This window comes from Methylocaldum sp. RMAD-M (genome assembly GCF_017832375.1).
In the GTDB taxonomy this organism is placed as follows: Bacteria; Pseudomonadota; Gammaproteobacteria; order Methylococcales; family Methylococcaceae; genus Methylocaldum.
This window is the reverse complement of sequence record NZ_JAFIBZ010000017.1, coordinates 1-55,011: the sequence shown is the minus strand read 5'-3', so window position 1 is coordinate 55,011 and position 55,011 is coordinate 1. Positions and strand designations below refer to the sequence as shown.

Genomic DNA, 55,011 nt, shown 5'->3' with positions numbered 1-55,011 from the left:
AACCGGCTGGGCGGGGACGATTTCGACGCCCGGATCGTCGATCATCTGGTCGAGCACATCAAGCGCGAGCACGACTTCGACATCACCGAGTCGCGGCAGATCATGGCGCGCATCAACCGGGCCGCGGAGAGCGCCAAGCGAACCCTGTCCGACCAGCCTTTCGTGCGCATCGACGAGGAATATTTGTTCGAGAAGGAGGGGGCGCCCATCCATTTGTCGCTGGAACTGTCCCGCTACGAGTACGAAGAGATGATCGCCGGCTACATCGACGAAACCCTGGAAGCGGTGCACATCGCCCTGCGCGGCGCCAACCTGACCGCTTCCGACATCGACGAAATCCTGCTGGTGGGCGGCAGCACCCGCACGCCCGTCGTCAGCGAGCGGCTGTTCGGCGAGCTTCGCAAGGAGCCGCACCGGAACATCGACCCCGATCTGTGCGTCGCCATGGGCGCGGCCGTCCAGGCCGGGGTGATCGCGGGAGAATCGGTATCCGCGGTGTTGGTCGACATCACGCCCTACACCTATGGGACCTCCGCCATAGCCGAACTCGACGGCGAACTCTACCCCTACGTCTATGTCCCCATCATCCGCAAGAACACCCCGCTGCCGGTGAGCAAGACCGAGGCCTTTTACACCAGCTTTGACGGTCAGCAGGAAGTGGACGTCCGGATTTACCAGGGCGAGGCCCCGGACGCCCTGAACAATATCGAAATCGGCGAATTCAGGGTGAAGGGCCTGCGCAAGGTGCCCGCGGGCAACACCGTCACGGTCAGCCTGGATCTGGATCTGAACGGCATCCTGCACGTCTCGGCTCGGGAGAAGGACACCGGCCTTTCCAAGTCCATCACCATCAACAATGCCATCGCCCGTTTCCAGGGAGAGGAGATGGGGGCGGCCAAGGCCCGCATCGACGCCCTGTTCGGGCCGGCGGCCGGAGCCGAAACGCTTGTGGAAGGAGCGGCTTCGGACCGGCATCACACGGAGGTCAAGGCGCGGGCTCTGGTGGAAAAGGCGGAACGGCTGCTGGAGAAAGCGTCCGAGGAAGACCGCGAGGACATGATCGACCTCATCGAAGAGATCAGGGACGGCATCGCCGCCGGCGATCTCCAGGCGGTCGAGGCGGCGGTGGAGCGTCTCGCCGACATTCTCTATTACCTCGATACCTGATGGAGCGCTGCCCCACCTGCCAGGCCCGGCTGAGGGAGGAACCGGTGTGCGCCCGCTGCCGGACCGATTTGAGCCTCCCGCTCGACGTCGAGGCACAGGCTTCCGCGAAGCTGCGCCAGGCCGTCGCCCGACTGGGCGCGGGCGACGCCGCCGCGGCCCGGCGGGCGCTGGAGGAATCGCTGCAACTCAAACGCACCCCTCTGGCCCTGCTGCTGCGGGGATTTCTGGCATGCCGCGGGCGCTGAGCCTTTCGACCGAGGCGATCCTTTGCAAGGAACATCGCCCGGCCCCTTTTGAACCTAAGAAACGGCGGTTGACCGCTTATTCCATCCGGCGTTCGAGTGAACATTATCGTAGGTGGGTTAGCCCCTCGGCTCCGCTCGGGACAGGCTCCGCGTAACCCACCGGTCCGAAGTCGTTCGGTGGGTTACGGCCTCGCCGCCTAACCCACCATCGATGGGTTTCGCTTCGCTCTACCCATCCTACAAGAATGAATTCCTCGGAAAGTCGTAGGTCGGCAATCCTTTCCCAATCGCAAACGGTGTCTTCGGGAGCGCCGAAGCCACCCTTCCGACGAACCCGTTGGCCCAACGGCCGGGTCTACCGAAGGGTCTTAGGAATTACCGGGACGGGCTTATCCCCGCCTACCTTTTAACCACCTTGTCTGGTCGTTCGATAAAAGGAAACGGCGATGCCGGAACTGGCTGCGGATCAGAGCGGCTTCTTGCCGACATTTTCCAGGATCGCGCTCACAGCGGGATGCTTGAGTTTCCTGCGTTCCGTGATCGCGTAGAACCGTTCCCGCACGGAATCGATCCGGCCTATGGCTTCCACGTCGTACTGACGTTGAATCTCTTCCTCGACCGCAGAGGGCGCGACGAACAGCCCGGTTCCGCCACTGCCGAAGGTCTTGAGCAAGGCGCTGTCTTCGATTTCCGCTTGGATTTTCGGGCTGATGTTCTCGGCGTCGAACCACTGATCCAGCGAGCGGCGGAGCGCGGTATTGCCGGTCGGCAGCAAGAAAGGCGCTCCGCTGAGGGAACGGGGAAAGTCCGGGCGGTACGCACTGGCTAACTCGGGGGTTCCGAACACCGTGACTCCGCACTCTCCCAACAAGTGGTTGAACGCCTTGGCGCCATTCGCCGGCGTGACGGGGACGTCCGACAGCACCAAATCGATGCCCTGCAGCGACATCTCCGCCAACAGGCGTTCCGCCTTATCCTCATAGCAGAGAATCTGCACCGGCTCCGGCAGGCGGAAGGCCGGCTCGATCAGGCGGCAGGCGACCAGCTTGGGCAAAGCATCCGCCACGCCCACCACCAGCCGGAGCGCCCGCCCGGTCGGCCGGCCTTTGAGCGTGTTGGCCAGCTCCTGACCAAGGGAAAAGATTTCATCGGCATAATGAAACACGATGCGGCCGGTATCCGTCAGTACCAGTTTGCGGCCATTCTTGTAAAACAGCTTTTCTCCGATGGTTTTTTCGAACACCGCCAATTGACTGCTAATGGTGGGCTGCGCCAGATGCAGCTTCTCGGAAGCGCGGGTCACGCTTTCCTCGCGAGCTACATTCCAGAAATAAAACAGATGCTGATAGTTGATGCGCCCCATACGAACAGATTTATTGATTTTATCTATAACTGAATTTCAAACATTCTATTTTATTATAATAGGCTCAATCTATAGGCTATGCCCCGTCAGTCAACTTCAGCGTGAATCAACGATGCAAAAACTGTTACAGGGGCTACACCGATTTCAGAACGACCTTTTCGGTTCTCAGCGCGAGCTGTTCGAGCGGCTGGCAAAAGGACAGCAGCCCGAAGCGCTGTTCATCACCTGTTCCGACTCGCGCATCAATCCGAACTTGCTCACCCAGACCGAACCCGGCGAACTGTTCATTCTGCGCAACGCCGGCAACATCGTGCCTCCCTATGGCGCGGTCATGGGCGGCGAAGCCGCCACCATCGAATTCGCGGTGGCCGGTCTCGGGGTCAAGGACATCATCATCTGCGGACATTCTCATTGCGGCGCGATGAAAGGCCTCTTGGAACGGCCATCGACCCGCGACTTTCCGGCCCTGAGCCAATGGCTCTCCTATGCGGAATCCACCCGCCGCGTCGTTCACGATAAGTATGTAGACCTGGAGAGCGCTTCCCTGCTCAATATCACCATTCAGGAGAACGTGCTGGCGCAAATGGAGAATCTGCGCACCCATCCGGTGGTGGCCTCCGGGTTGGCCCAGAACAAACTTAAACTGCACGGTTGGGTCTACAAGATCGAGACCGGCGAAGTATTCGGCTATGACGCGGGAACCGGGCAGTTTTTGCGGCTGACCGAGCAGCGCCCCATGCCATCCGTACACGAACGCACACTCATTGCAACGGAAATCTAGGTCCTCGCATTTTTCTATCGTTGAAGCTCTTCCTGAACTTCCGACCGCCCAAAGGGCAAATCGTGTTATGAACGCACAGACCTTGCGACTATCCGCTTTTCGCGCCGCCTGGAAAACGGACCTCCCCGCCTCTATCGTGGTTTTTCTGGTGGCCCTGCCGCTCTCCATGGGTATCGCCATCGCTTCCGGCGTGCCTATGGCGCACGCCGCCTCGGCCGGCCTCATTACCGCCATCATCGGCGGTGTCGTCACCGGGGCATTGTCCGGCTGCACGCTGCAGGTGAGCGGGCCGGCGGCCGGCTTGGCGGTGATGGTCGCTTTGTTCGTTCAGGAACACGGCTTCCAAACCCTGGGCGTCATCGTGCTGCTCGCCGGCTTGGTGCAACTGGCTGCGGGCCTGTTGCGGCTGGGCCAGGTGTTCCGGGCCGTGTCGCCGTCGTTGATCCAGGGCATGCTGGCAGGGATCGGCATTCTGATCTTCGCCTCCCAGTTCCATGTCATGGTGGACGATATGCCTCCCGGGACCGGCAAGGAATTCGGCGGCATCATCAATCTGTGGACCTTGCCGCAGGCGGTATGGAAAGGAATTTCCGAAACGGTTCACCGGCCGGCGGCCCTGATCGGGCTGCTCACCATCGTAACCATGTTCTTGTGGAACAGGCTCACGCCGCAAAAGCTCAAGCTGCTGCCGGCTCCCCTTCTCGGCGTCGTGGTCGGCACCTCCTGCGCCGCGATATTGCAGGCGGACCTCAAGTACGTGCCGGTCCCCGACAATCTGCTGGAAGCGTTACGCTGGCCCAGCGGATCCGATCTTCGAGCTCTCTCCGACCGGGCGATTTGGCTCGCGGGCCTGTCTCTGGCCTTCGTAGCCAGCGCCGAATCGCTGCTGACCGCCACCGCGGTGGACTCTATGCAGCGGCATGCGCCGCGTACCCGCTACGATCGGGAACTAGCCGCCCAGGGCGTCGGCAACATCCTGTGCGGACTGGCCGGTGTATTGCCCATGACCGGCGTGATCGTCCGCAGTTCCGCCAATGTGCTGGCCGGTGCGAGAACCCGGCTGTCCACGATCCTGCACGGCGTCTGGATGTTGGTGTTCATCACCCTTCTACCGGGCGTCCTGAGCTTGATTCCGGTGGCCAGCCTAGCGGCGGTGCTGGTCTACACCGGCGTCAAATTGATGAATCCCAAAGCCATGCGCACACTGTGGCGCACCGACCGGGCGGAAGCCGGCATATACGCGGCGACCCTCGGTACCGTGGTAGTGGTGGACCTCCTGACCGGCATTGCTGTCGGAATCGCTCTGGCGTTGGCCCGATTGCTGTATACCTTCTCGCATCTGGAAGTTGCGGTCGAAGAGAAAAAAGCGAGCGGCCGGACCACGATCCACCTCAAAGGCGCCGCAACCTTCATCCGTCTGCCGAAGCTCGCGGCGGCCCTGGAGCGGGTCCGTCCCGACGCTCAGGTGCACGTGAATTTCCACGAACTGACGTATATCGATCATGCCTGCTTGGATCTTCTGATCAATTGGGAACAACAGCATAAGGCAGCCGGCGGCGAACTGGTCATCGACTGGGACAGACTGCGCGCCGTCTTCCAGCAGCACGCCTGGGGAGAACGGCGCATCGAGGCCGCATGAAGATCCATCCTGACGGGCCGTGGCCTGGAGTTTGCCGAAGGATTCCGCGGTCCATCCGGGTTGCAGCTATTGAGGGAAGTCCGACAGGACTCCATCGGACGCAAAACAATGATGGACTGGAAGAGTTCCGTTCAAGATTGTTACCATGCGTTCGTACAGCTTGCTGTGACGAATCCTCGCAATACCGCGCCGTTTAAGTCAAACCAAGGAAATCGGAGGAGGCCTTGTATGTGCGAGATCAAGGCGAACCAACATTGAGGAAATCATCATGAACATTAAAGAAGAATTGGAAAAATTTCGGGACGGCTTACTTCAGCAACGGGACGAACTGCGGGTGCAGCTCAACTTGGCGAAACTCGAGGCTCAGGAAGAGTGGAACAAGACGGAAGAAAAGCTGGAAGAGTTCAAGAGCAAGCTCGCCGGAGTCGCCGACGAAGCCAAAGACGCCTCGGAAGATGTCTGGACCAGCGTCAAAATGCTCGGTGAAGAAGTAAGAAGCGCCTACGAACGGATCAAGAGCCGGATATAACTGCCACCGCATCTTTCGGCATCCCGCCTGCGAAGGCGGGATGCGCCGCCGCGTCAGCAACAGCGTTTGACGCCGCTCCATCGCCGATGCAGCTCGGCATCAAAAAACTCTTTGCGGCTCAAAGGCTCCCCGCCCTCGCCTGCGTGGTGGACACGCCAATGCGCCAGATACTTTTCATAGGCATCGTCGCCGGTCATTTCCCGCAGCAGATGCCATAGCGTCTTGACTGTTTTCATCATTTAATAATCCACTTCGGCAATTCACTCCCGAGATCGAAAGCCGCTTAGGAGTTCAGCGTGATCAATTACAACCCCAAATCGTGGTGGGGCCTCATTTTCAAATTTCATAAAAGCGACACGTTCAGAAGGCTGTTGCCGGCCATGAGTTCGGTCGCCTTATTCACCGCGGCCATAGCCTATATCGATCGCGATCTGCTGCCCGAGGAATTCAAGGGCACGAATCTGGTTCACTCCCTACTGGGCTTCGTCATCTCGCTGCTGCTGGTTTTTCGAACCAACACGGCGTACGAGCGCTGGTGGGAAGGCAGGCGGCAGTGGGGAACCTTGGTCAATACGTCCCGCAATCTGGCGCTGAAGTGCAACGCATTCCTTCGACAAAACCATCCGTCCAGACTCATCATCGCCAAACATATTGCCGCTTATGCCTCGGTGCTGAACGAGCATCTCCGCGATGCCGAACCGCTGCAACGCCGACCGGCCGGCGTGCACCGGCCGAATCTTATCGCCAACAGCCTGTTCAGGGAAATCGACCGACTGCACCGGGGCGGAGATCTCGCCGGAGTACATTATCTGAACATCAACAGCGAACTCACCTCGCTGACGGACATCTGCGGCGCCTGCGAACGCATCAAGAAAACGCCGATCCCGTACTCCTACAGCCTTTTCATCAAGAAGTTCATTTTCGTCTACATCGTCACCATGCCGTTCTGCTTCGTGCACGAATTCGGGTACTGGACGATCCTGTTCACTACTTTCGTGTTCTTCGTTCTGGGCAGCCTGGAGCTGATCGCGGAAGAAATCGAGAATCCCTTCGGCGACGATGCCAACGACCTTCCCACGGAAGAACTGGCTAAGATGATCGGCTCCAACGTGAGCGAAATTTTGCTGAAAAAGCGGGCGACCGTCGGCTCCAGCGTGGCGAAATACGCCGATCCCGGATCCCGCGCATCGGTCACCTCGGCGCATTGACGGTTTTGATGAACCCGTCCGCTTCCCGGCGCGAGGCAATGGCCTTGCGTCGGTTTATGCGCCTGCGGGGAAGGTTTGGGTGATGATGTCCCATTTGGTCGGACTTACACCGCGCCGGTTGCCATTGGCTCTTTAGGGTCAGGCGTTTACTTTTTTGAATTTGGCTTCTTTCATTTCAAGAAGCAAACAACAAAGGTCTGACTGTGTCTTGCAGTTCGCCGGCAAGCCGGATATCGACAGTATTTCGCCGCCGAGACAAAAACGGCCCTGAAGTTTTCCGTTCGAAGTGCCCGTGTCACGGGCACTCGGTACGACAGGTTGACCTTTACACCCGTTTAGTGTCAATTTTCCGTCACTGAACTCTCTCAGGACTTACTGCTCAAGGAGTGTCCTATGGTGGTGCAAGATCAGGATTATTGGAAGGATCGGGTTTCGGTGCCCGGAGAAGTGCGCAAGGTACACAAATCCGGAAAACCCGTGCGGACCAAATGGCGTCTCGTGCTCGCGGCGCTCCTCGGCCTTAGCGCTCTCGGGCTCGTGCTCGTGCAAAGCCACGGCGGGTTCGGCGGGCTTGCCGATCGCGTTACGCCCCTGCCTGCTGCGCTGCAAGACATTCATGCATCGGTCGAGCAGGCATTGGGCAAACTCTTCAGGGCCGAAGACGACGATAAATTGACGCCTCTCGTCAACGAGCTATCGGAAAAGAAAAAACGGTTTTATGACCGAATCGCCGACTTTGGGGCCGAGGCTAAAGCCAGGTTGTCGATAGACGAAACCTTTTACGGGCTGGAGGATGCCGTGGACGGGTTCTGGCAGGACGGTTTGAGCCGAATTGATCGAGCGGTTCGGCAGGACCTTCTGGTCAAGGGGGCCATTCTGGGCATTCTGTTGCTCATTTGCGTTGGCTTCGGCTCGGGTCTGCTGGCCGTGTTTACCCGATCGGTCCGGCAACTGGACGAATCCATCCGAAGACTGGGAGCGGGAGACTTCGGCAAACCCATCCGGGTTACCGGACCGAAAAACCTTCGGCTTCTCGGTGATCGGCTCGACTGGCTGCGCACCCGTTTGCTGGGTCGGGAAGAGTCGAAGCAACAGTTCATGAGCAAAGTCTCGAACGAATTCGAAACGCCGCTTTCCGGCATTTTCGAAAGCACCGGCCTGCTTATGGCCGAGGCGTTGAATCCGAAGCAACGCGACCTGTTGGCGCGGCTGAGCCAGGACGTTCAGAAACTGCAAAACCTGTTCGATGAGTCGCTCCACTATGGCCAGGTCAAGGACAATCCATCGCCGCAACCGAAGGACGCGGTGAACATGAAGACGTTGCTGGCATCGGTGATCGAAGATTATCGGGACTCCCTAAATGCGAAGTCCCTCACCATCAAGGAGTTGATCCAGCCGGTCGAATTCCTCGGAGTTCCCGACCAGGTGCGGACGATCGTCGACAATCTGCTCTCCAATGCCATCAAGTTTTCTCCGGAAGGAGGCAAGATCCGGATCATTCTTCGTGACTTGGGGACCGGTATGCAGCTGGAGGTCGAAGATGACGGTCCCGGAATAGACACCACGGAGCGTACGCGGATATTCGAGCCGTTTTTTCGAGGCAAGGCGGCCCACATGACCGACACCGAGGGTGCCGGCTTGGGGCTGGCGATCGTGAGCGAGTGCGTGGCCAATCACCAGGGAAAAGTCGAAAGCATCGAACCGCGGCAGGACGAACAGGGCGCCCGCATCCGGGTCGAGCTTCCGCTGGTGGAGGTTTCCTAAGAAAAAGCGGCCATGTAAGGCGGTACACGGTACTCGCCTATTCCAACCGCAAACGATTGTCCGGGTAGTGCCCGGACAACCCTTCCGCCGCATGGGAACCTTCCATTCGGCGCATTACGCTAAAGCTAATGCGCCCTACACTAGCTGAGATTATCCAAACCTGCGAGTTTCAGGGCATAGGATGTGCTGAACAAAGTGAAGCGCATCGATCTGAACTGGGATGGTCCGGCATGAACCGCATCGATCGCGACCGATGCGCCTCCTATCGTCGGCAGCATCCTATACCAGTCAAGAGTCGGTTTGGGTCAAGTTATCGATGGGAAGACACTCCATGAAACTCTCCGACTTTCACCATAGATCTATCGCACCCCGAGGACGGCTGTTCATTAGGGAATAACCGGTTTTGCTGCCGGGCGCACGCGGATTCCTTCGAAGACATAGCAAAGAGCCTGTACCAGCAGGCCCTCGAACCCTTCGACACGCTCAGGACAGGCCCTTCGACGAACTCAGGGCGAACGGCCCACTGGACAGACTCAATGTCTTGTCAGGCGGGACCACCAACCGACTTGATGAACTCGTCCGCCTCCCGGATCGACACTTCCATGGACCTTATAAGCGCCGAAATATCGGTTTGGAGGCTGTCGAGTTCGCCCCGCAGGGAGGCGATGGCTTGGGCATTGAGGTTGTGCTTCAGGAATAGAACCTGATCGCGGAACGTCAGCAATACCGGCTCCATTTTGGATTCGGCGCGTTTCATGGCGGCGATGAGCTGATCGTAGCGCCGGCGCGTCCCCGTGAGCTTTTGCTGGCTGCTGCGCTTGAGCGACGGGTTCTGGTATTGGGAGAGTTCATTTTCCCATTCGTCGAACAAGGCTTCCGAAACGTCCTCGATGTCGTCGATCCGTTTCCGAACCTCGTCCGCCTTGGCCCGGCTGCGCTCGTATTCGGCGTCGAGCTCCCGGTACTTCTCTTCCAGGCTGCCGCCCTTGAAGCCGGTGAGCGCGGTAAACCGATCCAGCGCGTTCTTGAACTGTGTCTTGGCCTCTTCCTGGCTGTCGCGGGCCTTTTCTACGCGGTGAACGAGAATGTCGCGCTTGTGAAAGCCCAGCGACTCCGCCGCCCTGTAATAAGCGGAAGAACAACCGGTCAGGATGAGGAGCAGGAGCAGGAAAAAGCTCCGCCGCGCGACGAGCTGTACATGGTTGGGCATGGGAAAGCGGCTCCGAAAACGAACAGGCTCAAGATCGTACTACATTCAGATCGAGAAAATCGCTCGAACAGGCGATGCACGGATCGTAATTGCGGATCACCCGCTCTCCGTACTGCCGCAATTCCTCATCGGTTCTTTCCGGGCCGAACGATTGCAGCGCTCCGAAAAGATCCTCCTCGATACACGCCTGGTTATGCATGGCCGGAGAAACGATCCGTGCGCGCATCACGCGACCCTGGGCATCGACTTCGTAGCAGTGCCAGAGAATGCCCTGCGGAGCTTCGGTACAGGCGAATCCGGTCCCGGCACGAGTTCGAGCCTCGACGTACGATGCCTGCGGCTCATAGCCGTCCAGCAGGCGAATGGCATCGGTTATGGCGAAATACACCTCCACCGCTCGCGCCACGATACTGTGGAAAATATTTCGGCTGGGAAAAGCGATGCCGGCTTTGCGCAGAGCCTCGGCCACCGGACCGGGCAACAGGTCCCGGTTCAGGTTCAGCCGCGCCAAGGGCCCCGCGAGATAAGGCCTTCCCTCGATCAATGAATAATCGGTCTTGGAATGTGGATCCCGGTGCACTTGGAAATACCTTTCGAAACTCTCGACGGCTATGTCCAAGCCGGTACTGGAAACGATGGTGCCGCCACACATCGGGTACGCGTCCGGATGCCGCAGGGCCACGTTGATGAACGCTTGTTCGCTGGAAGGCAGATCGATGCCGCCCGTCCAAGCCACCAAGGACTCCGCTTCCGGCAAGGCCGCGCGCAGCCGCTCGACCGATTGCCTGACCTGGGCCTTGGACGGCGCATGGTGAAATCCGCCGATGCGGACTCCCGCCGCGCGGGAAGACGAGGCGTGAAACAGGCGGATCAACTCGCAACCCAGATTATGCAGACGCAGTCCGCGACGCACTTCGTCCGGAAAATCCCGAGACATTTCCGCGAGGCTCGAAAACCCAAGGAAATCCGGTGCGGCGAGCAAATGAATGTGCAGCGAATGGCTCGCGATCCACTCGCCGCAGCACATCACCCGCCGCATCGCCTGAATCCAGGCTGTCGGACGGCAGTCCAAAGCCGATTCGAGGCCTTGCACGGCGCTCATTTGATAGGCTACGGGACCGGTCCCGCAGATGCGCGCCAGCGTGTCGGGCACGTCGAAACATGCCCGTCCTTCGAGAAATGCTGAGAGCAGCCGGGACTGCTCGAAGATGTGAAGCGCAAGGCTTTCGATCCGCGCGTTGCGGATGCGCAAGTCCAGGATGGCATCCCCGTCCAGCCGCGCGGGTCCGGATCCGGTATCGACAGCTTGTTGTTCACTCATGAATTCGATTGCCATCGCCTTGCTACCTCGTAAAAAGTGATGGCGATCGATTTAAGCGGAGACACATGTTTCGGCTAGGTTCACCCTCCCTGCAAGCCAATTCCGGTAGAAACGCCGCGGCGGAACTTCCGCGCGAGCGACCGCATGCCCGGCGGTCCTCGACGATACCCCCTTGTCCGGTGCCAAAGCGCGCAAGCCTCGCTCGAAAGCAGTTCGACGCGAAAGCGCCGTGACCGCTCATCGCCCCGCTCCTCCGAAAAAACCGGGAACGGAAAAAGATCGCAAAAAAACCCTTCTTGGCAAAAACAGCGACCGAGAGGCCATGTCACACTCCCTGTAACGTCCATGAAAATATCCGTTCCGGTCATCGACCGGGTCGCGGCAAACCGAAGCACGCCAAAAGGCTCCATCGGAGCGGAACTAGGTTACTACCGCCGCTCCACCTTGCATAGAACTCGTTTCGAAAACCGATTTGAAAGCGTCACACCGGCATTCATCCACGGCTACACTTTTAAGATCGAAAACCCCAAAAGGCCCCCTCACTCATGGCTCGTGTCATCGCCATCACCAGCGGTAAAGGCGGCGTCGGCAAAAGCAATCTGGCCGTCAATCTGGCCTGCGCGCTGTCGGAGCACGCGGAAAAGACCTGTCTGTTCGACGCCGATACCGGTCTCGCCAACGTCAATGTGCTGCTGGGCGTACATCCCGAAGCCACTCTCGCCGACTGCCTGAAGGGGCGAAAGCGTCTGGACGACGTCATACTCCGCTACCGCGAGAATTTCCACATCGTTCCCGCCGCATCCGGCATCGCGGAGTGCGCCAATCTCGAACCGGAGCAAAGGCACCGGCTGATTCTCGGCCTGGCCGATCTGGATTCGAGCTACGACTACATCCTGATCGATACGCCGGCCGGCGTGGAAAACAACGTGCAGGATTTCTTGCTGGCGGCGGGCACGGCGATTCTGGTCATCACGCCGGAGCCCACGTCGCTGACCGACGCCTTCTCGCTGATCAAGATCCTGAAAAACCGCGAGGCCGAGATCGATTTTCACGTGCTGGTCAACATGACCAAAGACCGCGCCAGCAGCCTGGAGGTGTTCAACCGCTTTCGGGGCGCGATCAAGAACTACCTGGGCTTGGACGTCGATTATCTCGGCTATGTGCCGCTCGATGAGGCTCTGCTGGATGCCGTGAGCTTGCAGACGCCGGTGACGCAGACCCACCCGAGTTCTCCGGCGAGCTGGGCCATCAAACAGATTGCCGAAGTCATTCGGGAGCGGCTGCCGGCCACAGGGGATGCATCGAACTTCAGCCGCTACTGGGACAAGGTGGAAACCGATCTGTCCCGGCAGGCACCGGAACCGCCGGTCACGGACGCTGACGGCAACCCGGATCGACCGCCAAGCACGGAGAACGATGCGCCTGCGGCCGAGCGCGCGCCATTCGTCCCAACGCCGACGCGCGAGTCCATAGAATCCCAGATCGAAACCTATCTCAAACGGTTCAGCGCTTTTCCGTTCGATACGATTCAAATGCTTTATCGGGATCTCGAAGTCAAGGGATTTCCGGAAATCGATTTAAAAGAGATTTGCACGACGCTGGAAGCCATTTACGAGCGACGCTACGAACGGCCGATCAGAAGTCCCGACAGCACGATCGTTCAGTTGCTGGCGAACGTTCGCGGGTCGGACGAAAAGATCCGCCAACTCGCGGAATTCCTCAGATCAAGCTACGAGCGGCAGTTCGGATGCAAACTGATCGATCCTCTGGTCGAGATGGAACGCTGGATTTCCGAGGAGGCTTTCACCGAGGCGGATTTCGAGCGCTTGCTCGAGAAAGCCCGAGAATGGTTTCGAATCCGCTTCGGGAAACCCTACGCGGACGAAAAGGACCGGCTGATCGAACAGCTTAGAATCGAGATCGGCGCCTTGGGGGAGCGGGAAGCGGCGCTGCAAGCCAGCGCCGAGATCCTGATGGAAGCCTTGCGGCCGGTTCGGGATTCCAAAATGCGCTTGGACGAACTGGCGCAGCGAAAATAAAGCCCATTCTCGATCCTGTTAGCCTTTGCCTAACAGGAATCCCTTCCCAATCGCAACGCAAACGTCGCTTTAGTCGCGACCTTTCCCGACACGACGAATCGTCGGCAAAGGATTGCCGACCTACAAATCTGTGTCGCCAAGTAGGTCGGGAATCCTTTCCCGACGCAACGGATGTGTCGGCAATGGATTGCCGATCTACAAGAGCTTATTTCGGCCTATACACCGGCGCGGCGCCGATAGAACTTTAAGCGATCACAAATCCAGCGCATTCAGCAAGTCGTTGGCTTTGGCGTCACGCTCGCCCAGCGGTTTCAGATCGAACCGGGTTTCGATGAATTTCAGGATCGATGTGCCGTCATAGAGGGTGTGATCGACATACCCGCGCTTGGCGAACGGGGAAATGACAATGGTCGGCACGCGGTTGCCCGGTCCCCAGCGGTCACCCGGAGGTGGCGGGACATGATCCCAAAACCCGCCGTATTCGTCGTAAGTGACGATGATCACGCTGTTCCGCCACAGCCGGCTTTGTTCTATCTTGCGGATCACCGTCACCGCCTGCATCTCCCCGGCCAGAAGATCCGCATAGCCGGGATGCTCGCTATGGGCTCCGATGGGCTTATAAAAGGAAACCGCCGGCAAATTTCCTTTTTCGATGGCCTTCAATAAATCCGTTTCGTCCTTGAGATGCCTGGCCCTTTCGCGGGTCCCCTGGGCGTAGCGCTCGAAATACGCGAATGGCTGATGATGGTACTGAAAACTTTCGTCGGCTTTCCCTGCGATCGCGTCATTCCAGCCGCCGGAATACCACGCCCATGAAACCTTTTTCTCCGACAGGCGATCGCCGATCGTGGGAAAAGTTTGCGGCGGCAAAAGCCGGCGCGGATCGGTGATCTTCGGACTGTGAGGCGTCTGTATCGTCTGAATGGTGTTCACGGCATAGCCGTCGGGCGTAAACACGCCGTCCTTGATCAACTCGCCTTTCTCGTTCAAGACGACGATCGATTCGGCCGGCGGGTCGTCGTGATGCGGCGTACAGGCGCAGACCAGCCAAAAATGATTCAAGAGCGACCCGCCGAAAGCGGCCTGAAAGAAACGATCCGCCAGCGTGTATTTTTCTGCGTACTCCCACAACGGAAGCTTACGGCCGTCGTAATAGCCCATGGCCAGGCCGCCGGCATCCGACACGGCCGCGAAACGATCCATGCGCCCGTCGTTGATTTGGGCCTGGTGTTGATAAAATCGATGCATCGGATCGCCGATTTTTTGATCGATCGGAACATACTGGCTGATCTCGAACGGGCGGTTCGGCAAATCCGAAGGAAAGCGTTCGTCGGGCACGGGCGGCTTCTTTTCGGTGTTCATCACCCTGGACAAGGTCGTGTAGACCCCGCCTTGACGATCGGTCTGCCGCATCGTTTCCTCCGGCGCATTCGCCAATCCGTCCGCTCCCGGAAACAGTCCGTAGAGATTGTCGAAGCTGTGGTTCTCAAGATAAATCACCACGATGTGGCGAATCCGGTCCAATCCTGGGTTCCGGCTCGATTTGGCCGAAGCAGATAAGGGCGTCGAGAGAATCAGAAATATCAGGAGGACATTCAGGCAGGCTGTTTTTTTCATCGCGGATGTTCGAAAGACTTAAGTCGCTGATGCCGTCAAATTCGTAACCGGTTATTTTACGCAGTCCAGTGTTACGTCGCGTGACAAATCCGCTCAGACTGATGCCCAAGCCAAATCGCCCGAGTGCCCGCAGCGATAGAAACATGACTGTCAAAGTCGATAAGCAGCCGACTCGGCCCGTGATCCTGATCGGAGCGAGCAATCTCGCACGGGCCTTTCCCTTGGTCGTGAACGGTCTGCGAGCGGGATTGCGGGAGCCTTTGGACGTGCTGGCGGCGTTCGGGCATGGCCGATCTTACGGGCTCTGGAGCCGGATGCTGGGCCGAACGCTTCCCGGCATCGTCCGGTGCGGGCTGTGGACCGCTCTGCGGAAACACGGTTCGGACAGTCTTCCACCGCTCGCGGCCGTGACCGATATCGGCAACGATCTGGTTTACGGCGTCACCGTTCCGCAGCTGCTCGCCTGGGTCGAAGCCTGCCTGAACCGGCTGGCCGAGCAACGCGCCGAAATCGCCTTGATGGCCTTGCCGCTGGAAAGCGTCGAACGGCTTAATCCCTGGAAGTTCGAATTGTTGCGCAGGACTTTCTTCCCGGCGCACCGAATCGCGTGGCCGGTGCTGTTCGATCGTGTGAACCGCTGCCAGGAAGAAATGCGGCAGCTCGCGAGGGTATACGGCATCCGCTTGATCGAGCCGCCGGCCACCTGGTACGGCTTCGATCCGATCCATATGCTGCGCCGCCGGCAGCCGGAAGTCTGGCGCGAATTGTTTTCACAGTGGCCGGCCTGGGATCGGTCCGCTTCCATTGCCTATCCGCCCTTGGCGGAGTCGATCCGCCTGCGCGCGATTCGTCCCGCCGAACGCTACCTGTTCGGCCATCGACAAATCACTTCGCAGCCGGTCCTGAAGCGGAACCGGTTCAAGCTTTCGATGTACTGAGGGCAAAAAAACGGGCTCCGCGGAGCCCGTTCGTGGATGGGTCGGATCGGAAAGTGTCACTCTTTGCCGATCTGGTAAATCTCTTCTTCGTCGTCCTCGACGATCTTGCCGGTCGCGGCGTCGACTTCCATCTTGACCTCCTTGCCATCGGCGGTCTTGATGTCGAATTCATAGGACGCATCGCCGTTGGACTCGATCTCGTATTCGGTCTCGACGATCTCGCCCGGATGCTTTTCGAGGGCGATCTTCTTGGCTTCCTCTTCGCTGATCTTCATCTTGGCCTTGAACAGCGGATCGTCGGCGCTATCGACTTCCTGTTCCTCCTCGGTAATTTTTCCCGTGTTGGCGTCGCATTCGTATTCCCAGTCCTTGCCGTCCGTGCCGGCGATCTCGAATTCATAGGTAGGGGCGCCACGCTCCTTCTTGAACTCGAGCTTGACGACCTCTCCGTCTTTCTTGGCCAGCGCCGCCTCCAGGCATTTTTCCATGCTGACCTTGGTTTTCGGCATTTTGATTTTTTCGGCGAATGCCGCGGTCGCTCCCAAGGACAAAAACAGTGCGGTGAATGTTGTTATTGTGATGCGTGTTTTCATCGTTTGCCTCCGTTGGCTTCTGGCGGGAACATCGGACTCCCTAGAGATTTTGATTCAGCGATCCGCGTTTGTTCTTCAAATCGGATGCCGGATTCGAGTATAAGAGCCTTCTTATTCATTAACAATAACATGCCGTACCCCCTACATCCGGTAAGGGACTCTTTTCGGTACCCGCGTCGCCGCTGATCGGCCGGCGCGTGTTCGACTCGCGTCGAGAATCCAAGCTATCGCACGAGCAGGTGAAACCGCCTACATTCGGGATATCGCCCTTCAGCGCTCCTCGAGCCTGAATTTCATCGTGAGCGTGGCGCGCTGGGCCACGGCGCGGCCTTCGCTGAAGGCGGGCTTGAAGCGCCACCGCCGGATCGCCTTGAGCGCGGCCTCGTCGAATACCCGCTCGGGGCTGGCCGCCACCACCCTCGCCGCGCTCACCGTACCCGAAGGGCTGACGTCGATCTCGATCCGCACCCAACCCTCGATTTTTTGCGCGCGGGCTCGGGGCGGATATTCCGGCAATACACGGGAGAGTACGACCAGATCCCCGGCGCCGGAACCACCTTCGCCGGTCGAGCCATTCCCCTCTCCGGTCGGCTTCTTTTCCGGATTCCATTGCCCAGGGGGTGCCGTAAGGCGTGAGTCGGAGCCCGACACAGGGCTAAGCGGGGCGCCCGTGCCCTGTTCGGGAATATCCAGCCGAGGGGCCGGTACGCCCGGCGCAGGGGCCGGCGCTTTCCGAGGCTTGGGGGCGCCGGTACGGCCGGACCCGCGCGCCGGCGCTTTGCCGGAAGGCTTGGCGGGACCGGATGGCGGGCGCCCGGTCGACGGCCGGGACTCCGGCGCGACCTCGGTCATCGGCTTGGGCGCGGGCGGCGGAACCGGTTTCGACTCCTCGGTCTTCGGAATGATGCGAATGAAATCGACCGGCTGCGGATTGGGCGTCGATATCAGCCTGGTCTCACGGTGACTGATCAGGGCGCCTATCAATAACAGCAAGGCCAGATTAATGACCGCCGCCGCGGCGAAGGCTCCGGCCAGGACCCATCTCGAGCGGCTCGAGATCCCGGCAAGGGAGGTTTTCATGGCGTGTCTGGAGCCGTACTGGCCGCGACCGAAATGTTGACGAAACCGGCGAGGCGCAGCTGATCCATCACTTTGACCAGCAAGCCGGTGCTGGTATGGGCGTCTGCCAGAATGATGGCGGCTTGGGCCGGATTGGCGAGGCCCAGTTGTTCGAGCCGGGCGCGCAACAGGCGTATGTCGATGGAAGCATCGTGCAGCCAGATTTGTTCGTCGGCGGTGATGGTGATGATCACCGCCGCATTCTGCTGCGGCACCGCCGTTGCGGCCTTGGGACGCTGAACCGCCACCGCCGACTCGCGGATAAAGGAGGTCGTCACCAGAAAAAAGATCAGCAGGATGAACACCATATCGATGAGCGGCGTCAGGTTGATCGCATCGGCGCTTTCGTCGCCGCCGTCGGTGCGGCGCGTGAACAGGCTGCGTTTTCTCATGGCTGCCGCAAACGGTCGGCATAGCGGCGCTCGAAGGCCCTAGCGCGGCGGTTGAGGTTGTAGCCGACCCCTACGCCGAAAAGTCCCATCACCAGGCCCGCCAGCGTCGTGATCAGCGCCTGGGAGACGCCTCGCGCGACGATGCGCGTTTCCGCACTGCCGAATACGCGGATCAGGTCGAAGGTTTCGATGATGCCGGTCACCGTGCCCAAGAGGCCCAACATCGGCAGAATGCCGGAAAGGGTCTTGATCAGGCGCAGATGGCGGCGCAGGGCAATTTTCATCTCGATCACCGCGGCGGGGGAACGCACAAGCGGCACACGTCGCTCCAAGAACCTGGGCAATGTGCGGAGAAAGAACCAGTAGCGCTCCAAGACCAAGGTCCACAGCAGCAGGGAGACGGCCAGCAACGGCCACATCACCGGGCCGCCCAAATCCATCAGATCTTCGACGTGCTGCTCGGATTTATGAAGAAAGCTCAAGAAAGTTTCGAACACCCGGCTGCCCATCGTGCCTCCTCTTCGTGGGCGAATTAGACCCTGTTCTTCGGCGGAATGTCCCCATCCGCCGGGGCATTCCGCCGTTCGAGGCGAGCCGCGAGCGCAGCCGAGGCATGCGCATCGAGCAAGGCGGCGAGGGTCTGGCTCTTCCCCAGCAGCAGGCTGTGCAACAGCAGGATCGGAATGGCGGTAACCAGCCCCTCCACGGTAGTGACCAAGGCCTCCGAAATCCCGCCCGACATCAATTTCGGGTCGCCCGAGCCATGCAGGGCGATCGCCTGGAAGGTCTTGATCATGCCGGTCACCGTGCCGAGCAAGCCCAGCATCGGCGCAATGGCGGCCACCAATTTCAGGAAAGGCAGAGCCCGCTCCAAGTGTGCCTGTTCGCCGGTCAATGCCTCTTCCACGGTCAGGTACAGGACCTCCTCCTCGTTCGTGTTCGCTTGTTCGAGCCGCGCGAGCACCCGACCCAGAGGGTTGTCGAGCCGGGGTCGCGACGACTGTAGCTGGTTTCGGATACGCTGCCCGATCCGCGTCAGCTCGACGAAGCGGTAGGCGGCAAGTGCATAGGCAACGCCCGCAAGCACCAGGATCAGGTAGCCGACGACGCCTCCCTGGGCTATGCGTTCGCGCAGAGTCGGAACCTGCACCAACAACTGCAAGGTTTGCCCAGCCGAGGGATCGATGGCCACCGGCGCCAGCGACGGCGCCTCCACGCGGGCATACTCCCGAGCCAAATCGAGGAGGTTCGGGGCCGGCTGCCTGGGCAGTTCGATCAAGCGGTCGACCTCGGGTGAATAAACCAGGTAACGTCCTTCGGAGAGGAAGCTGAATCCTCCCAGACGAAGCACTTCTTTCTCGGCTGCCTGCCCGCTCGGTGCGTAAACCGGAGCCCGGAAGCTTGCGATGCTGCCCAGGGCGTCGAGCTGGTTCTGCAAGCTGGCGAACAGCTGCGTCAGTTCGTGGGCGTTCGGCATATGGCGGCTATCGGCGAGCCGGTCGATCAGTTCCCGTTGGTGCGAAGGATCGCCCGCCAGAACCTGCTGCACATAATAGGGCTTGAGATTCGCGGCGCTCTCGCGGATGCTTAAGAACAATTCCTCCTTGGCCGCCAGCACCGTCGTCAGTTCAGCCTCCACTTCCGACGGCGGGGCCGGCTGTTCGGCTTTCGCCTCGAGTGCGGCCAGGGCGGACGGAAGAAAAACCCCGAACACCGCACAGGCGGCCGCAATTCCCAGGACGCGGAGCACGCAAAGCGGCCTCACGGTGACTTGGGCCCCGGCAGCGGCAGCACCATCAGGTGCGGGGGTTCCAGCTTGCGCGCCGTGCGTAGCCCGCGGGCGATGGCTTCGTTCTCCTCGCCGGACAGTCGCTGCCAGCGCCGCAGGTCGTTGCGCCAGATGCCCGATTCGTGCCCATCCAGGGTCTGGTAGTAGAGCGCCAGGCGACCGATGCTTAGGAAATCCACCAGGCGTTCGTCGTTCCCCGTCCGGAGCACAGCCCGGTAAGCTTCGACGCTCCTCGCGTAGTCGAGCTCGACCCGGTAGGCTTCCTGAACGCGCCGATATTTCTCAGCCGCGGACGCGGCAGGATCGCGGATCAGTTTTTCCAGCCTATCGAGCCGATCGCGGCGTTCTTCGAGCAGGAAAGGAGGGCCATTTTCGATCCCTTGCTTCAATGCGGAAACAGCGTCGGACAAGATGCCGTTCAATCGCTGGTCGAGCTCGGAAAGCGTCTGAAGCTTCGCTTCCGCCGCGTCCAGCGATGCCGACGGCTCGGACGAACTCGCCCCTGGCCCGTTAATGGGCTGAGATGGCGCCGCCAAGGCCAAGGACGGAGCGACGGCCATCAGGCAGACGGCGAAAACGAATTGCGCACTTCGGCGAAGAAACACCTTGGGTCGGACCGATGTCCAGGATTGTATTGGCCGCAGGATATCACAGGCTTTTCATCAGCAAGCAACGGGAAAACTTCCCGACCGGAGCGTTGGGACATTTCTCTTGCCGCAAACTTCCGATGTGAATGCTACGCCGTCTCGCGGTCATGGATCGGTTCCTAATCGGTAGTCTTCGGGAAACCATGCTTCCCGAACTTGAGCGCGCTATTTACTCGGTAACGGAAACCGTTGCTCGACGCCGCACCAGCAGAAGCAAGAGTGCTCCCGGCAAGGCCGTCAATAGATGCAGGGCACCGAAGATCAGGGATACGGCGAGGCTTTGCTCGGGCGTCAATCCGGCGGGAGCGAGCAAGAACACCGCGGCCGCCTCCCGCTTGCCCCAGTCGGAAACCAGCCCCGGCAGCGAACTGACGCCCAGCAATAACAGCGGCCCGAGCATGAGCACGGTCAGAGCGTCGCCGGAAATGCCGAGCCCGACGGCCGCCAAGGCGAAATTCGCGGCCAGCAGTAGCTGGATCAGCACGGACAACCCGTAGTGTCGAGGCGAGCGCAGCGGATTGCAAATGGCGAGCACGACGCCGGCATGCAGCCGCGCCATCGGCCAGAATCTTCGGAAGACGAGCACGGCGACGCTCACCGCAGCGATCAGGATGAGGGCGAACAAGCCGATCTGAAATCCGGGAAATTCGCTGTACAACCCAAGGTAAACCGGCGTCAATCCAAGCACCATGAGCAGCAGGACGATCTTGCCGGAGAACCGGTCTATGACCTGGCCGATAATGAGCTGCCAGGTTTCGGCGCTGCCCCGCATCAATTGAAACCGCGCGAGTTCGCCGACCACCAGCGGCGGTCCGCACTCGCTGACGCTTTGGCTGATCCAGAGGACACGGATGAAGTCCTTGAAAGGCGCACAGATTCCCAAGGCACGGCTGATATACCACCAGCGCAGCGCAAACACGGCTATCGAGAGCAGGAAGATTCCGACGATCGCGACACCCATGGCGGGATCGAAGCGGCTGAGTTGAGTTATCAGCGCGGAGCGGTCTATCTTGGCGAAAATGAAGGTCAAGACCGCCAGCATCATGATAAAGCGCACGCTCCGGCGATTGAGCCACGCCCCCGATTTCAGGAGAACTTGTTTCACTACTTTGATGCCTTATTTATATGGAGATCATCGTCGGCTCGGGCGCCGTGAAATCGAACCCCGCGCGTAGTCTTAGAGCATCTTTCATCGGTTTTTTCGTCATCGTTCTCGCACTGGGATTGCCCGGCTGCTCCGGCGATTCGCCGGAAGCCATGTTCGAGAATTACCTCGACCGCCTCGCGAACGTGACCGAGGTCGACATCGACGAAGCTATTGCACCGCCCGCCGTGCCGCCTTATCCGCGGCTACGGGACATCGTGCTCCCGATCGATGATATCCGAATCGGCGTCATCACTTATCTCGAAATGACCCGATGCGGGCTGGTCGGCGAAATCAGCGCGCGGAACAGCTCTCTCGGACGAGTACAGCGGGAAAGCGGCCGCTTCCTTTACGAGCTGAATCTGTTTCGGAAACTCTCCGAGTGCGAAGCGAGACTTGGAGGACCGGGCGAAGACTCGGAATTCGGCCGCAAGATAGAGTCCCTCCGGCAAGCGAAAGCCGACAATTTACCCAAGGCATTCTGGAACGCGACCTTCGCGGCCAAGGAATTCCGCGTCTTCATGGATACGGCAACCGCCCCGCTTCTGCGGAGCGAAAAGATTTCCGTGGCCCGCTTCGAAAGGCCGATTCGGTATCTCGCTTCGCTGGGCGCGAAACTCGAGGAAGCGCCTTCGATACCTCCAAGCGAATTCGAACAGCACTATTTCGAACTTCAAACCGATAAGACCGGCGGCAAAATCGTACGCGCCCTGAGCCTTAGCGGGTTTTATCTGGACCGGGTCGGGCTGCTTCTGGAACAAACCGCATCGACCGGGCGAATGTGTCCCATGGGCAAAAAAACCCGGCGGGCCGAGTATCTGTTCAATGTATTCGTCAAGTTTTACGCCGGCGAAGTGCAATCCTACATCAGCCGGCTTCATCAAACCGCATCGCCATTGATCGAAAGCGTGAGGCATTTGAAAGAAAGCCAAAGGGCCGAAATCCCGCCAGCATTCGACAGCTATTACGCCGCGACGCTCGACCCGGCAACCGAGCAAGGCCTGTGGCATCGCTTCAACGCCGCACTGCAACGCCACACCCGCGCCTGGCAGGCAGTATTGAAACCCTGCGGAATGATGCCGGGGGGACCCGCGGCTTAAGCAAGTAGGTCAGATTTCGTACTTGCCCGAATTCTGCGACGGGACGACTGATGCCATTTCATGGGAGTCGAAGGAAGCGAACATATCCCGCGCGGAATGACATGTCGGAAAAGACGGATAAAATTGTTCTGACGAGGGCGACGCGGAACGGCAACCGCTCCTCGGCATTACCAAGATCCGGCGTTTATTTGATACAACAAGGAAAACCCATGAGCACTCTGACACTCGATATCGCCAATGCCATTATCGACGGCGCATTCAGAAAAGCGCGGGACTTAGGATTGGCACCGCTGGCAGTGGCCGTTTTGGACGAAGGCGGTCACTTGAAGACGATGCAGCGGCAGGACGGCGCATCTTTCATGCGAGGTTCCATCGCCTTGGCCAAAGCCTGGGGAGCCATAGGGATGGGCGTATCCTCGCGCGAATTGGGTAAAATGGCGAAAGAACGTCCCCATTTCATGACGGCCTTGACCGAAGTGGCGGATGGCCGGCTCATGCCGGTGCCAGGCGGTGTGCTGATCCGCTCGGCGGACAATCGGATCGTTGGCGCGGTCGGAATCAGCGGCGACTTGTCCGATCTCGACGAAAGTTGCGCGATTGCGGGAATCGATGCCGTCGGCCTAATCCCGGATTATGGGAAGAAATAACGATATACTGGCGTTTGCGTTCCCGGTCCGGCTGTGGCGTGGCCGGCGGGGCGGTCTCGGCTTGTTCGGCACAAGCCGGGCTCCGTCGGTGCAGCGGCATTTTCCGGACAGAACGACCGAACCCGGCACACACAACTTATTCGGTATCGACTCGGCAATATTGGTGTTTATACTGTTTGCCTTTTTTACCGCGAAACCCCAAAAAACCTGTAGTGAAGAACCTCGTCAAGACTCGAATTCCGACCGGCTACGGCGAATTCACCCTTTATCTTTACACCGAGCACGGCAAGGACCACCTTGCCTTGGTGAAATCGGACGTAAACGGTGAGAGCGGCGTCCCCGTCCGGGTCCATTCGGAATGCCTGACCGGCGACGTCTTCGGCTCTCGGCGCTGCGACTGCGGGGATCAGCTCAAACACACCCTTCAATATCTCGGACGCTCCCGCTGCGGCGTACTGCTTTATCTGCGTCAGGAAGGACGCGGCATAGGCCTCCGCAAAAAGCTGGAAGCCTATAATCTCCAGGACCGCGGCCTCGACACGGTGGAGGCCAATATCAGCCTCGGCCATCAGCCTGACGAACGGAATTACGGCGTCGCCGCGCTGATGCTCAAGGATTTGGGCGTTCGCTCGATCCGGCTCATCACCAACAACCCCCGTAAAGTCGACGAACTCACCGAATACGGGATCGAGGTCGAGGCGCGCATTCCCATCGAGGTCGGCCATCATGACGACAATGCCGGCTATCTGCGTTCCAAGGCCGAAAAGCTGGCCCATTTGCTGACATTCCGGGAAAGCACGCCGTTCCACCGCGAATTCGCATTCATCGAGCCGTTGATAGACCAGCTGTCGCTGGCCCATGCCCCGGCGGAAAGCGGCCCTTTCGTCACCCTGACCTATGCCCAAAGCGTCGACGGCAGCATCGCCGTCGACAGCCAGGTTCCCTATGCCCTGAGTTCGAGGCAGTCGCTGACGCTCACCCATTTCCTGAGAGCGCACCACGACGCGCTGCTGGTCGGGGTCAACACCATCCTCAGCGACGATCCCCAGCTCAACGTCCGTTACTATGAAGGCGAAGATCCGCAGCCGGTCATTCTCGACAGCAACCTGCGGACGCCGCCGGACTGCCGCGTTCTGAAGCAGTCGAAAAAGCCGCCCGTCATCGTGACCACCGGCGAATCGGACCCGGCCAAGCGCGAGGCGCTGCTCTCGGCCGGCGCGAAAATTCTCGTGGTGGGAGCAAGCGAGGACGGCTGCGTCGACTTGAAAGAAACCCTGACGAAACTGCGCCAAATCGGTATCCGCACCCTCATGGTCGAGGGGGGATCGAAGATCATCGGCACCTTTCTCAAACATCATTTAGTGAACTACTGCGTGATTACAATAACACCAAAAATCATAGGCGGGCTCAAAGCCATCGACGATCTGTGCCGCTCCGGCGAGCAAGCCCCTTTAAGCATCACGGACTGCCAGTACCATGTCCTGGGTTCCGACATCATCGCCTTCGGCCCGGTCGGATACGTCTGATGCGAGTACAAGCCGTTTGTCATGTAGCCCCCAAATCGGTGGCGGTGCAGGAAATCGATCTGCCCGCCCCACGGACCGGAGAATTACTGATCAAAGCCCTGTGCTCGGCCATCAGCCCTGGCACCGAATCCCTGATCTTCCGGGGCGAGGTGCCCGAGGATCTGCCTCGGGACACGAGCATCGGCAGTCTGCAAGGAAACTTCAGCTATCCGTTCCGGTACGGTTATGCCCTGGTCGGGGAAGTCGCCGCCGTGGGAGCGGACGAAGACCGGGACTGGCTGGGCCGCCGGGTCTTCGCCTACCACCCCCACCAAAACTACGCCGTCGTCGATAAGAAGGATTGCCTGGTCCTGCCGGAGGGCGTTCCGGCGGAGCGCGCACTGTTTCTCGCCAATATGGAATCGGCGCTGAATCTGGTGTTCGATGCGGCGCCGCTGCCCGGAGAGCGGATCATGGTTTTCGGGCAGGGCATCGTCGGACTGCTCACCACCGCCGTCCTCGGCCGATTTCCGCTCGGAGAACTGATCACGGCCGATCCTCTCGCGTTCCGCCGACAAAAATCCACCGAGATGGGCGCGGCCCTGGCCATCAACCCGGCCGTCAAACGCGAAGTCGCGGCGCTTAAAGAGTGTCTTTTCTACGACGGCGCCGACGGGCTGGATGCCGCCATCGAAGTCTCGGGAAATCAGACCGCTCTGAACCAGGCCATCGAACTGACCGGTTTCGCCGGCCGTATCGTGATCGGTTCATGGTACGGCCAAAGCGAGGCGCCGCTCGATCTCGGCGGCCATTTTCACCGGCGGCGCATCCGGTTGGTTTCGAGCCAGGTGAGCACGATCGACCCGCGCCTTTGCGGACGTTGGAGCAAGAAGCGGCGGCTCGACCTCGCCTGGGAGTGGCTGGCCGAAATCCGCGCGGAACGTTTGATCACCCATCATTTTGCGCCCAGTGCCTGCCAGGAAGCCTTCGAGCTGGTCGACAGCAAGCGGGCTGGGGTGTTGCAGCCGATTTTCGAGTACACCTGACGATCCGAGGAACCGCGATGTACCAGCTAGCCATCACCCGCGACTTCATCGCCCGCCATTTCCTGATCGGCGGAGACTGGGGCGCCGAGAATCATGAGCACAGCCACCACTACAAGGCGGAAGTACTGATCGAGGGCGAACAGCTCGACCGACACGGCTATCTGATCGACATCGTGGATCTGGAGCAGGCGACCATGGCGCTGATCGGAGAGTTCAAGGACCGCGTACTCAACGATCTCGAACCTTTTCGCGGCCTCAACCCCAGCCTCGAACGCTTTGCCCGCATCTTCTGGGAACGGCTCAGAGATCGGGTGACGCTGCACGGCGTAAAGATGACGATCAAGCTTTGGGAGAACGACCGGGACTGGGCGGCCTTCGGCGGGACGCTTTAACTCCGGCGGCTGTGGACATTCCTTTCCACGACTATCTCGAAGCCAAGTTCGCGCTGGACGAGCGCAGCCTGAACCGCGAGGTCCAAACCGAGTTTGCTCGGTGGCTATCGGGCAAACCGCGCTTGACCTGCCTCGACCTCGGCACCGGTACCGGTGCTTCCGTGCTGCGGCTTCTGAAGCTGGCCCCCGAAACCGATTTGCACATCACCGCCGTGGATCGGGACGGGACCCTTTTGTACACCGCCCGAGAAAGAACGGCTGATCTGCTCCGGCAGAAAGGCTTGTATGTCTCGGTGGAACCGGCCGGCATCCGCGCCCGGCAAGACGGCCGTGAAATCGCCGTGGATTTCGTCTGCAGCGACTTACGACACTTCGAACCGAATGAAGCTCCCGGCTCTTATGACGCGGTCATTGCCCACGCGGTGATGGATCTTCTGCCGCTCCGGACCATGACCGGACGGATCGCGCGCTGGCTGCGGCCCAGGGGGATCTTTTACGGCACCATCAATTACGACGGCGAAACCGCGCTGTTTCCGGTCTACGCCGATGCAGAGTTCGAAAATCGCATCCTTGCCGTGTACGACGCTTCCATGGAGAAGCGCCGGGTATGGGACGAAAACAGCGGCGGCGCCCGCTCCGGAAGACGGCTGCACCGCGTCCTCGGCGAAACCGGCTTCGAACCGATCGCCTACGGCAGCTCCGACTGGAACATCACCCCGCTCCGCCGCATTTATCGCAACCGCGATGCCGTTTGCCTGGCCGCCCTGCTGAACATGATCCGGGACGAAGCCCTAAGATCGGGACAATTCTCCACGGATTCGCTCGACCGATGGTACCGGGAACGCTCCGAGCGATTGACGGCCGGAGAACTCGGCTTGATCATTCATCAGATCGATCTGTTGGCGGAGAAGGTTTGATCTTCGGTATTCGGCGGGTTACGCGGGGGTGCCCGCTAACCCGCCCTACGAGCCTATGGATTCCGAATTAGAATTAGCTCGTTACTTCGCGCCCGGATGACGCGGGCCGCCGTGGTGCTTCCATTTGTGAGCGCGCTCGCCGAACGGGGTCAGCTCATCGAAGACTTTGCGCTGTTCCGGGGTCAGCGTGGCGTAGAAGGTCTTGGTCGCGGCCAGGGCTTCTTCGAGATAGGTCTGTTTTGCCTTATTGTGGGCGATCATTTTTTCCAGACGCTCCGGGGCCGGCAGGTTCTTCATGGCCTCGCGGTCGGGACGGGACTGTTTCTTCTTTTCCTTGATTTCCTTGATCTTGGCGGACCAGGTATTCCAGTCGGCTTCCTGCGCCGACGTAAGCTTCAATTCCTTGCGCAGCTCGGCCATCCGCTCCTCCATGAAGCGCTCCCGCCGCTCCGCCCGCGAACCGGCGGGACCTTGGCTGTAAGCGCCGGATTCAGGCTTGGCTTCTCCGGACTCGGCGATTGCGGCTACGGGGGTGAGCAGGGCAAGAGTGATCAAGAGTGCTTTAGGATAAGATTTCATGTGGATTCCTCCGGTTTTGTGAAACGTCGGCCGAAGCCGATTCTGTTTAGACCGCCGGGACCGTCCCGCCGTCTTCGGAATCTATTTCACACCGGCCATGTATCGGACATGTGTCCGGCAGGCGGTGATTTTGTATCATTTTTTATCGTCGGCAGCAGGCGATACAAAACGATACAAAAGCCCATGACTCACGCCGGCAACCGCGGTAAAAAGCCTCCATGGAAACCACAGAGCATATCCTCGTCGTCGACGACGACCGCGAAATTCGCCTACTGGTCGGCGACTATCTTAAACAGCACGGCTACCGCGTCAGTCTGGCCGCCGACGGCCGGCAGATGCGCGAAATATTGGAAAGCAGCGGAATCGACCTTATCGTCCTCGATCTGATGCTGCCCGGCCAGGACGGCTTGAGCCTGTGCCGCGACCTGCGCGCGCGTTCCGATCTTCCGGTACTGATGCTGACCGCCCGCGGCGAGCCTATCGACCGGGTGCTGGGGTTGGAAATGGGCGCCGACGACTATCTCGCCAAGCCCTTCGAACCGCGCGAACTCCTGGCCCGCATCCGCAATATCCTGCGCCGCGCCCGTTCGCTGCCGAACAGGGGTGTTTCGGACTCGGCGCATCGCTGGCGATTCGCCGGCTGGACCCTGGATGGGCAGACGCGCCAACTCACCTCTCCCCAGGGCGTGGTAGTCGCGCTATCCGGAGCCGAATACCGCTTGCTGGAGGTATTTCTCACCCATCCCAACCGGGTGCTCACCCGCGATCAGCTCATGGATCTGATCCGCGGCCGAGAGGCTGATCCCTTCGATCGCTCCATCGACCTCCGGGTCAGCCGGCTGCGCCAGAAGCTGGGTGATAACGCACGGGCGCCAAACCTGATCAAAACACAGCGGAACGAGGGCTATGTACTGGCCGCCGTGGTGGAGCAGGAATCATGAGGACACCTCGAAAAACCTACTGCGCGTCCCGATTGCTGCGTTGCGCGGTGCTCGGAATCCTCATGTACTCCGCGTACACTCCGGTTCCTGTGCTCCGGACGCCTTGCACTCGGGGCGCTCGCGACGGTTTTTCGAGGTGTCCATGAGCGTCTCCTTTCCGCCCCGCTCGCTTGCCGTCCGGCTGTTTCTTCTGCTGCTCGCCGGGGTGGTGATGGCGGTCTTCGTTACCGTGAGCCTGGCATTGCGGGAGCGCAGCCACATCGTGCACAGTTTTCGGGAACAAAGCGCGGCCGATCGCATCGCCGATATCCTGCACCTGCTCGCTGCCCTGCCGCCGGAACAGCGCCTCGCCGCAGTCCAGGCCCTGCCGTCCGGGCAATGGCGCATCGAACCTGCGGACGGAACGGCGGAGCCGACGCCACCTCTGCCGTTCAATCGCAACCGGTCATCCGGGGAAGGGGCATCCAGGCACTCCCTGGATGCCCGTTTGCGATTGGAGCACCCGGATGACCCTTCATTCGCCGCCGCTCTCAGCGAAGCAGCCGGACCATCGATTGCGGTGGAAGCAGCATGGCGAACCCGAAACTCTGACTGCCGGGACCAACCGGCCGATTGCCAGCCGTCCCGGACCGTCGGTGCACGGGTCCGGTTTGCCGACGGACAACGGGTTCTGATCGAAGCGCGCCGCGAACTCCCGCCGCCACGACAACCGAGGGCCGAGGGATTCGTCACGAGCCTTTCGATTTTGGCGGGTTTTTTGGCGATCGTGGCCTGGTTCGCCGTCCGCCTGGTCCTACAACCCTTGCGGCGCCTGGTTCACGCCACCGAGTCGTTCGGCCGCGATCCGGAACATTCCTCCATGGACGAATCGGGACCTGTCGAAGTCAGGCAAGCCGCCCGGACCTTCAACCGGATGCGGGAACGCTTGCGCTCCCATATCGAAGAGCGAACCCGCATCCTCGCCGCTATCACCCACGACTTGAAGACGCCGCTCACCCGATTGCGCCTGCGGCTGGAGCAGTGCCGGGACGAGCCGCTTCGCGCCCGGCTGGCGGAGGACGTGGCGGCCATGCAGGCGCTGGTCGACGAGGGGCTGGACCTGGCGCGCAGCCTGGACTCGGGGCCGCCGCAGCAAACGATCGATCTCGGAGCCCTGCTGCAAAGCCTCTGCGACGATACCGTCGATGCCGGCGGCAAGGCCCGTTTCGAAGGACCGGACGGCGCGCTGATCTCGGGCCGGCCGGAAGCCCTGCGACGCAGTTTTCTCAACCTGATCGACAACGCGGTGAAATACGGTGGGGAAGCCGATGTGAGTCTGGAGCGCTCCGGCGATGACTGGCTGATAAGGGTGCGGGACTCCGGCCCCGGCATCCCGGAAGAGTATTTGGGCGAAGTGATGCAGCCGTTTTTCCGCCTGGAAACCTCGCGCTCGCGGGAAACCGGCGGCACCGGCCTGGGTCTGCCGATCGCCGCCAACCTGCTCGGCGCCCAGGGCGGAACGCTGAGCCTCCACAACCGCCCGCAAGGCGGCCTCGAAGCGCGGGTGCGCTTGCCGGTGTTTCGAAACCGGCCAAGGACTTGACCCATTTGTCGGCAAGGGATTGCCGACCTACGACTTCGTAGGGCGGGTTAGGCGCACATCGGTACGGCGCGGCCGTTGATCGCTGCGCTAAGCGTGCACCGTAACCCGCCGAAACGCGCGGTGCCTTGCCGTTCGCTTCGGCGGGTTACGGTGCACGCCAGACTCATTGAGCTACGAGAGGGTCGTGGGGGCGCACCTAACCCGCCCTACCAATCACTTTTTTGCCCGGAAAATGCAATAGCGGACCATCTTGTCGCGGAACACCTTGTACTGGGCGAGCGCGACCTTGAAATTCGCGGTCTGTGCCTTGCTGCGGAGTCCCAGCCATTGCATGGTCAACTGCATCGGATAGGTCCACAGGGCAGTCAGGTACATTCTGCGGGACGAGGGCATGGTTTCGGCCGTGGCCTCGGTGATGTGCACGTCGCGGAAGCCGCATTCCTCCATGCCGGCCTGGAACTCCTCGACGCTGGCGAGGTTCGGCACGGCCCACCCGTTCAGGCAATCCATGACCGCCTGCCATTCCTCTTCGTTGAATTCCCGGCGCGTGGCATAGCCGTCGCAGGCGATCAGCGTGCCGCCCTTGCGCAGCAGGCGGTAGGCTTCCCGGAAGAAATCCCGCTTGTCGGTCGCATAGCAACTGCTTTCGACCGCCCAAACCACGTCGAAGGATTCGTCCGGGAACGGCGTCTTGCAGAAATCCGCCTGCTGAAAATCAACTTTATCGGACACCCCGTGGCGCTCGGCGTTCCGCTTGGCGTGCTCGACCTGCCGGGCACTGACCGTGACGCCGGTGGCGCGGCAGCCGATATGCTTCGCCAGCCAGATCGAGCTGCCGCCGATGCCGCAGCCCGCATCCAGGACATGGTCTTCCGGCTTGATGCCGGCGATTTCGGCGAGTATGCGATTCTTGTTCAGCAAGGCCTGGCTGTGGGTCTTGGTATTCTCGTCCCAATAACCGTAATGCAAGGCCAGGTTCTCGTTGTCGAACCACGCCGTCCGGTAATCCCAATAACAGTCGTCGTAATGCTTCGCGGTGTCTACGCGAATGTCTTCCTCGGAAAACTCGGCGCCGTGGCGCAGGCTATCGTTGCGGTAATCTTTGTTCGGTTCGAGATAGTACGACATCGGTCTTTTATAGTTGTCAGTCAAAAACGGAAAATCGGTTCGGATGTCCGGCACGTTCGGTTGGCGCGCCGGCCGGGAAGCGGGCGTAATGATAACCCGAAGGATACGGATCAGCCGCGTCTTGCCGCACGGCAATAGAGTCCGCCGCGAAAGGACGGGACGCGCAACAGACGTCCGACGCCGTCCAGCAGCGTCAGAATCCGGGCAAGATAGGGCGGCATGTCGCCGCGCGGGATGAAGGTCCAGGAGCCGATGCGCTCGACCTCGAATCCGGCGGTTTCCAATAAATCGGTCAATTTTTTCTTCCCGAGAAAACGGTCCGTGCTCAGATGCTTGGTGCTGAGCCTCAGCCAAGGCGCAATTCGGGTGTACCAGACATATTCCGCGTTCGGCGTGAGACAGACGAAGACGCCGCCCGGCTTTAGAACGCGGCAAGCCTCGCGTAGCGCCTGCCGCTGATCGAGCATGTGCTCCAAGGCGCCGACGCACAGCACCGCATCCGCTTCGGCATCACCCACCGAGCTCAAGCTTTCGGCGGGCGCCACGCTCAGACGGATGCGCTCGCCATGCGGGTGTCCAAGACGAAGATGCTCTGCCTGCTCGATCATGCTGGGCGAAAGATCGGTGCCGTGCACGCGCTCGAATCGGGCGGCCAGGGGAAAAAGATGCATCCCGGTGCCGCAGCCGATTTCGACCAGTGAACCGTGACCGGCGCGTTCCAGCAGGCGATCTATTATGCCGAGCCGGTAGCGCAAAAGCTTTTCCGCCTTGCCGTGGCAATCGCGGTAAACCGGCGCCAGACGGTCGAAAAACGCCCGAACGTCGTCCAAGCCTTTTATCGGCGTAGTGCGAAGACTCATGGCATCATGCCGGGCGTTGCGGCCGATAGAGCTGAAACAGGGAGTACAGAAACGAGGCGCATAGCGCGAACGTCGCCGCCACGGCGAAACCCGTACAGTGGAGCTCGACCGGCAGCAGGCACAGAACGAATACGACGATGGCGATCACCGAGACGGAGCGGGTGAACCAGTTGCCCGCCGCGACGCGCCGGGGCGGCCCCGCCAGTTTGACGAACAGCACGAACAGATAGCGCAACAAGCCGGGAAACAGAATCCAAATGCCGACATGGCCGCGGTTATAAAGAAGCAGGCATAGAGTTAGAAAAAAGAACGCATCCACTTCCTTGTCGAAGCAATCGCCGAAGGCCGAGGTCAGGCCGCGGCGTCTCGCCAGCCAGCCGTCCCAGTGGTCGGCGTATAAAATGGTCAGGGCGAAGGACGCTAGAAACCAGCCGTTCGATAGCGGAAAAAGCAGCAGAAAGAGCGTTGCCATCAAACGGATCAAGGTAATCGCGTTAGCCGCCCCGAACGCCCCGGAAGGCGTCCATTCCCGCCGGAACTGATGGATCAGGGCAAGAAAAGATGCAGCGGCCATCGCTGCGAGAAACTCCGGCGGGGACTTAAACCACAGACCTCCGATCGCGAGCCCCATCAGCATCGCATGGCGTTCGCTCCATTCGACCAATCGGGATTCAAGAGATAGCTTATGACTCATTCTGGTTATTTCGGTTGATACGATGAGACTCGTGTTCATTCATCCGCCGCTCGATGCCTGCCCTTCCGGCGGCAATGTCTTCAACCGCCAAATCATCCGCCAGGCGCGAGAAACAAGCTTTCCGCTCGAAGCCGCGGAAGTCCCGCCGGACGGCGCGACTCCCTATTTGCCGCGCAACGCGATTATTCTATGGGACAGCCTGCTTCTGGAAGACTTGTCGAATTATCCGCTAGAGCAATTTCCGATTCGGTGTCAGAGCGCCCGACAGGTAGGTCGGCAATCCCTTGCCGACTTATCGGCTCGGCAAAGGACTTCGTCGGAAGGGGCGTCCTGGCGCTCCCAGGACGGCCGTTTGCGATTGGGAAGGGATTGCCGACCTACGTTCTTCCCGCCCGACACGAAGCCGTACACCGGGATGAAAAACGCTCTAGCCGGGGATGAAGCAGTGCACGGGCTCTTGGTGCATTATGTCCCCTTTCTGAACCCGCTGCTCGACGCGGACCGGCGGAAAGAAGAGGAAGATCGGTTCGAGCGGGCGGCGGAGCGCGTCCGGTTCTTCATCGCGACCGGATTATCGATTCGATGCCGCCTCGAACGGCGCTACCCCGGTAAGCCGGCTTTCCTATGCGAACCCGGAGTCGATGCCGCGTTTCTTGCCGCGAGACAAGCATCGGGCAAGCGGTCAACGGACCAGCCGGTTCAAATCGCGACCGTCGCCAACCTGCTTCCCGCAAAAGGGCTGACTGAACTGCTCGAAATCCTGGCCGGACTCAGATATTGCGACTGGGCTTGGCACGTTGCGGGCTACGACCGAATCGACCCGAACTATGCCGGGCGCTTCCGCTCACGCATCGCGGATCTCGGACTGCAAACCCGGATTTTCCTTCACGGCGTTCTGGATACGCCGGAACTGGCGCGGTTTCTCGGCGGAATGGATGTTTTCGCCTTCGCCAGCCGATTCGAAGCGTACGGCATGGCTTTGGCGGAAGCGGCGGCCGTTGGCCTGCCCATCGTGACCACGGAGGTCGGCGAAGCATCGCGCATCGTGCGGCACGGAGAGACCGGCTTCGTTGTACCCCTCGCGGACCGCGAGGCTTTTCGGAATAGCCTGGAGCGACTGCTGTCGGACCGCGACTTGCGACGCCGTTACCGCTCACGGCTGCTGCGGAATACGCCTCGCGGCTGGGAGGCCGCTTTCGCGGATTTCAGGAATGCCGTCCAGGCCGTTTGCACCATGATCGCCGGGTAGAACAATCCCCAGCAAAGCAAAACCTCACAGCCCCAGCGCACGCAACAGCTGATCCGCCTGCTGAAAGCTTGCCAGATGAAATTCGGCCAAATCGGCGCCCGGCAGACTTTCGCTTGGACGTCCTCGGGTAAAGAGCACCGTCCTGGCCCCGGCACGGATACCGGCTTCGATGTCGAAACGGTAATCGCCGATCACCGCGACTTGCGCGGGGACAACACCCCAAGTCGCGCAAATATGGCGGATAGCCCAGGGATCGGGTTTTATCGGACCGTCATCCCGCGTCATCACCAGTTCGAAATCCAATCGGCAGCGGGTCAGAGTCGCATCGGCGACTTCCCGGCTATTACGGGTAAACACGGCTTGGCGAACACCCAATCCGCGCAAACGATCCAAGAAACAACGCACACCGGGCAGCACTACGGCACGCGCCGCGCCGGCCGCCTCGTGGCGGAGGAGGATGGCCCGGCATCGAATGGCCTCCGCTTCGGCCAGGTCTTCCATGGCCTCCAGCAGCGGAACGCCGTCCGGCAGCCCCATTTCGCGGCGCATCGCGGCGAAATCGAGACCGGAATCGACCAGGGTTCCGTCCATGTCGAAAATGACCCCGGCAACGGGACCGGAATGAGGCTCGCGCCGCGGCTTTACCCGTTGACGCTCAGTGCTGCCTGACATCGGTGCCGACCCGCGCTGCCGCCATTTCGAATTCCAACAGCCCCAGCAATTTGGCGTAGCGGTCCTCCACGCTGACTGCCTCCACCAATGCCTGGCGCTCGGCCACTTCAAACGGCAACTGGCTGATCAGGACATTCACCAAAACGGGGAAAGACATCTGCTCCATGACCGTCCAATCGGTGCTCAGGCTCTTACGCTGAAAATAGTCCTTGAGCAGCTCCATGAGCTTTCCCCGGTCGCACGAAATGGCATCCGACAATGCGTAATCGACACGAAATCGATCCCAGTCCGGGATGACGCGACGATAATCCCGGGTGGTTGGTATTTCTTCGCGGATATCGAAACGACAGACGCCGGTCATCACGATCAGCAGGCGGCCGTCCAGGGTTTCGCTGAACGAGGTGATGCGTCCCGCGGTGCCGGTTCGGTATACCCCTGGCTGATTCTCGTCCTTCGAGGCCGGATCGGGCTGCACCATGCCGATCATCCGGTCGGTACCCAGGCAATCGAAAACCATGTTGAGGTAGCGCGGCTCGAATATATTCAGCGGCAACTGAGCCCCCGGCATGACGATGGCGTTGCGCAGCGGGAAAATCGGCAGCGTGGCCGGCAAGCGCTCGAAGGGTAAAGTGAAGGGGTTTGTCGCCATAGGGTGTTTTCGATGTTCTCGAATCCTGTCGTCTGTGTTCGGAATTTAGACACTTCCGCTAAGCTCCGGATATAACATGCGTATTCCTGATATTTCACAACATTATCCACAAACCGCTCCACAGCTTTTGTGGAAATCGCGGAGCTAGAGCATTTTCCGGTTTGATTTAGCGCCCCAGCATACGGTAGGTCGGCAATCCCTTGCCGACGCGCTGGGTTGGCAAGGGGCTTTGTCGGAAGGGTCGCGACTAAAGCGACCGTTTGCGATTGGGAAGGGATTGCCGACCTACGAATTTCCCGATCATCACCGCCAAACTAACGCTCTAAAACCAGGCCCTTATACCCGCCACCGCCCTTACGCTGTGCTTGTGCTCTCTGAGCGACTGCTCCTCGACGTAATCGAAGCCGATATAAGGCGCGAATTCCCGCACGATTTCGTAGCGCAGCCTGAGTCCCGCTTCGAATTCGGTGATGCCGGCCTTTACGCCGCGGTTCTCGATGTCGTCCGCGGACACGTTGATTTCGATGCGCGGCTGGGCGATGAGGCGTTGGGTTAGTAAAAGCTCGTAGGCCAGCTTGAAGCGGCCGAGCACATTGCCGTTCTCGCTGATGAACATCGCCGCCTCGGTCTCGAAAAAATAAGGCGCGAGCCCCTGGATGCCGATGACGCCGTCGAAGGTGCGTTCCGGCTCGAACGCGCGGCGGACGCCGATCTGGGCGTCCCAGAAGGTAGCGATGTTGCGGCTGTAGAGCAACTGAAGGTCGGCCCGCCCGAAAATGTCCTGTTCGAAGACGTAATCGCCCTCGCTTTTCACCCACAGTTTGTTGTAGTCGCTGCCGGTCCAGCCTTCGATGTCCCATTTGAAGAGGTGAATGTCCCCGTTCCCCTCGTACTCGAACCGTTCGAACCTGAGATAGTTGTAGATCGCATCGTCCATCTGAGCGGTCGCACGGCCGCTCCCGAACATCATCAAAATGGCCGCGGCACAAACCGGAACGGAACGCCGGACACGGTGGTGTTCGAGACTCGGAATCACCTTCTCAAGCTCCCTTTTTCGCAGCTGTATCGGGAGGCTCCACGATGATCTTTCGAAACATCCCGGTTTCCATGTGATACACCAGATGGCAATGAAACGCCCACTCGCCCGGCGCGTCGACCGGCACGTCGACGTGCACGGTCTCGCCCGGCTTGACGTTTACGACGTGTTTGCGCGGATTGAACGGCCCCTTGCCGTTATCCAGGTCCTGCCACATGCCGTGCAGATGCAGAGGGTGGTTCATCATGGTCTCGTTAATGTAGGTAAAGCGCACCCGTTCGCCGTACTTGAGGCGAATCGGCTCGGCCTCGGAGTACTTCTGGCCGTTGATGGACCAAATGTAGCGGTTCATGGTACCGGTGAGGCGCAGAACGATTTCCCGGTCGGGCTCGCGCCAGTCCGCATGCTTCTCCGCGCTCTTGAGATCGGCATACGATAGCACCCGATGGCCCGTGCCGGCGCGTTCTTCGACATGCTCCGCCATGGCATGGCCTTCGTGACCGGCGTGTGAAGACATGGCGTGATTCATCTCCGGCATCGCGGCATGATCCATGCCCGCCATATCGTGACCTTCATGCCCGTTCGTCCGATGTTCCTTTTCCGGCGTATGCTTCATGGCCGCGTGCGGCCCGCCGGCCGCAGAACCGTGCTCCATGCCGTGGGCCGCCGCCATCTCGGCCAAAGTCACCAAGGGTCGTGGCCGTAGCGCCGGAACCTCCGCCCTCATGCCGCGCCGGGGAGCCAGGGTCGCTCTCGCATAACCGCTGCGGTCCATGGCTTCCGCGAAAACGGTGTAAGCCTTCGCTTCGCGGGGCTCGACCAGCACATCATAGGTCTCCGCGACGGCGATACGGAATTCGTCCACCTCGACCGGCTCGACGTTTTGCCCGTCCGCCTGGATGACCCGCATCCTGAGTCCCGGTATTCTCACGTCGAAATGGGTCATCGCCGCGGCGTTGACGAAACGGAGCCGGATGCGCTCGCCCGGCTTGAACAGAGCCGTCCAGTTGGCTTCGGGACCTTGGCCGTTGACGAGGAAGGTGTAGGTATAGCCGGTGACGTCGGCGATGTCGGTAGGGTCCATCCGCATCTCGCCCCAGGCCAGCCGGTCGGCCATGGTTTCCTTGACGCCCTTGCCGGACAGATCCCGGAAGAAATCGAACACGGTGCGCTTCTGGAAGTTGTAGTAGTCGCTCTGCTTCTTCAGCTTCGAAAGCACGCGGTGCGGGTTCTCGTCGGACCAGTCGGACAGCATCACCGTATACTCGCGGTCGTAAGCGTGAGCTTCGCCCTTCGCGGGCTCTATGACGATCGCGCCCATCAACCCAAGTTGCTCCTGCATCGCCGAATGGCCGTGATACCAGTAGGTCCCGCTCTGGCTCAGCCTGAAGCGGTAGCTAAAGGTTTCGCCGGGCGGAATCCCGGGAAAGCTGATGCCGGGCACGCCGTCCATGTCGTAAGGCAGCACGATGCCGTGCCAGTGGATAGAAGTCGGCTCGTCCAATCGGTTGGTCACGCGCAAGGCGACTTCCTCGCCTTCCCGCCAGCGCAGCGTGGGCGCCGGCAATGAGCCGTTGGCCGCGATGGCGGTCCGTTCCCGTCCGGTCAGATTCACCGCTTTCTTGTCTATGACCAGCTCATAGCTTCCGGCCTGGACCGGCGGCGCCGACAGAACCGCGAACCAGAAGGCCGCGATTCGGCATTGCCGGATAATGGCATTTACGGTTTGCACGGATTTTCGCCTCTAAGTGTTCTCGGGAATTTCAACGCTTCGGGATTTGGCCGCCAACAGCATCGCGTTCAACTCGAAAAAGCTTTCAATGTAGAGCAGGTTAGGCACGCATCGTACGTAACCAGCAAAGTTTCTTCGGCATCTCCGGCGGATACGGCATGGTTCGTGGCAGTGCGCGCCTCCCACCCTATATCGGAAAACGGAATCGGAACCATGTTTTCGGCCTATCTCTAACACTGCTTGACGGCGATGGCATACAAGGCACTCGCTTCGATACCGGAGACTTTGCCCTCGCGAAGTAGGCCCAGATTGCTTTCCCTGACCAACGCCTGCTCTTCGAGCGAGAGCAGATCGATCGTGCCCCGGTAGCCGCATCCGCGCGCGATGGTCCACCAATCGTCGGGCGACTTTAGCGGATGAGAGTAGTTTTCGGTATGTATCTCGGCTTCGCGGATACCGCCTTCGGCGAGCATGGCGCGCAGCCCGATGGAATCGTCGATCCGGTCCCAGGGATTGAATCCCTTGTAGAGATCCGGCCGGACAGAGCGCACGGTATCCCAGAATAGACTATCGGCCGGCTCGAAAAAGTCCCGTCCCCAGGTGGTTATCGCCAATTTGCCGCCCGGACGAACCAGGCGCCACAACTCGCGCACCGCCTGCGCCATGTCCGGCACGAAAAAGATGCCGAACACGCACACCACCGCGTCGAAGCTGGCGGCCGGCAAACCGAGGTCGAGCATGTCGCCAGTCCGAAATTCAATATTGGTTAGTCCACGCTTGGCGGCCTTGGCCCTGGCGAGCGTCAACAGCCTTTCGGCCAAGTCGATGCCCAGAACGAAGCCGTCCGGCCCCACCCGCTCGGCAGCCGGCAGGGCCGAGGCGCCGCTGCCGGAGCAGAGGTCGAGCACCCGTGCTCCCGGCCGCAAACCCAGCCGGTCGATCGTTCGCCGTCCATGGTAATCCCAAAATCCCAGTTCCGGCGCATCGAATAGGTCGGCGGCGGCGTTATAGGCCGTGGCCGCCCGGTGTTTTGCCTCGTCAGGAGTGACCATGTTTGTTCCCCTAGTTTGGTTGAGCTTGTATTAGTACTAATGACACCGCTGCTTGAGATTGCGGCCCAAAAGCCAGTAGTTCACCGGCCATGCGGCGATGAACCCGGCCGGCAACGCCGCCAGATATCCCAGCCAGAACCGGAACGAGAGCATCGAGGCCGCTTGCACGCCGCCTAGATGATAATCGGTCAGATTCATCGCCAGCTCCATGACCGCGATGGACACGGTTTCGCCGATCCAGATCGTGCGGAACGCCCGAACCCAGCCGAAGCCTTGACGGACCAAGGGCCATAAGCCCAAGGTGTAGCCGCTGACGAAACCCAGAACCGTGGCAAGCATCATGGTGGTCCACGGATTCAACCCCAAGCTCACCCCGATGGCCAGCCCGACGAATTCGCCGATGGCGCAACCGCTCAGGCAATGAACGGTCGCGTGAGTCGCCAAATGCGTCGGCGAAGAGCGGCTGGCTCCATGATGGTGAGCGTGCGCCGTGGAAAAACTGGCACCGCCGTGAAGGGGTATGTGATGAATATCATGGCTCATGAGTCGCTCCTTATGATGTTGATGTCGTGGCATTGTCGCGCTTTGATTCGAGGGTATTGTCCCCGAGGACCGCTTCGATGATCGGGCATCCGCATACGGGACCGGCGCCGTCACAGGCATGGACGAGTTCGGCCAGGGTCCGGCGGACCCGGTCGAGTTCGGCGATCTTTTGCTCCAGTTCCGCGAGACGGCGCTCGGCAATCGCCCGAACCGCGCTGCGCTCGCCGACGCCGTCGTTTAGCGCCAGCAGTTCGGCGATTTCTTCCAGCGAAAACCCGAGCGCCTTGGCCCGGCGGATAAAGCGCAGCCGATCCACGTCGTCGGGCTGGTAAAGCCGGTAGCCGGCCGCCGTGCGCATCGTTTTTTTCAAAAGGCCGGCGCGCTCGTAAAAGCGAACCGTATCGATGCTGATCCCGGCCTGAGCCGCGGCTTTCCCGATAGTGAGCATGGAGCACCCTCCTCTTCTCAGTGCATGCGTCGATAGCGTAAACCCTGGACCCAAGTCCAGAGTCAAGCGTCCGTCGCGGTATTTACAAATATTCGGGGAGATTTGGCGGAACGGGATTTCGATTTCGTTTGGGCGCGGCTTTCGCCTTCGGAATTCCGCATGTCGGGCCGAGGCTATTCGAACTCCACCGGCGCCACAAAAGTCGAAATGTTTACGGATGAAGGAACGCGCAGCGGCCGGCGGACTCGAAGCGGAATACCGGTCAAGATCGATATCCGGCGAGACATGGCTTCAAGGAGGTTTATCCATGCGATTCAAGCGATTGGTGAGCACCGGAATGGTGCTGTTGGCAACCCTGATCCAGTTGCAGAATGCCTCGGCCGCCACCGAGGAAGAGGACTTCCTGGTCCGTAACGTCCAGGATCTGATCGACCTTTGCACCACGCCCCGGGACGATCCGCTGAACGTTGCCGCCGTGCACTTTTGTACCGGTTACCTGGTTGGCGCCTACCACTATCACGAGTCCATGCACTCCGGGCCCGACAGCCAACCCTTGGTGTGCCCTCCCGATCCGAAGCCGACCCGGCAGCAGGCGATCGCGGAATTCGTCTCCTGGGCGCAAGCTCACCCGGAATACAACAACGAGCGCCCGGTGGATGTGATGTTCCGATTCATGACCCAAAAATGGCCGTGTAAAAAAACGGCTCGATCCGGCATGACCGATTGATCCACAGACAAGCGAGGGCCGCGATGAAATCGCGAATTTTCTTGAGTCTTTTGGGCGCAGCCTTGTTATCGGGGTGCGCCGGCATGTCTCCCAGCGAGCAGCGGATGTTGAGCGGCACTACCGGTTCCGCGGCGGCAGGCGCGGCAATCGGCGCCATTGCCGGGAATGCGGGCCTGGGCGCGGCGATCGGCGCGGGCACAGGACTGGTGGGCAGCTATCTGTACGACCAGCACAAACAGGCCGAGGAGCGTGCCTACCGCCAGGGTTATCAGCAGGGGCGCCAGCAACCAGCCCCGACCGCGCCTTGACCGGCTCAAAACAAATATCCCGCCAACATTTTCAAGAGATCGATAACGGGAATTTCGATGGCCAGCACCGGCACCATCGGCAAGGCCGCCGCCGCAAACAGAGTGATGACGGTTTGCCGGCCGATGGGCACCATGCGAACGGCACTCACGGCTTCGTGCATGGAACGCACGTCCGCCACGGGGCCGAGTTCCGGAGCATTGAGCAGAGCGTCGTCGCGAACCGTTTCTCCTCGGATCCAGCGGCGGTCGACCAGTCTCCCGTGCTGTCCCGCCAAGGCGCCGTAATCGAGCAGGGCCTTGCGCCGCAGGCGTTTCAACTTGCCGATGAGCACCAGCAGCGGGCCTAAACACAGAGACAGTGCGAGCATCACATAAAGCGCCATGGGCATCCTCAAGGACTCGACGCGCGCACCGTGGTAAAGAACGCTGTGCGCGAAGTGCGAGGCCAGCACCATGGATACGCCCAATATGAACGGAATAAACACCTGCGGGGCCATGCCGAGAAAACCCAGGCCGCCGGCCCGGTCCGGATGAACCGGAACGAGTTCGAGGTCCAGCTTGGAAACGCGTAGCAACAGAATCCCGAATACCACGACGCGCCATACCCACAACCCTATCAGGAAGCTGAAAATCGGGCGCAGCACGAGGAGATACCACCATCCCGCGAAGATGAGCCCGATCGGGTCGGTATCCCGGTCGATGGCCCAGGATGCCTCGTGCAGCCGCTCGAACTGCTGCACGGCAAAAATCACGTTCGCTGTCACGAGGCTGACGAGGATCGCGAAAATCCACCAGGAATTCAGCAAGCGGTCGGTGGTATTCAAAGCCGCGCGGAACTTCGGCATCGAAGATTCGCCGACCAGTCCCGAGACGACAAAATGGCGAATCAGCGATTCGAGGCGCAAAAGGGCGCTTTCGCCGATGATGAAGAGCGGTATCGCGATCAGGCAACGAGAATGAATGGCGAAGTGAAGGAGCAAGGGTTCCGAGATTTCGCCGCCGAATGCCCGACCGGCGAGCGAGGCCGGGACGACGATGGGCACCCAGCACAACAGCGCGAAGAACAAGGCGCGCCGCTTTACGCCCAAACCATGGGACGGTGCCAGCCCGATCGCCCGTTGCAGGCGAAAGAACGGGTCCTTGCCCACGAACAAATGTGTAATGCCGTGATCCGGTTCCTGTCGATCCATTCCACCGTCCCTTGATAGCCGTGGTGAACTTTTTGTCCGGAACTACGGTATCACATTGACGCTGAAAATTTTTCGTCGGATGCTGTGAGTTAGCGGTCGAACCGCGATCTAAAAAGGTAACCGCTCGTCCCGCTTTCGAGGCGGGAACGGAAATCGGCTCGTTTTGAAAAAAAAACCTTGGAGGGACTGATCATGTGGTCGATTTATCGACGTTGTACAGCGGAGTTTATCGGAACGTTCTGGCTGGTTTTCGGCGGCTGCGGCAGCGCCGTTCTTGCCGCCGCCTTCCCGAATGTCGGAATCGGATTGCTCGGCGTATCCCTGGCATTCGGTTTGACCGTGCTGACCATGGCCTATGCCGTGGGCCATATTTCCGGCGGCCATTTCAATCCGGCGGTTTCCGTCGGTCTTTGGGCCGGAGGCCGCATACCGGGGTCCGACCTAGCACCGTACATTGCATCTCAGGTTTTCGGCGCGATCCTCGGCGCCGGCGTGTTGTATCTGATCGCGAGCGGAAAGGCCGGATTCGATGTCGCCGCGGGATTCGCCGCCAACGGTTACGGCGAACATTCGCCCGGAGAATATTCCATGGGCGCGGGCTTTTTAACGGAAGTCGTGATGACCTTCATGTTCCTCATGATCATACTGGGCGTCACCGACTCGCGCGCTCCTCAAGGGTTCGCGCCGCTGGCCATCGGCTTGGGCCTCACCCTGATTCACCTGGTGAGCATTCCGGTGACCAACACTTCGGTGAATCCGGCCCGAAGCACCGGCCCCGCGTTGTTCGTGGGCGATTGGGCGCTAGTCCAGCTCTGGCTCTTTTGGGTCGCCCCCCTGATCGGAGCCGTTCTCGCCGGACTGGTCCACCGCTGGTTGTCGGCAACCATCCATCGCGAGGATTGGCAGGCGGCCGCCGCAACCCGGGGACCAAAGACGATTCCATAGCTGCAGGCGGCCCAAAAATCGGACGGCTCGGGCTGACTTCGGCACAGTTCTAAAGCCAGCCGGGCGCACAAGGATGTTGCCCCGGTTCCATCCCCGTTTGCTTTGATTCATGGGACGATTCATCTCCGAAAACCATAAAAAAACCCGGCCGGAGCCGGGTATCCCCGCAGGTCTGGACTGACATCGAGGTTAATCTTCAGCTTAGCGGAGATCCACCGGTTCACAACCCACCATAGGCAGCACCCCAGCTTATTCAAACACGGGTGAAGCCGCACCGGAATTAGAGCGGTTTCCGTTCGCATGTAATTCCATTCGGCATTCGAGTGAATATTCATCGTAGGATGGGTATAGCGAAGCGAAACCCATCGATGGTGGGTTAGCCCCTAGTCTCCGCTCGGGACAGGCCCTTCGACAAGCCTGTCCTGAGCATCGTCGAAGGGCTCGGGACAGGCTCCGCGTAACCCACCGATTGGAAGTCGCTCGGTGGGTTACGCGCACGCGAAGTGCAGTGACCGGCGGTCGGTCAGTGCTGATGGGCGCCTAACCCACCCTACAAAACACGAATTTCTGATCGAAAGCGATCTGGAATAGGAGTTGATTGAAACCGGCTCCCGCAGGCCATAAACCCATCCGGCAACAGATCTAAGCCTCCAACTTGCATTCACCGAGTTTGGCCGATCCCGTCGGGGGACGCTCTCAATGTTCTCCCTCTCTCGGCCAAGCCCGCTTTCCGGCGCCGGTAGGTCGGCAAGGGATTGCCGACCTACCTGTCGGGCGCTCTGACACCGAATCGGAAAATGCTCTAGGGTCGAACGCTGCATCAGTATCGATCTCTCCCGAGTTTAAGCAAACGGAGCAGGTGATGACTGCCATAACAGTCAAGACCAAAGGCATGGCGGTTGCCGAGCGAACGACTCTCGGTATGGAACCTTACGGATAGTCAGAAAACCCCGCTGGGCCTAAGTTATCGACCTTTGTGGAGACTGTGGAGGAGGCATGAACGGTCCGACCGACGAAGGGAAAAAGCGATACCCGCCCAACGGCTTGTATCAAGCCAAGTACATGACCCAGCCGCACGCCTGTACGTGCACGGCGGAGTGTACCGATCCCTGCGATGGCGAGGACTGCGGTTGCAGCGCATGCCTGGCGCTACACGACGGTGTGGCTTCCATCGACTGATCGTGCCAATCCATAACGAGTGTCGGCTCGAAGGCAAGCCCGAGCTGCAAGACCTATGGTCGGGCTACGGCCGGATTTTCCATCACTTGATCGGCAGGCATGAAAAGTCGGGATTACCGAACCTCTGCCTGAGGTTTCAAACTGCGGATTCAATACGGAACGGTGCCATGCGTCTGTCTTTCTCTAAACATCGGGGTAAAGGGGCAGTCGCACGATGAATTCACTCCCTCGGCCGGAGCCTCCGCTTTCGGCTTCGACCCACCCGCCGTGCAGTTCTACGATGCGCTTGACGATGGTCAGACCGAGCCCCAACCCGCCTTGAGCGCGGTCCACGGTGCGCTCGGCCTGGGTGAAGGGCGTAAAGAGGTGAGGTAACAACTTGCCGGGTATGCCTTCGCCCGTATCCCGAACCGAAACGACCGCCTCGCCGTTCTCCCGAGTTAGGCTCAGCCAGATCCGACCGCCTTCCGAGGTGTACTTTGCTGCGTTGTTGAGCAGGTTCGACACGACCTGAACCAGGCGCACGCTGTCCCCCTCCACCTGAATCGGGTCTTCCGGGATGAAAATGGTGAGGGCGTGGCGCCGCGCCTCGACGAAGGGCCGCGCGGTTTCGACGGCTTGGGCGATCACGGCGGCGAGCTCCACCGGCGTTTTTTTCAGTGCCAGCTTGCCTTGGACGATCCGCGACACATCCAAGAGATCGTCCACCAGCCGGATCAACTGGGTGACTTGACGGTCGATCACCTCACAGGCCCAGATCAACTTGGGCTCCGATGCGCCGAATTTGCGCTGGATGTGGACGGCATTCCGGATCGGCATCAAGGGATTGCGGAGCTCATGCCCCAGCATCGCCAGAAATTCATCCTTCCGGCGGTCGTATTCCAGGCGCAGTTCTTCGGCTCGCTTGCGCTCGGTGATGTCCAGGAAGGTGCCGATGATCTGCAGGACCGATCCGTCGGCCTCGCGGGCGAACACCCCATCTCGCGAAATACACCAGATCCAACGGCCGTCAGCGGTTCTGATCCGGTACTCGATTTCCAGTGTTTCGCCATTGGCCGTGTCGAGCAAGGCCTTGAAATGGGCGATGATGCGGCCTTGGTCGTCAGGGTGAAACAGATTGAAAAAGTCCTTCCCGCTCAGGCTCTGGAGGTCCTCGAGGGTATAGCCCGTCAGCTCGGTGCACTGGGCATTGATGAAGACATCCCGCCCGGCTTTCACATCGTAGATGTAGAGGCCGTTCAGAGAGGACATCAGGACCTTCTTGGCGAAGGCATCCCGCTCCTTGAGCTGCTGCTCGGCCGCTTTGCGCGCGGTGATGTCGCGGGCAATCGTGGACGCGCCCATGATTCGGCCCTGTTCGTCTTGCAGCGGCGAGACGGTGAGCGAGATGGCGATCCTTCGGCCGTCCTTGCCGAGACGCTCGGTCTCATAGTGATCAACCCGCTGGCCCTGGCCGATTTTCATGAGAATCTCCAGATCTTCCGCCTGCCGTTCGGGCGGAATGATGAAGCTGATGGGGCGGCCGATGGCTTCGTCCGCGGCGTAGCCGAACAGCCGCTCCGCGCCGGCATTCCAGCCGGTGATGACTCCATCCAGGGTCTTGCCGAGTATGGCATCGTCGGAAGACTCCACGATGGCCGCCCATTGGCGCTGCAAGGCATCTGTGCGCATCCGCTCGGTAAGGTCGGTGAGAGCCGTCAAATACCGGACCTCCTCCGCGTCATGGGTGAAGGTTTTCCGGCTGGCGAGCTGGACGGCGAGGCGGTCTCCCGTTGATGTTAGAAGGGTCAGCTCCGCCACGGCTTGGTCCTGCTGCAGACAGCCTTTGAGATGCGTTAGAAGTGTGGATTGGTCTTCGGGAGCCACGTAGCGGCGCAAGGGAGAGCCCACCAGATGCGTGCGCTTCCGGCCGAGCATTGTCGCCCCGGCCATATTGATGTCTCGGATCACCCCCTCAGAGTTCAGGCTCACATAGCCGATCGGCGCCCCGTCATAGAGCTCGGCATAGCGGTTGCGGGACCGTTTAAGGGCCCGCTGGGCCTCCTGAAGTTCGCGGTTCTGGGCCTCCAATTCCCGCACCTGTGCCTGGAGTTCACGGATCGTCCGCGTCAGCTCGTTTCGAAGCCGCTGGACGTCGCTGCAGTCCCGGCACGCTGCCAGGCTATGAAGAAGCTTGGCATCCGATAAGTCTTTGATGGTGGTCATTCTGGGATCCCCGTCTCCTCTTAAGTAACGTCATGGGCATCCCAGCCACTTCCGCCGCACCCAACGGGTACCGTTCTTCCCCCAGGCGGCGGCGGACTGAAAAGTTCTCCTTAGACTCGTTTCAAGGCCACGGTTGCACTGATCGCCGGGGATTGGACTCAAAAAATTGAACTTCACGAACGGCCATTGCCGGAATGTTTCCAGAGCAAACCTTGGGCGGGATAGCCGGCAGCCCGCGTGATCGGATTTCACCCAGCCGAATCGGAGCTGCGCCTATCGGATACTTATCTGTACTCTCACCCGAATGGCTTTGGAAAAAGCACCCAACGTTCGGTAAGAGCGCTTGTCAAAAATCAATCGGACTCAGAAAAGCGGTCCACCAATTCATAAGGAGTAAATGTCATGAACACCATTACGGTCAGAACCGATGGAGCCAGGGTCGGCGGTATCTGGTATGACGCCGGCTGCTATAGGGCGCCATTGCACGCGCAATTCGAAGGCCCCGGCTATTACTGGCTCGAACCCGTGGCCGATCATCATGGCGTCAGGTATTTCGAGAAAGGCATCTCGCTCGGGGCCTGCGATACCCAAGCGCAGTTGGATAGCGCGATTGACGTGGTGATTCGTGAGCATGGCGAGATGACGGATTCCATTTGGTTGCTCGGCGCAACTACCGCAATCAGCATTACCGTGGAGACGTTCGACCGATAAGCCTCGCTCCACGGCCAGAACCCGGTTCCGGCCGGATTTCTTGGTCTGTTACGAAGGCTTATCAGAGAGACAAGGATTTGTACTTATTTTGTGGCTGAATCAGATTCGGTCTAATGGGGCTCCCACGGGACACGCGCCGGAGGACGAGCCGGCCGGCCGAACCGCCGCCCCAGCTAGCCGTTCGGGTTCTGGCTTCGTTCTTTTCCGACCAAGCACCCGCTTCGATTGACGGGTCGGTCTGATCGGCGGGACCGGCCGCCGACACTTGTTCCAAAGGACGCTATGGATAAGCAAAGGACGCCGCCCAGATCGTGACGCCTAACCCGATAAGAAAAGGCATCGTTTCGCTTCGGCTGGCGTTTCGAGCCGTGGACCGAGGCGTTCGGAGCAGGTGAAGACGACCGCGATCAACTAGATGCCCGAGCTCTGGGCAGGGAGCGACAGATGATCAAGGACGCTTTCATTCTCGACCTAGCCGTCTACGAAGACCGAGGAGCGGATAAATCGCATGCTCCCGGCGTCTGCCGTTTCAAGTGAAGCCGAAGGGTAGCTCTAAATGTCAGTCCAGACCTATCGCGCTTAATGGAAGCACATGGCCTCGCGCGCATCATCGGCCGAATAGGTGGCCAAGCCGATTGGATTTCCCATTTCTCATCCAGGAAGGAGAGCAAAATGGCCGTTAGTCAAGATTTCGCCAGCGTGGATCTGTCCGTGAAACCATATCTGGGCAGCGGCGCCCAGGAAATGCATCTGGAAAGCATTGTCCGGCTGTGGCGGGAACGCTTCGACGAAGACCACATCGAGAAGAGGCAGATCCTGTTCCGATGGCTGACCGAGAGGAATCCGTTCCGGGAGGGGCGTACGCCTTACTATCTCCTCACTCACGGCGGGCAGGTCGTCGGCATGCACGGACACATGCCGCTCAGATTTTCTCTGAGAGGCCGTCAGATGACGGGATATCTGGCGCATGACGACCTGCTGGCAAAGGCGTATCGAGGGAAGGGGCTCGGAAAGGTCCTGCTTCGTGGCGTGGCCGAACAGACCACCGATTTCGCCGGTGCCCTCTGGTTCAACGAGCCCAATCGCCACCTCTACCTCAAGGCCGGATGGCTTCCCGTCCCGGACTTTTATCCCTACTTCAAGATACTCGATCCGGCACCCTTCATCCGGCAACGGGTCGGCGGGCGCATTTCCCGCACCACACTCTCTTTGCTGGCCCGGAGTGCGCTTCGGGTGGGGGAACTCGCCCTTCGCGCCAGAATACCGCGGCGGATAGCCATCATCCCCATGATGCATTTCGACGAGCGCTTCGATGAGTTTTTCTCTAGGGTGTCTCCCGCCTTCGGACTGATGGTCGTCCGGGACCACTGGTATCTCAACTGGAAATTCGTCGAGCGTCCGTTCAGTAACTACCGGCGGTATGCTGCGTTCAATAACCAGGATACCCTCTGCGGGTATGCCGTGATCAAGCGAGCGAAAACGGGGGACCGTCTCCGCGGCCAAATCCTCGACATACTCGCGGATCCTCGAGAGCCGGAAGCGTTCGAGGGATTGCTGAACCAGTGCCTCCAGGATTTCAAGCGAAGCGGAGTGGATTGTGCGGAGATCATGTGCACCTACCCACCGTTCATCCGACAGCTTAGGCGCACCGGCTTCCTGCGGGCACGCACACCGGAGCCGTTTATGGCCTGCAAGTGGGAGCAGCAGTTTGAGCGGTCTTTCGTCTCCAGCATTGGCAACTGGTATCTCACCTTCGGCGATGCCGATGGGGATGCCTGGGACGTGAACTCTCCGGAGCCCTGGTAGGCAGATCGCACCGCGGATCCTCCACGACCGTTCCCCCAAGACAGGTGCGGATGGGTACCGTGGCCGCTACCCCGCGTGTTCCAGCCGAGCAAGGTGGGCACGGAATGTCCTGCCCGCTTTACCCGCGCTTTGCGTGAGAGCCTCGGATCGATTGGTTTCACGAGATGGTGGTCAATCTCGGCGGCTTGGCTCGGTGCGTCCTCTTGAGTAAACCGGTCAAAGATCTGGTGCATGCGCTCAGGGATAACCCTCATACCAATCGGTCTCTAAACGTGACCGGCCGTTTCAATCAGTCTCAAGAGGCCTTTTTCGTTATCCACTCAAGGAGAGGACTTATGAAACTCAAGCACCTAGGATACGTAGCATTGTTCAGTGGCTCGATCGCATCGAGCGCCGCCTTCGCCGCGGAATATGGCACTGCCGCGGAAGCCCGTGCCATGCTGGAGAGGGCTGTCGCCGAGCTCAAGAAGGACAAGGCCGATGCTCTGGCCAAGTTCAACCAAGCCGAGGCCGGTTTTCGGGATCGCGACCTCTATCCGTTCTGCGCCGGCCCGGATGGCCGCATTACCGCCCACCCAACGGAAGTCGGCACGAACCTCAAGGAGATGAAGGATCAGAACGGCAAACCCTTCGGCACGGAAATGTTCAAGATCGCGGAGGAAGGCAAGATCAAGGAAGTGACCTATGTGTGGCCGCGCGCTCCTGGCACCCAGTCGATTCCGAAAGTGAGCTACGTGACCAAGGTGGACGACCAGGTATGTGGAGTCGGTTATTACAAGCAATAAAGAGTCGCCTCAAACTCGCCGAAAGGAGAGCGTGCCATGCCGTCTCTATGGGGGTCGCCACCTAGCACAAAGGGCGAGGAACTTGGATGGGGCCGCAAGCGCCTGTCCAAGGCGGGTCCCTCCTGGCCGGCTAAGCCATTGCGGCGCAGGCAAGATTTTCTGTTACGAGCTTTTGCGGACGTACTTCTTTCCTATCTGACGCTGGCATTCGCATGTCAGGCATGCGACGGAGACGAATAGCTGATCAGACAGTGAAAAGCCGCTGGCTAAATATCAATCTTAGGTATATTCACTTATTGTTGCCATCCGGAGGGAAAAGGAACAATCCCATGGGGGTTATCGGCGAATTCTTTGGGAGGGACAATATGGCCAAACCGGCATTGGGCAATGCTATTGGTATACTCGCAGCGCTCGGACTCGCAGCCGTGATATCCGGCTGTGAAAGCACGAAGAAAAAGCCCCCCGGCGTGCAACCCGAAGGACGGGAAAAAACCACAAAAACCCGAGCGCTCGAATCCGGGGCTGCCATGCTGCAAACCCAATCGCCCCTGCGTCCGATGGATATCTATCTATCGGGTTTCCACGTCGCCAAGAGGGACCCATCCCATCAGATGGAGGCGCATCATTATTGCCGGCAAGTCAACGAGGACTTTGCCCAGTGCGTGCTGTTCGACGGCAACACCGCCGACGCCAATCTGATCGGCATCGAGTACATCATCTCGGAAACGCTGTTCGAGTCTCTGCCCGCGCAGGAAAAGAGATACTGGCATCCCCACAATTACGAGATCCTTTCCGGCCAGCTCACGGCGCCGGGGATACCCGACGCAGCCGAGAAAGAACTCATGAGAGGAAAAATGAACAGCTACGGCAAGACCTGGCATGTCTGGAACTCGGCGCCGTTCGGAAAACGCGGCGACAGGATGCCTCTGGGCGGCCCTGTCCTGGAATGGTCGTTCAATCGCGACGGCGAGGCGTTACCCGGCTTGGTCGAAGAGCGGGACCGGCGTATGGGGACCGACATCGTTCAGGAACGCCTCAACCGAAAAGATCTTGTTCCCTTGGCCAAACCTCAAAGCGGCGTAGACGTTTTGAAAAAGAAGTTCCCGAGACCGACCAAATCCATTCCGGGCGTTATAAACAAGAACAGTAAGCTGTCCAGAAAAAAGAACCCGGACGGCCGATTATCAGACAGAAATTGACCGTAAGCGTGAAAGCGTCCGTCGTACGCAGAGAGCCTTCACACGAGCGGTGAGGCGGATCGAGTCGCTCCGGCTTCACCGCCCTTCAGCCACAAGCCAAGCCGTTCAGCAGGAATAACTCATTCGCTTCCCGACGGCGGATAAGTCCTTGGCGCGGCCGGACTTTCCGAAGGCGGACGCGCTGAAGTCTCCTTCCCAACGTCTCGATGGGTTACGATCGTCAGTTCCACGCGCCGGTTTTGCGCCCGGACGGCCTCGTCTGTGCTCGCGGTTTTCGGCATTCTCTCCCCCATGCCTTCTTGCGAAATGCGGGCGGCGTTCACTCCGTTGGATGTCAGGTAACCCGCTACCGTGCCGGCACGTTGCTCGGAGAGCCGTTGGTTGCCCTTGTCCGAGCCGATGTCGTCGGCATGTCCGGTGACGGTGACGGTTGATTCAGGGTATTGGTTCAGAACCGAGGCCACCGATTTCAGCGTGCTTTGCACCTGCGGCGTCAGGCTGGCGGACCCGAATGCGAACGGGACATCCAAGTCGAGAGTGTTTTCCGTGGTACGTTGCACCTCTACACCGGCATCCTCGAGCGCCAGCCGTATCGCTCGTCCCGAGCGGTCCACGCCCACGACTTTGCCCAACGGACGCTTCTCACCAGTGTGCGGATCGGTCGCACAGCCCACCACCATCAATGAGCACAAGCCTATTGCAAGCCATCGCCTATTCATAACAACCTCCTGTCACCTCGGTATTCGATGGATCGTCGGACATCGCCGACATCGGTCAACCGTTCCGGCATCTCCTTTCAACATTCGTTTCAAGGGCTTACATTGTGTTCAGACCTTTTCAGGGGCTCGTAGTTGCCCGCCAAGTGATGGGAAGAATCATCCGACAATCATGAACACTCCCATTCGGTCTCGAGACGCGATTGCGGGACCTTAATGAAAGGGAATTAAGCACCGACAATACTGTCTCCCTCTAAAGATGACGGACGGCGAGAAAGCGCATTGGGTCCGCAAGGAATGCCCGACTATGGAGGATAACGTATGAAACCCGCCGCTGGATTGATCGTTCTCGCGCTGGTGACGGCTTTGGGCGGCTGCGCCACCGCGAGACCGGTACTCTACCCCAACGAGCATCTTCAGAATGTAGGACAAGTTGCCGCCGATCAGGATATCGCCGAGTGCAAGTCCTTGGCCGAAGCGGCCGGCGCAGACTCTCGCGCAACCGGCGCCGGCCGGGCCGCCAGAAACACGGTAGGCGGCGCCGCCATGGGCGCGGCGACCGGGGCGGTCGGCGGGGCTGTGGTCGGGTCGGCCGGCGCCGGCTCTGCTATTGGCGCCGCGAGCGGCGCGGCGGCAGGGCTGATTCGATCCATGTTCGGCCGCTCGGGGCCGGATCCCGCTTATCAGTCGTTCGTGAACCGATGCTTGCAGGAACGCGGTTACGACGTCGTCGGTTGGGACTGATCGTCGGGTTCTCCCTTCAGAAAGCCGATGATTGGAAGATTTATTAACCCGGCCTATAAATATAGGCCGGGTTAATCCGGGGCAGGGATGCCCCGGCGCGGCGACAAGCCGCGTGAGCCCAGGCCGGGCGTGTACCGGCCTGGGCGGCGGCCCGAAATACCAGGTGGGTATTTACGGGCCTGATTAATAATACACTCGCCCATCGTCACGGCCGCGTTTCCGCCAGTCTATCGAGCATGCCCCGAATCGCTTCGATCTGCGGTCCGTTCTTGGTGTGATAATCGGCGCTGTCATACCCCCACCAGTCCCAACAGGCATTGGGATTCCATACGAAATTCAAAGTCCAGAACGGCCATCCCCAGCCATAGCGCGCTTCCGTCTGCGGATATAGGACGATCAGATCGTTGGTGTCGGCCCAGCGGTTGTAGCCCGCCTGCCGGTAAAAGGCGTCGCCGACTTTATCCTCGTTTTGCAAACAGCCGTGGAAGGCGACATGCACCCGGCAACGCCTGGTATTACACGAATCCGGAATATACGCCATCCCCGAATCGCTCATGCTGTGATCGTGGGCCTTCCGGTCGGGCAGAAATTCGTTCTGATCGAACGCGACGAAACGCCCGCCGGGCTCGGCGGCGGGCGGTTCGAGCGGCCCATGGATGTGAGCCAGCAGAGCTCCTGCCGCATCGTAGTCGCAGTCGTTGAGGAACGGAGGCCCCGTATAGGAGCAGGCGGCTCCGTCGGTTTCCGTAATCATGGCATGCCCTGCGTCCAGGTCTTTCTTGTAGACGATCCCGTCATCGCCCACATAAGACCGGTAATAACGAAACAAGGCGTCCATCACCGGCTGTTCGACGACCCGATCTTCGGTACCGGAAAATAACCACACCCGGTCGGCCCGAAGTTGAACGGGATCGTCGATGGCACCGGACTGCGCAAGCTGGTCGGTAAGATTCTTGAGATGCGCGGCATCGGGGACAGGATGGGTTTCATCGGGTTTCATACAGTTCCGTGTTGCCCTGCCGGAGTTGTTCTCGGCGCAGTAATACGGTCCGCCGGCGATGACCCCGGCGCCGCGGACGATACCGGAATGGGCGACATGGAACTGCACCGCCAGATAAGCGCCCGAGGAAATCCCCGAGACCGAGGTCTGTTCAAGATCGACGCCGTAGGCGGGTAGACGCTCCGCTTCGGCATCCGCGCCCACGCTCAAGATGGCCAGCCCGGCAGTCAATAGCATTCCGCCAATATTTCGCAACACGCTGAAACCGTCCATGATATCGTTCTCCCTGTGCTCGTATTCGGTCGCTCTCCACAGCACGATACGGCGGATTAGCCCGATTTTGGCGCCCGTTGCGCCATTCTTTATACGACAGCCACGAAGGCCGTTTTTTCCCTGCCCTGTTTAAGCGGAGGATTGACCTCTCATCCGAACTTGGTCTTAATACTCATGAGTTACTCACAAATTTGAACTCACGGCTTCAGTTGGAATGTTTCCATAAAAATGAGTAACTAATGAGGGCTATCCATGCGCGGACTCAAACCGGAAAAATACGCGGCGGCGCTGAGTTACTTGCGGCGTATGCTCACAGAACCCGATAAGGCGCCGGAAATATTAGTAACTCATGATTGCGTCGCAGCCGAACAGCTCGATCTCTGTTCGGATCACCACCAATTGAACGCGTGGATTGGACGCCATCTGAACGACACCGGCTGGAAACGCCTGCAGAACGCCCTGAACCAGCGCCGGTGCTCGGAGAACTTGCAGCGGTTGAGCCTCAAGAAAAGCACCTACGCCGCCTTGGCCAAGCTGGCCAAGGAACAGCGAATGACGATCAACGAGGCCGTCGAGCACCTCCTGCAATTGCGGAAGGCGGAATCATTAGTTACTCAGCAATCACCCGAATCAGCGGCAGCCGACGATGTTAGCGAGGAGATGCTGATCTGGATGATGGCTCGATCTTCGGGTTCCGAGCCGTAGAAGCTTCGAATCTCGGAGCGGGTGGAAGGGCTCAGAGCTAAGAGCCTATGCCAGTAAGTCCCAAACCCTTCGACGGGCCTGTCCTGAGCTAAGTCGAAGGGCTCAGGACAGGCCCGTCGAAGGGCTCAGAGCGAACGGCCTACTGAGATAGGCTCTAATACTACAGTCGCAGTTATGGTGGACGACCACGACAGCGGCGTCGGTAATGGCACTGCCTGGCGCGCCACTGATGACGGCGCCG

Annotated in this window: 56 protein-coding genes (1 of these 56 only partly in view); 28 read left to right on the top strand and 28 right to left on the bottom strand. The window is 59.9% G+C overall.

Translation table 11 applies throughout. The annotated features are described in order from the left end of the window. Both JOD69_RS15960 and JOD69_RS15955 read left to right on the top strand, forming a co-directional pair. Positions 1 to 1,167: the 3' portion of an Hsp70 family protein gene (locus tag JOD69_RS15960; RefSeq protein WP_086133464.1), read on the top strand. Its footprint begins 588 nt before the window's first position; only the last 1,167 of its 1,755 coding nucleotides appear in the window; the start codon falls outside the window, past its left edge; it ends in the stop codon at positions 1,165 to 1,167. Beyond that, positions 1,167 to 1,412: a hypothetical protein gene (locus JOD69_RS15955; protein WP_086133463.1), complete on the top strand. Its 246-nt coding sequence runs from the start codon at positions 1,167 to 1,169 to the stop codon at positions 1,410 to 1,412. Before JOD69_RS15960 ends, JOD69_RS15955 begins: the two co-directional genes overlap by 1 nt. A gap of 466 nt (positions 1,413 to 1,878) precedes the next feature. Here the strand turns inward: JOD69_RS15955 and nhaR are convergent, their stop codons facing one another. Beyond that, positions 1,879 to 2,775, bottom strand: a complete 897-nt coding sequence (gene nhaR / locus JOD69_RS15950; protein WP_086133462.1) for a transcriptional activator NhaR — start codon at positions 2,773 to 2,775, stop codon at positions 1,879 to 1,881. Between the two features lie 112 nt (positions 2,776 to 2,887). Here nhaR and JOD69_RS15945 point away from each other — a divergent pair, with 112 nt between their 5' ends. The 3 genes from JOD69_RS15945 (at position 2,888) to JOD69_RS15935 (ending at position 5,724) form a co-directional block, all read left to right on the top strand. Continuing rightward, complete coding sequence (locus tag JOD69_RS15945; protein WP_086133461.1) at positions 2,888 to 3,556, top strand: carbonic anhydrase; 669 nt, start codon at positions 2,888 to 2,890, stop codon at positions 3,554 to 3,556. Between the two features lie 67 nt (positions 3,557 to 3,623). Next, positions 3,624 to 5,195, top strand: coding sequence for a SulP family inorganic anion transporter (locus JOD69_RS15940; protein WP_086133460.1), 1,572 nt, complete (start codon positions 3,624 to 3,626; stop codon positions 5,193 to 5,195). A 268-nt stretch (positions 5,196 to 5,463) separates the two neighbouring features. Further along, a complete protein-coding gene (locus JOD69_RS15935) occupies positions 5,464 to 5,724 on the top strand; it encodes a hypothetical protein (protein ID WP_077730857.1) in 261 nt (86 codons plus the stop codon). 53 nt (positions 5,725 to 5,777) lie between these two features. On the opposite strand, the gene JOD69_RS15930 is transcribed toward JOD69_RS15935, so the two are convergent. After that, positions 5,778 to 5,963, bottom strand: a complete 186-nt coding sequence (locus JOD69_RS15930) for a YbdD/YjiX family protein (protein WP_205780792.1) — start codon at positions 5,961 to 5,963, stop codon at positions 5,778 to 5,780. 57 nt (positions 5,964 to 6,020) lie between these two features. Here JOD69_RS15930 and JOD69_RS15925 point away from each other — a divergent pair, with 57 nt between their 5' ends. Together JOD69_RS15925 and JOD69_RS15920 are read left to right on the top strand one after the other, a co-directional pair. Beyond that, positions 6,021 to 6,932, top strand: a complete 912-nt coding sequence (locus JOD69_RS15925; protein ID WP_077730856.1) for a bestrophin family ion channel — start codon at positions 6,021 to 6,023, stop codon at positions 6,930 to 6,932. 393 nt (positions 6,933 to 7,325) lie between these two features. Continuing rightward, on the top strand, positions 7,326 to 8,696 hold the full coding sequence (locus tag JOD69_RS15920) for a HAMP domain-containing sensor histidine kinase (protein WP_086133459.1): 1,371 nt from the start codon (positions 7,326 to 7,328) through the stop codon (positions 8,694 to 8,696). A 544-nt stretch (positions 8,697 to 9,240) separates the two neighbouring features. On the opposite strand, the gene JOD69_RS15915 is transcribed toward JOD69_RS15920, so the two are convergent. Next, positions 9,241 to 9,906 (bottom strand): DUF2959 domain-containing protein, encoded by a 666-nt coding sequence (locus JOD69_RS15915; protein ID WP_086133458.1) that lies wholly within the window; start codon positions 9,904 to 9,906, stop codon positions 9,241 to 9,243. Between the two features lie 28 nt (positions 9,907 to 9,934). Continuing rightward, on the bottom strand, positions 9,935 to 11,242 hold the full coding sequence (locus JOD69_RS15910; RefSeq protein ID WP_210024075.1) for a nickel-dependent hydrogenase large subunit: 1,308 nt from the start codon (positions 11,240 to 11,242) through the stop codon (positions 9,935 to 9,937). Between the two features lie 530 nt (positions 11,243 to 11,772). Between JOD69_RS15910 and JOD69_RS15905 the strand changes: the two genes are divergently transcribed. Continuing rightward, positions 11,773 to 13,266 (top strand): MinD/ParA family protein, encoded by a 1,494-nt coding sequence (locus JOD69_RS15905; RefSeq protein ID WP_086133457.1) that lies wholly within the window; start codon positions 11,773 to 11,775, stop codon positions 13,264 to 13,266. Positions 13,267 to 13,518: 252 nt separating this feature from the next. Here the strand turns inward: JOD69_RS15905 and JOD69_RS15900 are convergent, their stop codons facing one another. Continuing rightward, complete coding sequence (locus JOD69_RS15900) at positions 13,519 to 14,790, bottom strand: alkaline phosphatase family protein (protein WP_245245631.1); 1,272 nt, start codon at positions 14,788 to 14,790, stop codon at positions 13,519 to 13,521. Continuing rightward, entirely contained in the window at positions 14,753 to 15,028 is a 276-nt protein-coding gene (locus tag JOD69_RS24740) for a hypothetical protein (RefSeq protein WP_240502546.1), read from the bottom strand. The genes JOD69_RS15900 and JOD69_RS24740 overlap by 38 nt, the downstream gene beginning before the upstream one ends. On the opposite strand from JOD69_RS24740, the gene JOD69_RS15895 reads away from it, so the two are divergent. Further along, positions 15,027 to 15,821: a hypothetical protein gene (locus JOD69_RS15895; RefSeq protein ID WP_077730850.1), complete on the top strand. Its 795-nt coding sequence runs from the start codon at positions 15,027 to 15,029 to the stop codon at positions 15,819 to 15,821. The genes JOD69_RS24740 and JOD69_RS15895 overlap by 2 nt on opposite strands. A gap of 56 nt (positions 15,822 to 15,877) precedes the next feature. Here JOD69_RS15895 and JOD69_RS15890 read toward each other — a convergent pair whose 3' ends face one another. The 7 genes from JOD69_RS15890 to JOD69_RS15860 form a co-directional block, all read right to left on the bottom strand. After that, on the bottom strand, positions 15,878 to 16,414 hold the full coding sequence (locus tag JOD69_RS15890; protein WP_077730849.1) for a PepSY domain-containing protein: 537 nt from the start codon (positions 16,412 to 16,414) through the stop codon (positions 15,878 to 15,880). 270 nt (positions 16,415 to 16,684) lie between these two features. Then, positions 16,685 to 17,494 carry an energy transducer TonB gene (locus JOD69_RS15885; protein WP_077730848.1) on the bottom strand — a complete coding sequence of 270 codons (810 nt, stop codon included), beginning with the start codon at positions 17,492 to 17,494 and terminating at the stop codon, positions 16,685 to 16,687. Next, a complete protein-coding gene (locus JOD69_RS15880) occupies positions 17,491 to 17,925 on the bottom strand; it encodes a biopolymer transporter ExbD (protein ID WP_077730847.1) in 435 nt (144 codons plus the stop codon). Before JOD69_RS15880 ends, JOD69_RS15885 begins: the two co-directional genes overlap by 4 nt. Continuing rightward, a complete protein-coding gene (locus JOD69_RS15875; protein WP_077730846.1) occupies positions 17,922 to 18,434 on the bottom strand; it encodes a MotA/TolQ/ExbB proton channel family protein in 513 nt (170 codons plus the stop codon). Before JOD69_RS15875 ends, JOD69_RS15880 begins: the two co-directional genes overlap by 4 nt. 23 nt (positions 18,435 to 18,457) lie before the next feature. Continuing rightward, positions 18,458 to 19,690 carry a MotA/TolQ/ExbB proton channel family protein gene (locus tag JOD69_RS15870; RefSeq protein ID WP_077730845.1) on the bottom strand — a complete coding sequence of 411 codons (1,233 nt, stop codon included), beginning with the start codon at positions 19,688 to 19,690 and terminating at the stop codon, positions 18,458 to 18,460. Beyond that, a complete protein-coding gene (locus JOD69_RS15865; protein ID WP_086133455.1) occupies positions 19,687 to 20,274 on the bottom strand; it encodes a DUF3450 domain-containing protein in 588 nt (195 codons plus the stop codon). Before JOD69_RS15865 ends, JOD69_RS15870 begins: the two co-directional genes overlap by 4 nt. Before the next feature lie 256 nt (positions 20,275 to 20,530). After that, on the bottom strand, positions 20,531 to 21,466 hold the full coding sequence (locus JOD69_RS15860; protein WP_086133454.1) for a lysylphosphatidylglycerol synthase transmembrane domain-containing protein: 936 nt from the start codon (positions 21,464 to 21,466) through the stop codon (positions 20,531 to 20,533). Positions 21,467 to 21,486: 20 nt separating this feature from the next. Here JOD69_RS15860 and JOD69_RS15855 point away from each other — a divergent pair, with 20 nt between their 5' ends. The 6 genes from JOD69_RS15855 (at position 21,487) to JOD69_RS15830 (ending at position 27,112) form a co-directional block, all read left to right on the top strand. Beyond that, the gene (locus JOD69_RS15855; protein WP_086133453.1) at positions 21,487 to 22,605 is read left to right on the top strand and encodes a DUF3080 family protein; all 1,119 of its coding nucleotides are present in this window, start codon (positions 21,487 to 21,489) and stop codon (positions 22,603 to 22,605) included. A 209-nt stretch (positions 22,606 to 22,814) separates the two neighbouring features. Next, positions 22,815 to 23,252, top strand: a complete 438-nt coding sequence (locus JOD69_RS15850; protein WP_077730841.1) for a heme-binding protein — start codon at positions 22,815 to 22,817, stop codon at positions 23,250 to 23,252. Between the two features lie 212 nt (positions 23,253 to 23,464). Next, positions 23,465 to 24,778, top strand: a complete 1,314-nt coding sequence (ribA, locus tag JOD69_RS25250; RefSeq protein WP_346425849.1) for a GTP cyclohydrolase II — start codon at positions 23,465 to 23,467, stop codon at positions 24,776 to 24,778. Further along, a complete protein-coding gene (locus tag JOD69_RS15840; RefSeq protein ID WP_077730839.1) occupies positions 24,778 to 25,803 on the top strand; it encodes a zinc-binding alcohol dehydrogenase in 1,026 nt (341 codons plus the stop codon). Before ribA ends, JOD69_RS15840 begins: the two co-directional genes overlap by 1 nt. Positions 25,804 to 25,820: 17 nt before the next feature. Then, positions 25,821 to 26,195 (top strand): 6-carboxytetrahydropterin synthase, encoded by a 375-nt coding sequence (locus JOD69_RS15835; RefSeq protein ID WP_077730838.1) that lies wholly within the window; start codon positions 25,821 to 25,823, stop codon positions 26,193 to 26,195. Beyond that, the gene (locus tag JOD69_RS15830; protein WP_168183751.1) at positions 26,150 to 27,112 is read left to right on the top strand and encodes a class I SAM-dependent methyltransferase; all 963 of its coding nucleotides are present in this window, start codon (positions 26,150 to 26,152) and stop codon (positions 27,110 to 27,112) included. The genes JOD69_RS15835 and JOD69_RS15830 overlap by 46 nt, the downstream gene beginning before the upstream one ends. 81 nt (positions 27,113 to 27,193) lie before the next feature. Here JOD69_RS15830 and JOD69_RS15825 read toward each other — a convergent pair whose 3' ends face one another. Next, positions 27,194 to 27,691 carry a Spy/CpxP family protein refolding chaperone gene (locus JOD69_RS15825; protein WP_086133451.1) on the bottom strand — a complete coding sequence of 166 codons (498 nt, stop codon included), beginning with the start codon at positions 27,689 to 27,691 and terminating at the stop codon, positions 27,194 to 27,196. 218 nt (positions 27,692 to 27,909) lie between these two features. Between JOD69_RS15825 and JOD69_RS15820 the strand changes: the two genes are divergently transcribed. Both JOD69_RS15820 and JOD69_RS15815 read left to right on the top strand, forming a co-directional pair. Continuing rightward, positions 27,910 to 28,632, top strand: coding sequence for a response regulator transcription factor (locus JOD69_RS15820; RefSeq protein WP_077730835.1), 723 nt, complete (start codon positions 27,910 to 27,912; stop codon positions 28,630 to 28,632). 142 nt (positions 28,633 to 28,774) lie between these two features. Next, positions 28,775 to 30,214, top strand: coding sequence for an ATP-binding protein (locus JOD69_RS15815; protein WP_139841018.1), 1,440 nt, complete (start codon positions 28,775 to 28,777; stop codon positions 30,212 to 30,214). A 213-nt stretch (positions 30,215 to 30,427) separates the two neighbouring features. Here the strand turns inward: JOD69_RS15815 and JOD69_RS15810 are convergent, their stop codons facing one another. The 3 genes from JOD69_RS15810 to JOD69_RS15800 all read right to left on the bottom strand — a co-directional run bounded on the left by JOD69_RS15810 (position 30,428) and on the right by JOD69_RS15800 (position 32,896). Further along, positions 30,428 to 31,342 carry a methyltransferase domain-containing protein gene (locus tag JOD69_RS15810; protein WP_077730900.1) on the bottom strand — a complete coding sequence of 305 codons (915 nt, stop codon included), beginning with the start codon at positions 31,340 to 31,342 and terminating at the stop codon, positions 30,428 to 30,430. 110 nt (positions 31,343 to 31,452) lie between these two features. Next, positions 31,453 to 32,202, bottom strand: coding sequence for a class I SAM-dependent methyltransferase (locus JOD69_RS15805; protein WP_086133449.1), 750 nt, complete (start codon positions 32,200 to 32,202; stop codon positions 31,453 to 31,455). Positions 32,203 to 32,206: 4 nt separating this feature from the next. Continuing rightward, a complete protein-coding gene (locus JOD69_RS15800) occupies positions 32,207 to 32,896 on the bottom strand; it encodes a CDP-alcohol phosphatidyltransferase family protein (protein ID WP_168183750.1) in 690 nt (229 codons plus the stop codon). A 22-nt stretch (positions 32,897 to 32,918) separates the two neighbouring features. Here JOD69_RS15800 and JOD69_RS15795 point away from each other — a divergent pair, with 22 nt between their 5' ends. Next, positions 32,919 to 34,145: a glycosyltransferase family 4 protein gene (locus JOD69_RS15795; protein ID WP_210024074.1), complete on the top strand. Its 1,227-nt coding sequence runs from the start codon at positions 32,919 to 32,921 to the stop codon at positions 34,143 to 34,145. Positions 34,146 to 34,169: 24 nt separating this feature from the next. On the opposite strand, the gene JOD69_RS15790 is transcribed toward JOD69_RS15795, so the two are convergent. From JOD69_RS15790 to JOD69_RS15760, 7 genes are all read right to left on the bottom strand, one after another. Then, positions 34,170 to 34,817 (bottom strand): HAD family hydrolase, encoded by a 648-nt coding sequence (locus tag JOD69_RS15790; RefSeq protein WP_086133447.1) that lies wholly within the window; start codon positions 34,815 to 34,817, stop codon positions 34,170 to 34,172. Next, complete coding sequence (locus JOD69_RS15785) at positions 34,801 to 35,466, bottom strand: LON peptidase substrate-binding domain-containing protein (RefSeq protein ID WP_077730830.1); 666 nt, start codon at positions 35,464 to 35,466, stop codon at positions 34,801 to 34,803. The genes JOD69_RS15790 and JOD69_RS15785 overlap by 17 nt, the downstream gene beginning before the upstream one ends. A gap of 322 nt (positions 35,467 to 35,788) precedes the next feature. Continuing rightward, positions 35,789 to 36,502 (bottom strand): copper resistance protein B, encoded by a 714-nt coding sequence (locus JOD69_RS15780; protein WP_240502545.1) that lies wholly within the window; start codon positions 36,500 to 36,502, stop codon positions 35,789 to 35,791. 4 nt (positions 36,503 to 36,506) lie between these two features. Beyond that, positions 36,507 to 38,234 carry a copper resistance system multicopper oxidase gene (locus JOD69_RS15775; RefSeq protein ID WP_205780976.1) on the bottom strand — a complete coding sequence of 576 codons (1,728 nt, stop codon included), beginning with the start codon at positions 38,232 to 38,234 and terminating at the stop codon, positions 36,507 to 36,509. A 230-nt stretch (positions 38,235 to 38,464) separates the two neighbouring features. Further along, positions 38,465 to 39,286, bottom strand: a complete 822-nt coding sequence (locus JOD69_RS15770; protein WP_086133446.1) for a methyltransferase domain-containing protein — start codon at positions 39,284 to 39,286, stop codon at positions 38,465 to 38,467. A gap of 36 nt (positions 39,287 to 39,322) precedes the next feature. Beyond that, positions 39,323 to 39,829 carry a DUF4396 domain-containing protein gene (locus JOD69_RS15765; protein WP_168175442.1) on the bottom strand — a complete coding sequence of 169 codons (507 nt, stop codon included), beginning with the start codon at positions 39,827 to 39,829 and terminating at the stop codon, positions 39,323 to 39,325. A gap of 10 nt (positions 39,830 to 39,839) precedes the next feature. After that, positions 39,840 to 40,277, bottom strand: a complete 438-nt coding sequence (locus JOD69_RS15760) for a MerR family DNA-binding protein (protein WP_086133445.1) — start codon at positions 40,275 to 40,277, stop codon at positions 39,840 to 39,842. A gap of 307 nt (positions 40,278 to 40,584) precedes the next feature. On the opposite strand from JOD69_RS15760, the gene JOD69_RS15755 reads away from it, so the two are divergent. Then, positions 40,585 to 41,004: a Rap1a/Tai family immunity protein gene (locus tag JOD69_RS15755; RefSeq protein WP_077730895.1), complete on the top strand. Its 420-nt coding sequence runs from the start codon at positions 40,585 to 40,587 to the stop codon at positions 41,002 to 41,004. A gap of 23 nt (positions 41,005 to 41,027) precedes the next feature. Further along, complete coding sequence (locus JOD69_RS15750) at positions 41,028 to 41,312, top strand: glycine zipper family protein (RefSeq protein WP_077730826.1); 285 nt, start codon at positions 41,028 to 41,030, stop codon at positions 41,310 to 41,312. Positions 41,313 to 41,317: 5 nt separating this feature from the next. Here JOD69_RS15750 and JOD69_RS15745 read toward each other — a convergent pair whose 3' ends face one another. Beyond that, positions 41,318 to 42,502 (bottom strand): hypothetical protein, encoded by a 1,185-nt coding sequence (locus JOD69_RS15745; RefSeq protein WP_086133444.1) that lies wholly within the window; start codon positions 42,500 to 42,502, stop codon positions 41,318 to 41,320. A gap of 192 nt (positions 42,503 to 42,694) precedes the next feature. Here JOD69_RS15745 and aqpZ point away from each other — a divergent pair, with 192 nt between their 5' ends. Together aqpZ and JOD69_RS15735 are read left to right on the top strand one after the other, a co-directional pair. Further along, entirely contained in the window at positions 42,695 to 43,447 is a 753-nt protein-coding gene (gene aqpZ, locus JOD69_RS15740) for an aquaporin Z (protein WP_077730894.1), read from the top strand. A gap of 996 nt (positions 43,448 to 44,443) precedes the next feature. Next, entirely contained in the window at positions 44,444 to 44,626 is a 183-nt protein-coding gene (locus JOD69_RS15735) for a hypothetical protein (protein WP_077730824.1), read from the top strand. Between the two features lie 183 nt (positions 44,627 to 44,809). Here JOD69_RS15735 and JOD69_RS15730 read toward each other — a convergent pair whose 3' ends face one another. After that, a complete protein-coding gene (locus tag JOD69_RS15730; RefSeq protein ID WP_086133443.1) occupies positions 44,810 to 46,831 on the bottom strand; it encodes a PAS domain-containing sensor histidine kinase in 2,022 nt (673 codons plus the stop codon). 402 nt (positions 46,832 to 47,233) lie between these two features. Here JOD69_RS15730 and JOD69_RS15725 point away from each other — a divergent pair, with 402 nt between their 5' ends. The 4 genes from JOD69_RS15725 (at position 47,234) to JOD69_RS15710 (ending at position 51,332) form a co-directional block, all read left to right on the top strand. Further along, complete coding sequence (locus JOD69_RS15725) at positions 47,234 to 47,542, top strand: hypothetical protein (RefSeq protein WP_077730822.1); 309 nt, start codon at positions 47,234 to 47,236, stop codon at positions 47,540 to 47,542. Positions 47,543 to 48,214: 672 nt separating this feature from the next. After that, positions 48,215 to 49,348 (top strand): GNAT family N-acetyltransferase, encoded by a 1,134-nt coding sequence (locus tag JOD69_RS15720; protein ID WP_086133442.1) that lies wholly within the window; start codon positions 48,215 to 48,217, stop codon positions 49,346 to 49,348. A gap of 335 nt (positions 49,349 to 49,683) precedes the next feature. Further along, positions 49,684 to 50,133 carry a cache domain-containing protein gene (locus JOD69_RS15715; protein WP_077730820.1) on the top strand — a complete coding sequence of 150 codons (450 nt, stop codon included), beginning with the start codon at positions 49,684 to 49,686 and terminating at the stop codon, positions 50,131 to 50,133. Positions 50,134 to 50,462: 329 nt separating this feature from the next. After that, a complete protein-coding gene (locus JOD69_RS15710) occupies positions 50,463 to 51,332 on the top strand; it encodes an OBAP family protein (RefSeq protein WP_245245630.1) in 870 nt (289 codons plus the stop codon). Positions 51,333 to 51,451: 119 nt separating this feature from the next. On the opposite strand, the gene JOD69_RS15705 is transcribed toward JOD69_RS15710, so the two are convergent. Further along, complete coding sequence (locus JOD69_RS15705; RefSeq protein ID WP_086133441.1) at positions 51,452 to 52,051, bottom strand: OmpA family protein; 600 nt, start codon at positions 52,049 to 52,051, stop codon at positions 51,452 to 51,454. 318 nt (positions 52,052 to 52,369) lie between these two features. Between JOD69_RS15705 and JOD69_RS15700 the strand changes: the two genes are divergently transcribed. Beyond that, on the top strand, positions 52,370 to 52,792 hold the full coding sequence (locus JOD69_RS15700) for a glycine zipper family protein (RefSeq protein ID WP_077730818.1): 423 nt from the start codon (positions 52,370 to 52,372) through the stop codon (positions 52,790 to 52,792). Between the two features lie 205 nt (positions 52,793 to 52,997). Here JOD69_RS15700 and JOD69_RS15695 read toward each other — a convergent pair whose 3' ends face one another. After that, positions 52,998 to 54,065 (bottom strand): hypothetical protein, encoded by a 1,068-nt coding sequence (locus tag JOD69_RS15695; RefSeq protein WP_205780975.1) that lies wholly within the window; start codon positions 54,063 to 54,065, stop codon positions 52,998 to 53,000. A gap of 252 nt (positions 54,066 to 54,317) precedes the next feature. Between JOD69_RS15695 and JOD69_RS15690 the strand changes: the two genes are divergently transcribed. Then, positions 54,318 to 54,770: a hypothetical protein gene (locus JOD69_RS15690; protein ID WP_086133440.1), complete on the top strand. Its 453-nt coding sequence runs from the start codon at positions 54,318 to 54,320 to the stop codon at positions 54,768 to 54,770. Positions 54,771 to 55,011: the final 241 nt, after the last annotated feature.

What these genes read in the sequence shown, in the direction of transcription:
- JOD69_RS15955 (WP_086133463.1), top strand. Translation starts at nt 1,167, where the DNA reads ATGGAGCGCTGCCCCACCTGCCAGGCCCGGCTGAGGGAGGAACCGGTG.
- nhaR (WP_086133462.1), bottom strand. Translation starts at nt 2,775, where the DNA reads ATGGGGCGCATCAACTATCAGCATCTGTTTTATTTCTGGAATGTAGCT.
- JOD69_RS15945 (WP_086133461.1), top strand. Translation starts at nt 2,888, where the DNA reads ATGCAAAAACTGTTACAGGGGCTACACCGATTTCAGAACGACCTTTTC.
- JOD69_RS15940 (WP_086133460.1), top strand. Translation starts at nt 3,624, where the DNA reads ATGAACGCACAGACCTTGCGACTATCCGCTTTTCGCGCCGCCTGGAAA.
- JOD69_RS15935 (WP_077730857.1), top strand. Translation starts at nt 5,464, where the DNA reads ATGAACATTAAAGAAGAATTGGAAAAATTTCGGGACGGCTTACTTCAG.
- JOD69_RS15930 (WP_205780792.1), bottom strand. Translation starts at nt 5,963, where the DNA reads ATGATGAAAACAGTCAAGACGCTATGGCATCTGCTGCGGGAAATGACC.
- JOD69_RS15920 (WP_086133459.1), top strand. Translation starts at nt 7,326, where the DNA reads ATGGTGGTGCAAGATCAGGATTATTGGAAGGATCGGGTTTCGGTGCCC.
- JOD69_RS15915 (WP_086133458.1), bottom strand. Translation starts at nt 9,906, where the DNA reads ATGCCCAACCATGTACAGCTCGTCGCGCGGCGGAGCTTTTTCCTGCTC.
- JOD69_RS15910 (WP_210024075.1), bottom strand. Translation starts at nt 11,242, where the DNA reads ATGGCAATCGAATTCATGAGTGAACAACAAGCTGTCGATACCGGATCC.
- JOD69_RS15905 (WP_086133457.1), top strand. Translation starts at nt 11,773, where the DNA reads ATGGCTCGTGTCATCGCCATCACCAGCGGTAAAGGCGGCGTCGGCAAA.
- JOD69_RS15895 (WP_077730850.1), top strand. Translation starts at nt 15,027, where the DNA reads ATGACTGTCAAAGTCGATAAGCAGCCGACTCGGCCCGTGATCCTGATC.
- JOD69_RS24740 (WP_240502546.1), bottom strand. Translation starts at nt 15,028, where the DNA reads ATGTTTCTATCGCTGCGGGCACTCGGGCGATTTGGCTTGGGCATCAGT.
- JOD69_RS15890 (WP_077730849.1), bottom strand. Translation starts at nt 16,414, where the DNA reads ATGAAAACACGCATCACAATAACAACATTCACCGCACTGTTTTTGTCC.
- JOD69_RS15885 (WP_077730848.1), bottom strand. Translation starts at nt 17,494, where the DNA reads ATGAAAACCTCCCTTGCCGGGATCTCGAGCCGCTCGAGATGGGTCCTG.
- JOD69_RS15880 (WP_077730847.1), bottom strand. Translation starts at nt 17,925, where the DNA reads ATGAGAAAACGCAGCCTGTTCACGCGCCGCACCGACGGCGGCGACGAA.
- JOD69_RS15875 (WP_077730846.1), bottom strand. Translation starts at nt 18,434, where the DNA reads ATGGGCAGCCGGGTGTTCGAAACTTTCTTGAGCTTTCTTCATAAATCC.
- JOD69_RS15865 (WP_086133455.1), bottom strand. Translation starts at nt 20,274, where the DNA reads ATGGCCGTCGCTCCGTCCTTGGCCTTGGCGGCGCCATCTCAGCCCATT.
- JOD69_RS15855 (WP_086133453.1), top strand. Translation starts at nt 21,487, where the DNA reads ATGGAGATCATCGTCGGCTCGGGCGCCGTGAAATCGAACCCCGCGCGT.
- JOD69_RS15850 (WP_077730841.1), top strand. Translation starts at nt 22,815, where the DNA reads ATGAGCACTCTGACACTCGATATCGCCAATGCCATTATCGACGGCGCA.
- JOD69_RS15840 (WP_077730839.1), top strand. Translation starts at nt 24,778, where the DNA reads ATGCGAGTACAAGCCGTTTGTCATGTAGCCCCCAAATCGGTGGCGGTG.
- JOD69_RS15835 (WP_077730838.1), top strand. Translation starts at nt 25,821, where the DNA reads ATGTACCAGCTAGCCATCACCCGCGACTTCATCGCCCGCCATTTCCTG.
- JOD69_RS15825 (WP_086133451.1), bottom strand. Translation starts at nt 27,691, where the DNA reads ATGAAATCTTATCCTAAAGCACTCTTGATCACTCTTGCCCTGCTCACC.
- JOD69_RS15820 (WP_077730835.1), top strand. Translation starts at nt 27,910, where the DNA reads ATGGAAACCACAGAGCATATCCTCGTCGTCGACGACGACCGCGAAATT.
- JOD69_RS15815 (WP_139841018.1), top strand. Translation starts at nt 28,775, where the DNA reads ATGAGCGTCTCCTTTCCGCCCCGCTCGCTTGCCGTCCGGCTGTTTCTT.
- JOD69_RS15810 (WP_077730900.1), bottom strand. Translation starts at nt 31,342, where the DNA reads ATGTCGTACTATCTCGAACCGAACAAAGATTACCGCAACGATAGCCTG.
- JOD69_RS15805 (WP_086133449.1), bottom strand. Translation starts at nt 32,202, where the DNA reads ATGAGTCTTCGCACTACGCCGATAAAAGGCTTGGACGACGTTCGGGCG.
- JOD69_RS15800 (WP_168183750.1), bottom strand. Translation starts at nt 32,896, where the DNA reads ATGAGTCATAAGCTATCTCTTGAATCCCGATTGGTCGAATGGAGCGAA.
- JOD69_RS15795 (WP_210024074.1), top strand. Translation starts at nt 32,919, where the DNA reads ATGAGACTCGTGTTCATTCATCCGCCGCTCGATGCCTGCCCTTCCGGC.
- JOD69_RS15790 (WP_086133447.1), bottom strand. Translation starts at nt 34,817, where the DNA reads ATGTCAGGCAGCACTGAGCGTCAACGGGTAAAGCCGCGGCGCGAGCCT.
- JOD69_RS15785 (WP_077730830.1), bottom strand. Translation starts at nt 35,466, where the DNA reads ATGGCGACAAACCCCTTCACTTTACCCTTCGAGCGCTTGCCGGCCACG.
- JOD69_RS15770 (WP_086133446.1), bottom strand. Translation starts at nt 39,286, where the DNA reads ATGGTCACTCCTGACGAGGCAAAACACCGGGCGGCCACGGCCTATAAC.
- JOD69_RS15765 (WP_168175442.1), bottom strand. Translation starts at nt 39,829, where the DNA reads ATGAGCCATGATATTCATCACATACCCCTTCACGGCGGTGCCAGTTTT.
- JOD69_RS15760 (WP_086133445.1), bottom strand. Translation starts at nt 40,277, where the DNA reads ATGCTCACTATCGGGAAAGCCGCGGCTCAGGCCGGGATCAGCATCGAT.
- JOD69_RS15755 (WP_077730895.1), top strand. Translation starts at nt 40,585, where the DNA reads ATGCGATTCAAGCGATTGGTGAGCACCGGAATGGTGCTGTTGGCAACC.
- JOD69_RS15750 (WP_077730826.1), top strand. Translation starts at nt 41,028, where the DNA reads ATGAAATCGCGAATTTTCTTGAGTCTTTTGGGCGCAGCCTTGTTATCG.
- JOD69_RS15745 (WP_086133444.1), bottom strand. Translation starts at nt 42,502, where the DNA reads ATGGATCGACAGGAACCGGATCACGGCATTACACATTTGTTCGTGGGC.
- aqpZ (WP_077730894.1), top strand. Translation starts at nt 42,695, where the DNA reads ATGTGGTCGATTTATCGACGTTGTACAGCGGAGTTTATCGGAACGTTC.
- JOD69_RS15735 (WP_077730824.1), top strand. Translation starts at nt 44,444, where the DNA reads ATGAACGGTCCGACCGACGAAGGGAAAAAGCGATACCCGCCCAACGGC.
- JOD69_RS15730 (WP_086133443.1), bottom strand. Translation starts at nt 46,831, where the DNA reads ATGACCACCATCAAAGACTTATCGGATGCCAAGCTTCTTCATAGCCTG.
- JOD69_RS15725 (WP_077730822.1), top strand. Translation starts at nt 47,234, where the DNA reads ATGAACACCATTACGGTCAGAACCGATGGAGCCAGGGTCGGCGGTATC.
- JOD69_RS15720 (WP_086133442.1), top strand. Translation starts at nt 48,215, where the DNA reads ATGGCCGTTAGTCAAGATTTCGCCAGCGTGGATCTGTCCGTGAAACCA.
- JOD69_RS15715 (WP_077730820.1), top strand. Translation starts at nt 49,684, where the DNA reads ATGAAACTCAAGCACCTAGGATACGTAGCATTGTTCAGTGGCTCGATC.
- JOD69_RS15710 (WP_245245630.1), top strand. Translation starts at nt 50,463, where the DNA reads ATGGGGGTTATCGGCGAATTCTTTGGGAGGGACAATATGGCCAAACCG.
- JOD69_RS15705 (WP_086133441.1), bottom strand. Translation starts at nt 52,051, where the DNA reads ATGAATAGGCGATGGCTTGCAATAGGCTTGTGCTCATTGATGGTGGTG.
- JOD69_RS15700 (WP_077730818.1), top strand. Translation starts at nt 52,370, where the DNA reads ATGAAACCCGCCGCTGGATTGATCGTTCTCGCGCTGGTGACGGCTTTG.
- JOD69_RS15695 (WP_205780975.1), bottom strand. Translation starts at nt 54,065, where the DNA reads ATGGACGGTTTCAGCGTGTTGCGAAATATTGGCGGAATGCTATTGACT.
- JOD69_RS15690 (WP_086133440.1), top strand. Translation starts at nt 54,318, where the DNA reads ATGCGCGGACTCAAACCGGAAAAATACGCGGCGGCGCTGAGTTACTTG.